The organism is Leisingera sp. SS27, assembly GCF_028368855.1.
Classification (GTDB): domain Bacteria; phylum Pseudomonadota; class Alphaproteobacteria; order Rhodobacterales; family Rhodobacteraceae; genus Leisingera.
Map to the genome: position 1 here is coordinate 1 of NZ_JAQNCY010000003.1, position 54,201 is coordinate 54,201.

58 protein-coding genes, 1 tRNA gene, 1 pseudogene and 2 riboswitches (1 of these 62 only partly in view) are annotated in these 54,201 nt (G+C 63.6%); of the genes and pseudogenes, 15 read left to right on the forward strand and 45 right to left on the reverse strand.

The features are described 5' to 3' along the window. Nucleotides 1-46 precede the first annotated feature (46 nt). Nucleotides 47-123, forward strand: a tRNA-Met gene (locus tag N6L27_RS07950). A gap of 659 nt (nucleotides 124-782) precedes the next feature. Here the strand turns inward: N6L27_RS07950 and N6L27_RS07955 are convergent. The 18 genes and pseudogenes from N6L27_RS07955 to cbiE form a co-directional block, all read right to left on the reverse strand. Next, nucleotides 783-2,207 (reverse strand): nicotinate phosphoribosyltransferase, encoded by a 1,425-nt coding sequence (locus N6L27_RS07955; RefSeq protein WP_271906710.1) that lies wholly within the window; start codon nucleotides 2,205-2,207, stop codon nucleotides 783-785. 88 nt (nucleotides 2,208-2,295) lie between these two features. Next, nucleotides 2,296-3,402 (reverse strand): NUDIX domain-containing protein, encoded by a 1,107-nt coding sequence (locus tag N6L27_RS07960; protein WP_271906711.1) that lies wholly within the window; start codon nucleotides 3,400-3,402, stop codon nucleotides 2,296-2,298. 375 nt (nucleotides 3,403-3,777) lie between these two features. Beyond that, on the reverse strand, nucleotides 3,778-4,125 hold the full coding sequence (locus N6L27_RS07965) for a hypothetical protein (RefSeq protein ID WP_271906712.1): 348 nt from the start codon (nucleotides 4,123-4,125) through the stop codon (nucleotides 3,778-3,780). Between the two features lie 273 nt (nucleotides 4,126-4,398). Continuing rightward, entirely contained in the window at nucleotides 4,399-5,070 is a 672-nt protein-coding gene (locus tag N6L27_RS07970) for a hypothetical protein (RefSeq protein ID WP_271906713.1), read from the reverse strand. After that, nucleotides 5,031-6,160 (reverse strand): IS3 family transposase gene (locus N6L27_RS07975; protein WP_271906714.1). Its coding sequence is split into 2 segments (ribosomal slippage): nucleotides 5,031-5,917 and nucleotides 5,917-6,160, totalling 1,131 coding nucleotides; the frame shifts between segments, so codons are not numbered across the junction. Before N6L27_RS07975 ends, N6L27_RS07970 begins: the two co-directional genes overlap by 40 nt. A gap of 108 nt (nucleotides 6,161-6,268) precedes the next feature. Beyond that, nucleotides 6,269-6,742: a UvrD-helicase domain-containing protein gene (locus tag N6L27_RS07980; RefSeq protein ID WP_271906715.1), complete on the reverse strand. Its 474-nt coding sequence runs from the start codon at nucleotides 6,740-6,742 to the stop codon at nucleotides 6,269-6,271. Next, nucleotides 6,637-7,089 (reverse strand): annotated as a pseudogene (gene tnpB, locus N6L27_RS23240) (IS66 family insertion sequence element accessory protein TnpB). The gene N6L27_RS07980 and the pseudogene tnpB overlap by 106 nt, the downstream one beginning before the upstream one ends. Further along, a complete protein-coding gene (locus N6L27_RS07990) occupies nucleotides 7,086-7,391 on the reverse strand; it encodes a hypothetical protein (RefSeq protein ID WP_271906717.1) in 306 nt (101 codons plus the stop codon). The pseudogene tnpB and the gene N6L27_RS07990 overlap by 4 nt, the downstream one beginning before the upstream one ends. Nucleotides 7,392-8,133: 742 nt before the next feature. Then, nucleotides 8,134-8,886: a precorrin-6A synthase (deacetylating) gene (cobF, locus tag N6L27_RS07995; RefSeq protein WP_271906718.1), complete on the reverse strand. Its 753-nt coding sequence runs from the start codon at nucleotides 8,884-8,886 to the stop codon at nucleotides 8,134-8,136. 75 nt (nucleotides 8,887-8,961) lie between these two features. After that, a complete protein-coding gene (locus N6L27_RS08000) occupies nucleotides 8,962-9,462 on the reverse strand; it encodes a hypothetical protein (RefSeq protein ID WP_271906719.1) in 501 nt (166 codons plus the stop codon). Nucleotides 9,463-9,529: 67 nt separating this feature from the next. Further along, nucleotides 9,530-10,228 carry a CbtA family protein gene (locus tag N6L27_RS08005; protein ID WP_271906720.1) on the reverse strand — a complete coding sequence of 233 codons (699 nt, stop codon included), beginning with the start codon at nucleotides 10,226-10,228 and terminating at the stop codon, nucleotides 9,530-9,532. 4 nt (nucleotides 10,229-10,232) lie between these two features. Next, on the reverse strand, nucleotides 10,233-10,403 hold the full coding sequence (locus N6L27_RS08010) for a CbtB domain-containing protein (RefSeq protein WP_222480730.1): 171 nt from the start codon (nucleotides 10,401-10,403) through the stop codon (nucleotides 10,233-10,235). Nucleotides 10,404-10,438: 35 nt separating this feature from the next. Continuing rightward, a riboswitch (cobalamin riboswitch) is annotated at nucleotides 10,439-10,651 on the reverse strand. A 70-nt stretch (nucleotides 10,652-10,721) separates the two neighbouring features. Beyond that, nucleotides 10,722-11,057, reverse strand: a complete 336-nt coding sequence (locus N6L27_RS08015; protein WP_271906721.1) for a DUF1636 family protein — start codon at nucleotides 11,055-11,057, stop codon at nucleotides 10,722-10,724. Continuing rightward, nucleotides 11,054-11,788: a uroporphyrinogen-III C-methyltransferase gene (gene cobA / locus N6L27_RS08020; RefSeq protein WP_271906722.1), complete on the reverse strand. Its 735-nt coding sequence runs from the start codon at nucleotides 11,786-11,788 to the stop codon at nucleotides 11,054-11,056. The genes N6L27_RS08015 and cobA overlap by 4 nt, the downstream gene beginning before the upstream one ends. Continuing rightward, nucleotides 11,785-13,104 carry a cobyrinate a,c-diamide synthase gene (locus N6L27_RS08025; protein WP_271906723.1) on the reverse strand — a complete coding sequence of 440 codons (1,320 nt, stop codon included), beginning with the start codon at nucleotides 13,102-13,104 and terminating at the stop codon, nucleotides 11,785-11,787. Before N6L27_RS08025 ends, cobA begins: the two co-directional genes overlap by 4 nt. Nucleotides 13,105-13,116: 12 nt before the next feature. After that, nucleotides 13,117-13,911, reverse strand: a complete 795-nt coding sequence (cobM, locus tag N6L27_RS08030; RefSeq protein WP_271906724.1) for a precorrin-4 C(11)-methyltransferase — start codon at nucleotides 13,909-13,911, stop codon at nucleotides 13,117-13,119. Beyond that, a complete protein-coding gene (locus tag N6L27_RS08035; protein WP_271906725.1) occupies nucleotides 13,908-14,285 on the reverse strand; it encodes a cobalamin biosynthesis protein in 378 nt (125 codons plus the stop codon). Before N6L27_RS08035 ends, cobM begins: the two co-directional genes overlap by 4 nt. Next, the gene (cbiE, locus tag N6L27_RS08040; protein WP_271906726.1) at nucleotides 14,282-15,478 is read right to left on the reverse strand and encodes a precorrin-6y C5,15-methyltransferase (decarboxylating) subunit CbiE; all 1,197 of its coding nucleotides are present in this window, start codon (nucleotides 15,476-15,478) and stop codon (nucleotides 14,282-14,284) included. Before cbiE ends, N6L27_RS08035 begins: the two co-directional genes overlap by 4 nt. Between cbiE and N6L27_RS08045 the strand changes: the two genes are divergently transcribed. Further along, nucleotides 15,477-16,217 carry a cobalt-precorrin-6A reductase gene (locus N6L27_RS08045; protein WP_271906727.1) on the forward strand — a complete coding sequence of 247 codons (741 nt, stop codon included), beginning with the start codon at nucleotides 15,477-15,479 and terminating at the stop codon, nucleotides 16,215-16,217. The genes cbiE and N6L27_RS08045 overlap by 2 nt on opposite strands. Here N6L27_RS08045 and cobJ read toward each other — a convergent pair. From cobJ to N6L27_RS08080, 7 genes are all read right to left on the reverse strand, one after another. Next, the gene (cobJ, locus tag N6L27_RS08050) at nucleotides 16,214-16,978 is read right to left on the reverse strand and encodes a precorrin-3B C(17)-methyltransferase (protein WP_271906728.1); all 765 of its coding nucleotides are present in this window, start codon (nucleotides 16,976-16,978) and stop codon (nucleotides 16,214-16,216) included. The genes N6L27_RS08045 and cobJ overlap by 4 nt on opposite strands. Next, entirely contained in the window at nucleotides 16,975-17,691 is a 717-nt protein-coding gene (locus N6L27_RS08055; protein ID WP_271906729.1) for a precorrin-2 C(20)-methyltransferase, read from the reverse strand. The genes cobJ and N6L27_RS08055 overlap by 4 nt, the downstream gene beginning before the upstream one ends. Nucleotides 17,692-17,693: 2 nt before the next feature. Next, nucleotides 17,694-18,323, reverse strand: coding sequence for a precorrin-8X methylmutase (locus tag N6L27_RS08060; protein WP_271906730.1), 630 nt, complete (start codon nucleotides 18,321-18,323; stop codon nucleotides 17,694-17,696). A gap of 1 nt (nucleotide 18,324) precedes the next feature. Continuing rightward, a complete protein-coding gene (gene cobG / locus N6L27_RS08065) occupies nucleotides 18,325-19,485 on the reverse strand; it encodes a precorrin-3B synthase (protein WP_271906731.1) in 1,161 nt (386 codons plus the stop codon). Next, a complete protein-coding gene (gene cobN / locus N6L27_RS08070) occupies nucleotides 19,482-22,727 on the reverse strand; it encodes a cobaltochelatase subunit CobN (RefSeq protein ID WP_271906732.1) in 3,246 nt (1,081 codons plus the stop codon). Before cobN ends, cobG begins: the two co-directional genes overlap by 4 nt. A gap of 185 nt (nucleotides 22,728-22,912) precedes the next feature. Beyond that, entirely contained in the window at nucleotides 22,913-23,947 is a 1,035-nt protein-coding gene (gene cobW, locus N6L27_RS08075) for a cobalamin biosynthesis protein CobW (protein WP_271906733.1), read from the reverse strand. A 2-nt stretch (nucleotides 23,948-23,949) separates the two neighbouring features. Further along, complete coding sequence (locus N6L27_RS08080; protein ID WP_271906734.1) at nucleotides 23,950-24,360, reverse strand: DUF1636 domain-containing protein; 411 nt, start codon at nucleotides 24,358-24,360, stop codon at nucleotides 23,950-23,952. A 97-nt stretch (nucleotides 24,361-24,457) separates the two neighbouring features. After that, nucleotides 24,458-24,664: riboswitch (cobalamin riboswitch) on the reverse strand. A gap of 50 nt (nucleotides 24,665-24,714) precedes the next feature. Between N6L27_RS08080 and cobO the strand changes: the two genes are divergently transcribed. Continuing rightward, nucleotides 24,715-25,350, forward strand: a complete 636-nt coding sequence (gene cobO / locus N6L27_RS08085) for a cob(I)yrinic acid a,c-diamide adenosyltransferase (protein WP_039173313.1) — start codon at nucleotides 24,715-24,717, stop codon at nucleotides 25,348-25,350. Between the two features lie 63 nt (nucleotides 25,351-25,413). Here the strand turns inward: cobO and glpD are convergent, their stop codons facing one another. The 11 genes from glpD to metG form a co-directional block, all read right to left on the reverse strand. Then, entirely contained in the window at nucleotides 25,414-26,991 is a 1,578-nt protein-coding gene (glpD, locus tag N6L27_RS08090; protein WP_271906735.1) for a glycerol-3-phosphate dehydrogenase, read from the reverse strand. Then, nucleotides 26,984-27,769, reverse strand: coding sequence for a DeoR/GlpR family DNA-binding transcription regulator (locus N6L27_RS08095; protein ID WP_271906736.1), 786 nt, complete (start codon nucleotides 27,767-27,769; stop codon nucleotides 26,984-26,986). Before N6L27_RS08095 ends, glpD begins: the two co-directional genes overlap by 8 nt. Nucleotides 27,770-27,906: 137 nt before the next feature. Continuing rightward, nucleotides 27,907-28,986: a DUF1513 domain-containing protein gene (locus N6L27_RS08100; protein WP_271906737.1), complete on the reverse strand. Its 1,080-nt coding sequence runs from the start codon at nucleotides 28,984-28,986 to the stop codon at nucleotides 27,907-27,909. Between the two features lie 16 nt (nucleotides 28,987-29,002). Further along, nucleotides 29,003-29,998, reverse strand: a complete 996-nt coding sequence (locus N6L27_RS08105; protein ID WP_271906738.1) for an imelysin family protein — start codon at nucleotides 29,996-29,998, stop codon at nucleotides 29,003-29,005. Further along, nucleotides 29,998-31,527, reverse strand: coding sequence for a di-heme oxidoreductase family protein (locus N6L27_RS08110; RefSeq protein WP_271906739.1), 1,530 nt, complete (start codon nucleotides 31,525-31,527; stop codon nucleotides 29,998-30,000). The genes N6L27_RS08105 and N6L27_RS08110 overlap by 1 nt, the downstream gene beginning before the upstream one ends. Then, nucleotides 31,517-32,005, reverse strand: coding sequence for a bacterioferritin (bfr, locus tag N6L27_RS08115; protein WP_271906740.1), 489 nt, complete (start codon nucleotides 32,003-32,005; stop codon nucleotides 31,517-31,519). The genes N6L27_RS08110 and bfr overlap by 11 nt, the downstream gene beginning before the upstream one ends. Then, nucleotides 31,953-32,246, reverse strand: a complete 294-nt coding sequence (locus tag N6L27_RS08120; RefSeq protein WP_271907096.1) for a (2Fe-2S)-binding protein — start codon at nucleotides 32,244-32,246, stop codon at nucleotides 31,953-31,955. Before N6L27_RS08120 ends, bfr begins: the two co-directional genes overlap by 53 nt. 192 nt (nucleotides 32,247-32,438) lie before the next feature. Next, complete coding sequence (locus tag N6L27_RS08125) at nucleotides 32,439-33,707, reverse strand: imelysin family protein (protein ID WP_271906742.1); 1,269 nt, start codon at nucleotides 33,705-33,707, stop codon at nucleotides 32,439-32,441. A 28-nt stretch (nucleotides 33,708-33,735) separates the two neighbouring features. Then, entirely contained in the window at nucleotides 33,736-34,215 is a 480-nt protein-coding gene (locus N6L27_RS08130; RefSeq protein ID WP_271906743.1) for a hypothetical protein, read from the reverse strand. Then, nucleotides 34,212-34,382, reverse strand: coding sequence for a hemin uptake protein HemP (gene hemP / locus N6L27_RS08135; protein ID WP_019297511.1), 171 nt, complete (start codon nucleotides 34,380-34,382; stop codon nucleotides 34,212-34,214). Before hemP ends, N6L27_RS08130 begins: the two co-directional genes overlap by 4 nt. Nucleotides 34,383-34,749: 367 nt before the next feature. Then, nucleotides 34,750-36,468, reverse strand: a complete 1,719-nt coding sequence (gene metG / locus N6L27_RS08140; protein WP_271906744.1) for a methionine--tRNA ligase — start codon at nucleotides 36,466-36,468, stop codon at nucleotides 34,750-34,752. Between the two features lie 234 nt (nucleotides 36,469-36,702). Between metG and N6L27_RS08145 the strand changes: the two genes are divergently transcribed. Further along, entirely contained in the window at nucleotides 36,703-37,455 is a 753-nt protein-coding gene (locus tag N6L27_RS08145) for an OB-fold-containig protein (RefSeq protein ID WP_271906745.1), read from the forward strand. A 75-nt stretch (nucleotides 37,456-37,530) separates the two neighbouring features. Continuing rightward, nucleotides 37,531-39,282, forward strand: a complete 1,752-nt coding sequence (locus tag N6L27_RS08150; RefSeq protein WP_271906746.1) for a flotillin family protein — start codon at nucleotides 37,531-37,533, stop codon at nucleotides 39,280-39,282. An 81-nt stretch (nucleotides 39,283-39,363) separates the two neighbouring features. On the opposite strand, the gene N6L27_RS08155 is transcribed toward N6L27_RS08150, so the two are convergent. Then, entirely contained in the window at nucleotides 39,364-39,585 is a 222-nt protein-coding gene (locus tag N6L27_RS08155; RefSeq protein ID WP_271906747.1) for a hexameric tyrosine-coordinated heme protein, read from the reverse strand. A 103-nt stretch (nucleotides 39,586-39,688) separates the two neighbouring features. Here N6L27_RS08155 and N6L27_RS08160 point away from each other — a divergent pair, with 103 nt between their 5' ends. Then, complete coding sequence (locus N6L27_RS08160; RefSeq protein ID WP_271906749.1) at nucleotides 39,689-40,156, forward strand: MarR family winged helix-turn-helix transcriptional regulator; 468 nt, start codon at nucleotides 39,689-39,691, stop codon at nucleotides 40,154-40,156. Here the strand turns inward: N6L27_RS08160 and N6L27_RS08165 are convergent. The 4 genes from N6L27_RS08165 to N6L27_RS08180 form a co-directional block, all read right to left on the reverse strand. Continuing rightward, nucleotides 40,153-41,376, reverse strand: coding sequence for an MFS transporter (locus N6L27_RS08165; RefSeq protein WP_271906750.1), 1,224 nt, complete (start codon nucleotides 41,374-41,376; stop codon nucleotides 40,153-40,155). The genes N6L27_RS08160 and N6L27_RS08165 overlap by 4 nt on opposite strands. 116 nt (nucleotides 41,377-41,492) lie before the next feature. Continuing rightward, nucleotides 41,493-42,098: a YceI family protein gene (locus tag N6L27_RS08170; RefSeq protein ID WP_271906751.1), complete on the reverse strand. Its 606-nt coding sequence runs from the start codon at nucleotides 42,096-42,098 to the stop codon at nucleotides 41,493-41,495. Nucleotides 42,099-42,289: 191 nt separating this feature from the next. Continuing rightward, on the reverse strand, nucleotides 42,290-43,033 hold the full coding sequence (locus N6L27_RS08175) for a hypothetical protein (protein ID WP_271906752.1): 744 nt from the start codon (nucleotides 43,031-43,033) through the stop codon (nucleotides 42,290-42,292). 85 nt (nucleotides 43,034-43,118) lie between these two features. After that, entirely contained in the window at nucleotides 43,119-43,520 is a 402-nt protein-coding gene (locus N6L27_RS08180; protein ID WP_271906753.1) for a rhodanese-like domain-containing protein, read from the reverse strand. Nucleotides 43,521-43,642: 122 nt separating this feature from the next. On the opposite strand from N6L27_RS08180, the gene N6L27_RS08185 reads away from it, so the two are divergent. After that, complete coding sequence (locus N6L27_RS08185) at nucleotides 43,643-44,686, forward strand: aldo/keto reductase (protein ID WP_271906754.1); 1,044 nt, start codon at nucleotides 43,643-43,645, stop codon at nucleotides 44,684-44,686. A gap of 94 nt (nucleotides 44,687-44,780) precedes the next feature. Here N6L27_RS08185 and N6L27_RS08190 read toward each other — a convergent pair whose 3' ends face one another. Next, nucleotides 44,781-45,764: a GlxA family transcriptional regulator gene (locus tag N6L27_RS08190; protein ID WP_271906756.1), complete on the reverse strand. Its 984-nt coding sequence runs from the start codon at nucleotides 45,762-45,764 to the stop codon at nucleotides 44,781-44,783. Nucleotides 45,765-45,897: 133 nt separating this feature from the next. On the opposite strand from N6L27_RS08190, the gene N6L27_RS08195 reads away from it, so the two are divergent. From N6L27_RS08195 to N6L27_RS08210, 4 genes are all read left to right on the forward strand, one after another. Next, nucleotides 45,898-46,815: a 3-keto-5-aminohexanoate cleavage protein gene (locus N6L27_RS08195; RefSeq protein WP_271906757.1), complete on the forward strand. Its 918-nt coding sequence runs from the start codon at nucleotides 45,898-45,900 to the stop codon at nucleotides 46,813-46,815. Between the two features lie 139 nt (nucleotides 46,816-46,954). Then, nucleotides 46,955-47,290: a hypothetical protein gene (locus N6L27_RS08200; RefSeq protein ID WP_271906758.1), complete on the forward strand. Its 336-nt coding sequence runs from the start codon at nucleotides 46,955-46,957 to the stop codon at nucleotides 47,288-47,290. After that, entirely contained in the window at nucleotides 47,287-48,759 is a 1,473-nt protein-coding gene (locus N6L27_RS08205) for a carnitine 3-dehydrogenase (protein ID WP_271906760.1), read from the forward strand. Before N6L27_RS08200 ends, N6L27_RS08205 begins: the two co-directional genes overlap by 4 nt. Next, nucleotides 48,756-49,529 carry an SDR family oxidoreductase gene (locus N6L27_RS08210; RefSeq protein WP_271906761.1) on the forward strand — a complete coding sequence of 258 codons (774 nt, stop codon included), beginning with the start codon at nucleotides 48,756-48,758 and terminating at the stop codon, nucleotides 49,527-49,529. Before N6L27_RS08205 ends, N6L27_RS08210 begins: the two co-directional genes overlap by 4 nt. Nucleotides 49,530-49,637: 108 nt before the next feature. On the opposite strand, the gene N6L27_RS08215 is transcribed toward N6L27_RS08210, so the two are convergent. After that, nucleotides 49,638-50,498, reverse strand: coding sequence for a helix-turn-helix domain-containing protein (locus N6L27_RS08215; protein ID WP_271906762.1), 861 nt, complete (start codon nucleotides 50,496-50,498; stop codon nucleotides 49,638-49,640). 114 nt (nucleotides 50,499-50,612) lie between these two features. On the opposite strand from N6L27_RS08215, the gene N6L27_RS08220 reads away from it, so the two are divergent. Genes N6L27_RS08220 through N6L27_RS08230 form a run of 3 tightly spaced genes read left to right on the forward strand, consistent with a single transcriptional unit; the run spans nucleotide 50,613 to nucleotide 52,647 of the window. After that, nucleotides 50,613-50,819: a DUF2061 domain-containing protein gene (locus N6L27_RS08220; protein ID WP_271906763.1), complete on the forward strand. Its 207-nt coding sequence runs from the start codon at nucleotides 50,613-50,615 to the stop codon at nucleotides 50,817-50,819. Next, nucleotides 50,812-51,726 carry a fatty acid desaturase gene (locus N6L27_RS08225; RefSeq protein WP_271906764.1) on the forward strand — a complete coding sequence of 305 codons (915 nt, stop codon included), beginning with the start codon at nucleotides 50,812-50,814 and terminating at the stop codon, nucleotides 51,724-51,726. Before N6L27_RS08220 ends, N6L27_RS08225 begins: the two co-directional genes overlap by 8 nt. Nucleotides 51,727-51,744: 18 nt before the next feature. Next, nucleotides 51,745-52,647: an EamA family transporter gene (locus N6L27_RS08230; RefSeq protein WP_271906765.1), complete on the forward strand. Its 903-nt coding sequence runs from the start codon at nucleotides 51,745-51,747 to the stop codon at nucleotides 52,645-52,647. Nucleotides 52,648-52,740: 93 nt separating this feature from the next. Here the strand turns inward: N6L27_RS08230 and N6L27_RS08235 are convergent, their stop codons facing one another. Both N6L27_RS08235 and N6L27_RS08240 read right to left on the reverse strand, forming a co-directional pair. After that, nucleotides 52,741-53,472: an NUDIX hydrolase gene (locus tag N6L27_RS08235; RefSeq protein ID WP_271906766.1), complete on the reverse strand. Its 732-nt coding sequence runs from the start codon at nucleotides 53,470-53,472 to the stop codon at nucleotides 52,741-52,743. 4 nt (nucleotides 53,473-53,476) lie between these two features. After that, the gene (locus N6L27_RS08240; protein WP_271906767.1) at nucleotides 53,477-53,893 is read right to left on the reverse strand and encodes a DUF983 domain-containing protein; all 417 of its coding nucleotides are present in this window, start codon (nucleotides 53,891-53,893) and stop codon (nucleotides 53,477-53,479) included. Between the two features lie 200 nt (nucleotides 53,894-54,093). On the opposite strand from N6L27_RS08240, the gene N6L27_RS08245 reads away from it, so the two are divergent. Further along, nucleotides 54,094-54,201, forward strand: partial view of an EF-hand domain-containing protein gene (locus tag N6L27_RS08245; RefSeq protein ID WP_271906768.1) — the 5' end (the start) only. Its footprint extends 351 nt past the window's final position; 108 of the gene's 459 nt are visible here — the first part of the coding sequence; it begins with the start codon at nucleotides 54,094-54,096; its stop codon lies beyond the right edge, outside the window.

Below are 54,201 nucleotides of genomic sequence, written 5' to 3' on the forward strand. Positions count from 1 at the left end.
ACCTAGTAAAATCCAACATCTCTCTAAACGATACAATAACACCTGACGCGGGATGGAGCAGCCAGGTAGCTCGTCAGGCTCATAACCTGAAGGTCGCAGGTTCAAATCCTGCTCCCGCAACCAACACAATTTCCTCAGAAATATCAAAGGCTTCGGATGGACTGTCCGGGGCCTTCGACGTGTTCGGACCCTCCGCTCCGGCCGCAAGACGCAGCAGCCCGGCCAGATCCCCCTCCAGCGTCAGATCCAGGCCTGTGCCCCAACAAGTTCAAGCTGATGACCGCCCGGCGCAGTACCGTCCGGAACCATCCGCACCTCTGAAATCAGCGCCCGCAGCGACGCGGTCGCCTCCCGCCGCACCTCTGGCGCATTCAGGGACCCGGCCAGATCTTCGATCAGCTCCCGGTACCACGCCGACAGGCTCGAGTAACCTTGAGGACGAACGACTTATCAAGCGCCGCCAAGGAATCTGGAACTCCCGCCGTGAAAAAGTCGATCAGATTCGTGAACTGATTGACTCGTAAGCGTTGCATCCGACCCCTTATTTGGCGTCTTCAGACATAGGCCTCTAAAGCCTGTATTGGCGCTATGCGCCAATACGAGAACTCAAATTTGCGCACTTTGCGGCCCTGAACCGACGTTCGCCATGAGCGCCAACGCTGCAATGCAGCTTCTCAAAGGCAGACTTTCACCACGAGATCAGCATCCAAACGGAATTGAGGTTTTTTGTGGAGAAGGCCAAGGCCGCCCTGCAAAACAAGGCGGACTTGGCAGGGTTGCAACTATGCGATCAGGCCAACGCGTTTCCGAATGGCTTCAAAACTCTGACGCGCGATGATCTCGCCATCCCGGAAAACTGTTTTCAGCGCGTCGTGGCCGGACGGGATGTTACCGTATGGGCGAACCACAAACTTGCCCGCATCTGTTTCCATCACACCAAGACGCCCTTTCTTCGAGGTTTTGCTGCCCGCGGCAGTGATCGGGTCTTTGAAGACGTCGCGCCATTCCCCGTTCACACAGATGGCCGAGCTTTTCATCGAGTATGAGAACGTATCCCGATCCAGTTTCTGCAGCAGGCCTGCGCCCATGCCAAAAGCGATGTTGCCAATGGCAAGGCCTCGCTCAATCATCCGGTCCATGATCCGGACAATAGAGGTCTTGTTCACCCCGTCGCCCTGGATCACCCGCACCTGGCTGGGCAGGATACGGAAATTGTTCGGGGTCAAGGAATAGCCGAACCTCTCCATCAGCGCCTCGATCACATCGGGCACGATCTGCAACGGGTCGCCGCTGTCGGGGCGTATGACAAGCACCCCGTCACGGGCCAATACCGTGTCGCGCAGCTCAGTGCCCCAATACTCCCGCACCGCCCGCATCAGATCGTAGCTGTCCGAAACACAGGCGATGATCCCTTGGGGGTTGTCCGCAAGGAACTGCCGCATGAAGTCTAGCTCTCCATCCGCACCGAAAGAGGTCACGGTGCTGTGCTCTGTCGCAGGGATCGAGAAACCGGCCATGCCGGCACCGTAAACGTTGCGGGCAAGTACAAGCCCGCCCACTGTGTCGGTGCCCATCGAATTCACCAAATGCGCAGCTCCGCCGATTGCAGCACTTTCGGCGCTGGTGGCACCGCGCGCACCGAAGTCGTGCAGTTTGAAGGCAAGGCCTTCGTCGCTGCCATCCGTGCGGATCAGGCGGTCCCGGATTTGCCGTACAACGTAGTTTGAAATGGTCGCGACGGTGCTGGGATACCAGACGGCCCGAAGGAACCGGGTTTCCAGAAAGCCGGGCAAGGCCCAGCATTTGGGATCGGTATTCACAATTCTGACCTGCGGGATCGAGACCGGGGCAATCGTTCCTTCCGCCAGGGCGTCAATCTGCACGGGCAAAAGCCCGTCGTGCGCATCAATGATGTGCTGAAACATTTCGACATAGAGCGAAAGGCCGTGGGCTTCGATAAAGGGGGTGGCCTCGTCCAGCATGGCTTGGGTGACGATGCGCCCTTCCAGCTTCACCAGTTCAGCCTGAAGGCCGAAAAACAGGACCTCATCGATCTCACCATCGGGTCGGCGCGGCTCGATATAGGCAAAGACCTGTTCAGTGCCTTCGGGAAATTGCTTGGGGTGGCTGTATTTGTAGCTGTCCGTGTCGAGCAGGAAATTGCCCGTAGCAACACTGTTTGCAAAATTTGATGTTTGCATCATCATGGCTCCAGTCCTCCTTGGATTGGATATGTGAAGCCGTACCGGACCTCCCGGCAGGCTGGGGATCATGGCCCCGGCGGGGCCGATGAATTCAGTGCATCCGGCTCATCAGAACCGAAGAATAGGCAAAGGGCACATTGGGCACCAATGCCTGAATGATGTCGAAGTGATCTTCGAACATCACATCCGGGGTCAGCTGATTGACCGGCATCCAGAAGGCGCGTTTGGCGTCATCCGCGCCTTTGACCTTTTCCTGCGCCTTGCCATCAATCAGCTCGAACTTGAACGCTTCGGTGCGCACCCAGCCTCGTTCGGAGCGATCCGGGTGGTCGAACACCTGCCGCGCGGCGATCCGGCCCTCCAGCAGCTTGCGCGGAATGTTCAGGCGGGTTTCCTCGATCAGCTCGCGGATTGCTGCCTCTTGCGCAGTTTCTTTCTGGAGGTGCCCGCCAGGCAAAGCATACAGTCCTTGCCCCGGAGCCTTGGCCCGTTCGACCAGCAGAATATGCCCGTTCTGGACCACCACCGCATCGGCGCAGTCCGCAGGGATTTCATGTCCAAACGCGGCAACTGCCTTTCGGTAGTTCTCGCGATAGGCCTGATTATACGCCGCCTCTGCGCGGATTTGAGCCACCGCGCCTGTGTTTTGCTCCATCCATGAAACAACCTGATCGGTTTCAACCGCACCGAAGGTGTCACGCAATTTCGCAACGGGAGCTTTATCCAGGAACAGCCCGGCGCGCATGTCGGTGGCATTCAAAACAGTGGATCCGTTGCGTTCCGCCTCTACTGAGACAGCTTCGAGCTCCGGAAACCAGCGCAAGTAGCGGCTGCTTTCATCCTTATCATGCCCGACCAGAACAATCCGGGCATCCGCCCGCGCAATCCCTTGGGTTCTTAAGTGAAGATCAATCGCCGTGCGCACATTGCCTGCCCAGGTCTTGTCGTCATACAGAGTATCGATCAGCGGGAGGTATGTGATGTCCGCCGTGCAACCAGCAGATTTCATAGCTGTGGTGATGAAGTCCGCCCGTTCCGTCCATTTGAACGCGTTCTTCTCTGATCTCGGCCGGAAAGCCGATCCGATCAGCGTCAACGTTTGATCTGAGATTTGTGAAGCATGTTCGAACAGCTGACGGTGCCCTTTGTGAAAAGGCTGAAACCGTCCAATGATCACTGAAAGCGTGACCTGTGTCATAGCGCGACCTCCGCGATATCAATGTGCATGCAAGACCTCCTTGCATGCACAATTAGATATGTCGCTCAGTTCGGGTTGTCAACTATAGGTAGCGCGCTCGCGCGCCCACAGCCTGCTTCGGTTTCCCGCGAAAGATCTGATCGCACTCTTCCGCGCGCATAGTGCCGATCGGACGACCCAGATTTTGCTTTGTCGCCGAAACTCGTACGGAACCGTCCTCTAGGCCCCGCCGGACGCAGTCATCACGACCTCGTCCTCGGCCATCCATCCATTGGAAATCAGAAACCTGTGGATCGTGTCCGGAGCCTCGGAATAGAGCACAAGCGCGAGGCTCTTTTCTGCACGAGTGCACGTGGCATAGAGCAAGCGGCGGGTTTACTCGATCGTGGTTTCCTCGCCCTCGTCCGCCTTTTTCTGTGCGGTTCGGCCCAAGGGCTTCACCTCGAACAGCGTCTCGTAAGAGGCACGGCCCTTGAAGCGTGTGTGCACATCGTCGGCGATCACCATGACCCGAGGAAACTCGAGCCCCTTAACCCCTTGGTGGGTGCCATAGGGGCTGCGGTCTTCGACATAGTCGAGGTAGCGTGCCACCTGGGAAAACGGGGCGGCAATTGCTTGCGTACAGGCCTCGGTGATGGTGGTTGCTATGGGTGGTGTGTCCTCGGGCGTAGTCAGGCCCTGCTCGTAAAAAGTGGGACCAAGCTCGGCAAGAATGTCGGCCATGTCCTGGGCCACGGGACTGTTGTCAGGCAAACAGGGCCGAAGCTGATCTGGGATCGGGAACAGCCGGTGCTCGGCCACCACCGCTAACACTTCGGCACAACTCGGATCCCGTTCGTCCTTAAATAGCGTCATCAGCGCCGCGACACCCGCCCGCGCCGCGTCAAGGCCAGAGGCTTGGCCCGCGCGCCGCCCGGATATCTCTCTTATCGACCAGCGGTGAGCCGTCGCGCAGCACCGCCAAAGCAGCAAGGGCGTCCCCATTCCTTTGTGCCGTCACCAAAGGAAAGACCCGGTGGGTGAAAAGCCGCATCGCGGGCAAGGTGCCATCGCGAACCCGTCCTTTAGCTTGTCAGGTTTGCTCAGGGGCCCAAACAGCTCACTAAAGCCAAGACGTGCGGCAGCCATGTGACGCTCGATCGTCAGGGTCTTGATCGCCTCCGCGTCCTGCCATGCGCGGTCTTCGGTGATGCGGGCCATTTCCGCCCGGGTCCAAGCTTCAAATGCCGCGCGATCCGTGCCCTCGCTTGGCGCAAGAAAGACGCGCACGGTGCCACCCGGTTTGTCTTCGCGCGCACGCTGCTGGCGGCCATCATCGTCGCGCCTGATCGCATTCGCCAAGTCCACGATCCGCGCGCAGCTGCGGTGGTTCATCTGTTTGGCGGGTTGCGCGAAATCCCCCACCCTTTGGTCGAGATCGCGCAAACCATCAGTGTAAGTGCGCTGCATCGTGTCCCCGAGCAACCCTAGGGCGATGCGGCCGCGATGGCGCGCCTCGAAGGTCAAAAGCGCCTCCATCAATGGTTTAATCGTGTCCTGGCTCTCGTCGATCAGGATGAACGGGTAGCGCCCCAGAACGATCTTCTGGAATGTACGTGTCCCGTTTTCGTGCCGCTCCTGGTGCTCGTTTATGCCACTTTCCGTTCGAATGCGACCGGGCTTTTCCAACCCAATGCTGAGTGCCGTCGGCGCGGATTGTAGAAGCCGTTGATGTACTGGAAGATGGCCATTTCAGCGTCTCGGCGTGTTGGCCATGACCTGCGCCAGATCAACTCGGCTTTGATTGTTTTGAAGAATGTTTCGACAGCAGAGTTGTCATAGCAATTGCCCTTCCCGCTCATCGACGCCTGGAACCCATGCTGGCGCAGGGTCTTCTGATAGTCGTGCGAGCAGTACTGGCTGCCGCGGTCCGTATGATGGATGCAGCCCTTCGGTGGCCGTCTCAATGCGACGGCCATCTTCAATGCCCGGATCGCCAGGTCGCGCTTCATGCGATTGCTCACGGCCCAGCCGATGACACGCCGGGAATGCAAATCCAAAATCACGGCAAGATAGAGCCAGCCTTCCCGTGTCCAGACATAGCTGATGTCGCCCGCCCATTTCTGGTTGGGCTGATCCGCTGAGAAGTCCCGGTTCAAAAGGTTCGGCGCAATGTTGAAGGCATGATTACTGTCGGTCGTTACCTTGTATTTCTTTGAGCGTTCGACCCGTATTCCGTTCTCGCGCATCAAGCGCCCGACGCGACGGTGTCCGACGTTCAGGCCAAGTTCCTTCAACTCTTCAGTCATCCTCGGGCGGCCGTAGCTCCCCAGGCTGAGACGGGATTGTTCCTTGATGTGGGCCAGAATAACCATGTCGGTTCGCTGCCTTCGGCTGGCGGGACGGCTGCGATAGGCGCGCAAGCCTCGTTCGCTGACATTCATAACCCGACAAAGGCGGCTGGTCGGGAGGCCTCGGCCATGCTCCTCAATGAACCGAAACCTCATGGCTTTTGGCTCGCGAAGAAGGCTGTGGCCTTTTTTAGAATATCCCTCTCCTCCTTGAGAATACGGTTCTCGCGTCGAAGCCGCTCATTCTCGCGGGCAAGGTCCAGGTCTTTGTCCGGCACCATTTCCGTATCGCGCTGCGTCGTGATCCACTTGTTCAGTGTCGATACGCCGACACCCAAATCAGACGCCACCTGTTTGCATGTCAGTCCGCTGGTCAGCGCGATCCGCACCGCATCAGCGCGGAATTCGTCCGTCCGTTTCGTTCCCATAGCTTGTCTCCTTTGGTGCAATAAATGCTATCAAAGGAGCGGCATCAAACCGCAACACGACCAGAATGTCTCGCTTTCAGTCAGGAAATGCGCGGCGAGCGCGACGACCTAGGTATGTTGCAGCGCATCGCGGCCGAAATTGTCCCCCACGGGCGCGTAGGTGAAGGCGCGGATCTCGGCCAGGCGCTCCAGCCGCTTTGTCTTGGAGGCCATCTTCTTGACGCGTTTGTCATGGGCGTCGGTGCCCGCCCGGCCCTTTGCATGGGCTGCCTGGATCTCGGCGATCTCTGTCTGCAAGCGGCTCTCCAGCCAGCCCCTAATATCCGCCGTGCGTCCCTCGATAAGCGACCAAGCGAAGCTGTGGATGGTCTGCACCTGAAACACCGGATCGGCCTTGACGCGGCGCGTGATCTCATCTGCGGCGGTGTTGGCATAGGTGATCACGCCGATCTTGCGGCAATGTTTGCGCAAGGTGGTCAGGGCCTGTGTGTCCAACTCCTCCAGTGCGTCCTTGAGAGCGCGCGTTTTGCCCGATCCCGCCCCGGCAAAGAGAAAGAAGCTGCACGGCTGATCGAGGGACATGCTGCCTTCGGTTTCCTCGTTTTTCGCGGGACAACCCGCTGCCAATCCAACCCCTCGAACAGCGTTTCGAACTGGGATCGATTGATGGTGATGACGCCATCGGTCATTTGGGGCCACACAAAGCCTGCCCCTTCAATCCGCTTTTAGGTCATTACAAGGCCGGTGCCGTCCCGAACGATGATCTTCATTCGGTCAGCTGTCTTAGATCGAAAGATGAAAACCGCGCCGTTGAAGGGGGCCAGTTCAAATTCGTTCATAACGATAGCGGCCAAACCATCCATGCCTTTTCGAAAATTGACGGGCTTGGAGGCCAAGTAGAGTTTGAAATTACCGGAGGGCGAAATCATGCACGGGCCTCCAAAGAGAGAATAACCTTGATCAAGTCATCGACTGGATACGTCGATGGCAGCGAAATTTCGATTTCGCGCCCGCGCAGTGTTACACTGGCGACGGAATTGACGCAGGTTTCCATTGGCCCATCATTTTGAATCGCGATTTCAGAGAAAAAGGCGTCTTCCGTCTCTGTTGTCTTCCTGATCCGCGAAGCTTTGACGTCGGCGCGCCACTTGTAGACGAGCGATTGCGAGACGTTGCATTCCTTAATGACGTCAGCCAGGATCAACTCGCCGTTGTCGAGCTTCTCATTCACGAACCTCTTGAAGCTCTGAGGCCAGACTCGGCGGCCTCCGGCATGGACTTCGATTGTGAACCCATAGGCTGTAAATGATTTCGGAAAGTGTCCCATGGCTGCTACCTCGTATTTCGGGCAGTATGCTATGGCGCTAATCAGTTGAGCGGTGGCTGATTAGGGGGGCAGAAGCAACGCTTACATTGAATCTGAGGTGAACTAGGAGAAAGCAATTATGTCTAACATTGTGAAGAAGCTTGCTGCTGAAGTTAAGGCTGCTGCAAGCCCCGAGGCTCCGTTTTCGGGAGTTACGAAAGCGATTCTCCGAGCAGCCAACGCTGAGTGGGTAAAGGAAATTCCAGACTTACCGGCATAGTATAGTCGCAAATGCGCAACTTTGAACGGATTGCTCGATGGCGCAGATTGTCGCTCTTGAAGCTGGCCTTGTCGGAGACATGATCTGGGACCGGGGGGAGGAGGACAAGCCGCGCGCTGTCCGGGCCGGGGCTGATCAATCCGTAAACGTCCGTCTCGATTGTCCCATTCCTTGCTCCTTTCGTGGACAGCGGGAATTTACCCAGATTTCCTGAAATCGGGACGAAGTTCACGAGACCCGTTTGCCTGTTTGCGGACCCTCGACGCAGCGAATCCGGTTCCAGAGCAGCCGGCTGTTGTAGAGTTCATTGTCCAGAATTTCGGAGCCGCGCGTTTGTGTGGGCATACAGGTTGCCCGCAAGGGCTCACACCATCCCTGAGAGCGCGGTCATTCCCGTCTCAGCAAGTAGATATCCATGATCCACCCGTGCAAGGTGCGCGCTTCAGCGCGAGTTTTGATGATCTGGCCGGTAACGCTAGCCAGAGAACCGGATATGGAAACCTGGTTCTCCATTCCCGCATAGGCGGTCCAGAAGATTTCCACCCCTTTCGGGTCGATCGCCTGAAAGGAGCATTCCCCGTCCAGCATGATGACCAGCGTATCGGCGCTGTCCGGCCAGCCGGTTTCACGCAGCTGCCGTCCGGTGGTGATGGTGAAGGGGGCGCCGATCTCGTTGACAGGGATCGCATGCGCCGCGGTCAGTGCTTGGATTGAGGTGATGCCCGGGATCACCGTCAGCTTGATTTCGGCTAGTTTCTGCAGCCGCTCTGCGATCCGCATGGTGCTGTCATAAAGCGACGGGTCGCCCCAAACCAAGAACCCGGCCTTGCCACCCTCTGGCAGGTTCTCGGTGATGTTCTGCCACCAGATTTCCGCAATGGCGTCGTGCCAGTCGTCCACCCGCTTGCGGTAGCTCTGGGTAGCTTCGTCGCGCACCGGCAGGGCAAATTCCACAATCTTCGGGCCATCGCCCCGGATCGTCTGGTTGCAGATCTCGCGCCGGAGCCCCGCCAGGTCGTCCTTGCCCGCGCCCTTGTTAGGGATCAGGATCAGATCCTGCGCGTTCAGCGCCTCGATCGCCTGCAGTGTCATGTGCTGCGGGTTGCCGGTGCCGATGCCGATCAGGGAAAGCTCAATCATGGCGGGGGCCTTTCACATGAAAACACGGCCCTCTATGGGGCCGTGCAATTTGTCTTGCAAGCCGGGATTTACGGCTCAGGAGCCTTCGCCTGCGGGAACGGTTATTTTCGCTTCCACCGGCTGGCCGCCCACCAGCAGCGCGCTGTGGCTGTTGGTGTTGAGCGAGACCTTGACTTCCGCGCCTTCCGGCAGGGCAGGTATATGCATCCAGCTGGCGTAGAGCCGGGCGAGTTTCTCGCCGTTCACATAAACATGCGCGTGGCCTTCGCCTTCCACGTCCGCAGCGGAGGCGTTTTCAGGGGCAAAGCGGAAGTTCTGCGGCGTGACCTGCAGGTTCCAGCCGCTCATCGGGTCCTTGTGCAGCTGGATGGCAACGCTGGGAGCGTCCGGGCCTGCGGGCAGGCTGACCGATTGGGAGTGGTCATGCGCTGCCATTCCGGCATGGCCGCCGCCGTGATGCGCGGGGGCGCCGTGGTCATGGCCGTCGAAGGTGACGCCATTACCGGCCGCAATCACGAAACCGGCGCCGCCGCCAAACACCAGGCCGATCGCAAACAGGGCAAGAGAGCGGGACATCTGTTCATCCTCTGAAAAAAGAAATTCCCCGCCGGGTGCGGCCGGCGGGGAGTGTCTGGGCGCCGTGTCAGGCCGCGGCTTCCGCACGCTTGCCTTCTGCCTGCCAGAAGTATCCGGCAAAGCTGCCCAGCAGAGCCCAGGCTGTCATCCCGATGCCAAAAGCGCGGGCGGCAAACAGGGCGCCGATCTCGGTCGGGACCGGGCCGGAGAAGCTCTCGGGCTCGGGCGCGCCGATGATATGCGGCCCCATAAGCAGCAGAGCCGCGATCAGGATGCTGACCAGATTGCCGCCAAATGCGATCAGCCACATGGCAACGCCTGCGGCGGCCACGGTGACGGTCCACCAGATCTGGCGCGCGCCCACGTCGGCAGCGGCGACACCGGGAACCTCGGGCGCCAGCGACAGGCCGGGCGCGAAGTGGAAGGTGATGAACCCCGCCAGGCCCCACAAGAGGCCGGTGCGCGCGTTGATCTCATGGCCCTGGCGCTCGGCCACCGACATCAGCGCCGCCATCACCAGCGCATAGCCGGTGTAGGTCAGCATGGTGAAGATGATGCTGAGGCCATCGCGCACCGGCTCGGCGAACAGGCCGGGCAGGTCGGGATGAGCGGTTACGGGGTCAGCTCCGAAATGCACCAGCTCGCCACCCTCGTAGAGTTCGGCGTGGAGCAGCACGGGCTGTACGAAATACAGCTGCAGCAGGGCGGTAATCAGCCCTGCTGCAGCACCAGCGAACAGGCCGCTGGTCAGAATGCGACTGAACATGGCCTTAGTGGCAGGGGAAGCCGGTTGCGTGGCGCACGTCATGCGCGGCGTCGTGCAGGGCAGATGCCTGAACATGGCCGGTCAGCGTGATGATCCCCAGCCCCAGAACCACTGCAAACAGTGCCGGAAGAACACTGGTGCCAGCGGCGGAAGCCTTAAGCGTCTTGGTCGTCATTTCTAGTCCTCCTTACCGTCACACCCGACGGCATAAGTTTTCGTTTCCACACGGCCGGTCTCCTGACTCGCGGGTCGCTGCTGCCTTCCTCCTTCCCGGCTTGCGCCAGTGGATAGTGGAAGGCCGCTCGCCGCTCACAGTCGCGGGGGCGGTTGAGGCTTCGGTGCCGCGATTTGGTCCACCGTCCTCATTCCCGTTTCAGTCCCAGTGCTTAGGCACTATCAGACACCGTATCGGATTGTTTTGCCCCGTGCGGCTCGCTCCGGTCAAGGACGAAACCGCCAATCCGGAGCGCTTCAGCGTCACAGAGCAGGTGGATCAGCCAATATCGGCCGGAATGCGGGCAATCGCCTTGAACCGCAGGTTGCCCAGGGGCCGTGCGTCGGCGAAATTGCCGTCGGCGCTGTCTTGATACATCCGCAGGAAAGTCAGGATGTCCGGCAGGTCCGCCGCGGTGACCTCGCCGAACAGGTAGGCGGTCTTGCCGCTTTGCCGTACCGCCAGCGTCTGCGGCCGCTTGCAGCCGGACATGCAGTCCACCTGCTGCAGCCTTGCCTGCACCCCGGCCGTCTCCAGCGCTGCAGCAGCCTGTCCGAACAGGGCAGGGTCTGCGTCTCGGCAGGTGCGGCACAGGGTGAGAGTGGGCAGGCTCATGCGCCGGGCAGCTCCTGATCGGCCAGAGGGCCGTACAGGATCAGCACCGGCGCCTTAGTCTCCATCGCGCGCAAGACGGCCGGCAGCTCGCCCACGGTGTGGCAGAACAGTTTCTGCTCAGGAGTGGAAACGCCCTGCGCCACCAGCGCGTGGGTGTCCGCGGGCAGGCCCGCTTCCATCAGCTTTTCCGCCAGCGCTGCAAAGGTGCTTTTGCCCATATAGACCACGGTTGTGGCATGCGGGTCGGCCAGCGCCGCCATGTTCAGATCGTCCGGTAGACCGCCGGTCACGTCATGGCCAGTGATGAACTGCAGCCGCCGGGCTGTCAGCCGCCGGGTGAGCGGAATGTTGGCCGCCGCTGCCGCCGCTGAGGCTGCGGTGACGCCGGGCACGATCTCGAACCCGATGCCGGCCTCGCGCAGTGCAGTCATCTCTTCTTCCAGCCGTCCGAAGACGCCGGAGTCCCCGGACTTCAGGCGTACCACGTTCAGACCGCTCTGGGCGTAATCGACCAGCAGCTGGCTCACATGGTCCTGTTTGGGCGAGGGGCGGCCGGCGCGTTTGCCTACACCCACCAGATCGGCATCCGCGCGGGCATGGCTCAGGATCGGGCCGGACGACAGGTCGTCAAACAGGATAGCATCCGCGGCCTCCAGCCGTTTCACGGCCTTGACCGTCAGCAGTTCCGGGTCGCCGGGGCCGGAGGAGACAAAGCTCACAAAACCGCTCATCCCTGCTCTCCCGTGATCAGGTGGAAGAAGGTGCCGGTCACATTGCCCTTGATCGAGCCAGTCTCCGGCACCGGGTTGCCGTCCGCGTCCATAACATTTGCCAGCGGCGCGTCGGGCTCTTCCAGAATGGTGGAGTAATGGAACTCATGACCGCGCAGCGCAGTGCCCGCACCGAAGCCCGGCATGCCTGCTTGCAAAATGGCGCGGCGGTAACCGAGGTGGAACTTGCGCTTCTCGTAGGAGGTTACAAGTCCCAGGAGGCCCAGCATTCGGTGGCGGTTGCCCGCCTTGTCGATCAGTGCCTCGCCAAGGGCCATGTAGCCGCCGCATTCCCCATGCACCGGTTTGGTCTCGGCGTGCTTGCGGACACCGGCGCGGAAGGTTTCTGCCGCCGCCAGGGCAGGCCCGTGCAGCTCCGGGTAGCCGCCGGGCAGCCAGACCAGATCGGCGTCCGCCGCGGGTGCCTCATCAGCGAGCGGCGAGAACGGCAGTATTTCTGCCCCCGCCGCGCGCCAGCCTTCCAGCAGGTGCGGGTAGGTGAAGGAGAACGCCGCATCGCGCGCCAGCGCAATCCGCTGGGCGGGCGGCTTGGGCAGGTTTGCGGGCACAGGCGCTTGACCGGCCAGTGCCGCCGCCTTGATCGCCTCCAGATCCACATGCTCGCGCAGAAACGCGGCATAGCCTGCAATGGCGGCTTCCAGATCAGGATGCTCCACCGCTTGGATCAGGCCCAGATGGCGCTCCGGCAGGGTCAGGTCACCGCGCCGGGGCAGGGAACCCAGCACCTTGATGCCTGCCTTCTCCATTCCCAGCCGGGTCAGCCGCTCATGCCGCGGGCTGGCAACCCGGTTCAGGATCACCCCGGCAAAGGGCAGTTCGGGATCGTAATTCTTGAACCCCAGTGCGGTGGCCGCGGCGGATTGCGCCTGACCGCCCACATCAACGACCAGCACCACAGGCCAGCCCATGCGTTTTGCGGTCTCGGCAGAGGAGCCAAAGCCCGATTGCCCGCGTGTTGCCACACCGTCGTAAAGCCCCATGGAGCCTTCGCCGACGCAGATTTCGGCACCTGCCGACTGGGCAGTGACCGCAGCCAGCAGACCGCCGTCCATTGCCCAGGTATCGAGGTTAAAGCTGGGCCGCTTCGCCGCCGCGAGATGAAAGGCGGGGTCGATATAATCCGGGCCGCTCTTGTAGGGCTGCACGGTCAGGCCGTCCTCTGCCAGCGCGCGCAACAGGCCCAGCATGACCGTGGTCTTGCCGGTGCCCGAGGAGGGCGCCGAAATCATCAGTCCGGGAGGGTTCATGCTTGTCATTGTAGTTTCCCCTCAGTCGTCGCCATGGTTCCAGCTCGACCAAGGGCTGTCGGCGCTTTGCGGCCGGTAGCGGCGGTCGTAGTCGGTGGAGTAAAGACAGCTTTCGTCAAAGCCCTCGCCCTTCAGCACCGGTCCCACCAGAATGAGGGCCGTGCGGGAGATCTTTTCGTCCAGCGACTCTTTGAGGGTTTCCAAAGTGGCGCGGATGATCTGCTGATCCGGCCAGCTGGCGCGGTAGACCACCGCCACCGGACAGTCGGCACCGTAATGCGGCGTCAGGCTGTCCACCACATGGTCCAGATTGCCGATCGACAGGTGGATCGCCAGCGTGGTCCCGGTACGCGCAAAATTCTCCAGCGACTCATCTGCAGGCATGGAAGAGGCGCGCCCCGGCGTGCGGGTCAGCACCACAGATTGGCCCAGGCCCGGCAGGGTCAGTTCGGTTCCCAGCGCCGCAGCCGCGGCGGCAAAGGATGGCACGCCGGGGGTGACGCTGACCGGGATGCCCTCGGCCTTCAGGCGGCGGATCTGCTCGCCCATGGCCGACCACACCGACAGGTCGCCGGAATGCAGCCGCGCCACGTCCTGGCCTGCCTCATGCGCTGCCTTGATCTCTGCCACAATGGCATCCAGATCCATTGCTGCGGTGTTCACGATTTTCGCATCCGCCGGGCAGTGGCTCAGGATTTCCTCCGGCACCAGCGAGCCCGCGTACAGGCACACCGGGCAGGAGGCGATAATGTCGCGCCCGCGCAGGGTCAGAAGGTCGGCAGCGCCCGGTCCGGCGCCAATGAAGTGAACGGTCATGGCTCAAGTCTTTCTGCTATGGCCACGGTGGCAAGCCCATCCGCGGTGACAACTCTGGGGGCGAGAAGGCGCGCCCCGGCGCCCGGTACCCCGTGGCGCGCCCCGGCCAGCGCCGCGGCTTCCGCCAGCGACCCGGTGCCGAACCGCGCTTTGATCCTTGGCGAGCAGGTCAATGTCTGCTCCCCGGCAATATCCTGTTCCTGCAATGCAATCACCGGCAGGCCGATGCTACGCGCCAACTCCTGCATGGCGGGTGCTTGTGCCTTCTCGGTGACGGACGCCAGCGCATCCACTTGTGCGCCGGTCAGCGCCAAAGCCGCTTGCAAATCCGCCGCCGTGGCGGCACTGCGAAAACCGATGCCTGCCACTTTCATCGCGTGACGCTCCACTGAATTACGGGCCGCGCCCGGCGCCAATCACGCATTGATCCCAACGGGCCTGCCTCGGCAATCTCTGCTTTCAGCAGATGCCCGCCACGGGCGGCATGGGATTGCATCAGCAGGGTCTCGGTTTCCAGTGTGACGCCATTGGCAACCAGCCTTGTGCCTGCGGGCAGGATGCCCCACAAATGGTCCAGCAATGCTTGCGAGCCGCCACCGCCGATGAACACGCAATCGGGCAGGGGGTGGCCGTCCAGCACATCCGGTGCCTTGCCCGCCACTGCGGTCATCCGGTGATCTACCCCAAACGCCGCGGCGTTGGCCTTGATGTTTTTCAGCCGGTTCTCGCGCGGCTCAAAGGTGATAGCGCGCGCGCCCCGTGCCGCCAGGCACCACTCGACCGAGACAGAACCAGAGCCGCCGCCGATGTCCCAAAGCAGCTCACCTGCGCGCGGGGCCAGCGCCGACAGGGTCAGCGCCCGGACCGGACGCTTCGTGATCTGGCCGTCGCTGATGAAATGCGCATCGGCCAGCCCCGAAGCCTGCGGCAGCCCGGGCCGCATGGCCTCGATGGCCATAAGGACCGGCGCCCCCCCGGGCGGCACATCCCAGCCTTCGGCAGTGGTGCGGTGCAGCTGTTCCCTGGGGCCGCCCAGCCGCTCCAAAACGGTCAGTTCAGCATCAGGCTGACCATGTGCAAACAGCCATTGCGCCAGCTCCGCCGGGGCCTTGCCGTCCCGCAGGGTGCAGATGACCCGCACACCTCGCCCCAGCAGGGGCAGAAGCCGGGCATAAGGCGCGGCATGCAGGCCAAGGCACAGGACGTCCTCCAGCTTCCAGCCCAGCCGGTTGGCCGCCAGCGCGAAACAGGACGGCACCGGGTGCGAGACCCACTCATCGGGCGCCAGATCCCGCATCAGCGAGCCGCCGGCGCCATGCCAGAACGGATCGCCGGAGGCGAGAACAGCCACTTTGTGCCCGCGCAGCGCCAGCACCGGCTCAGTCGAGAACGGCACCGGCCAGGGCTGGCCTTTGCTGCCCGCAACCGCCAGCTCCAGATGCCGCGGGCCGCCGAAAATAACTTCAGCTTCCGCGAGCGCCTTCCGGCTTGCATCGCTCAGGCCTTCCAGTCCATTTTCGCCCAGACCAACGATTGTGAGCCAGTGCTTGGAAAGGCCATCAGACATGACACGCATCCTTCTTCTGGGCGGCACCTCTGAGGCCTCGACGCTGGCAAAGACCTTGGCCAGCGTGGATATGGATGCAGTGTTTTCCTACGCGGGCCGCACCGCCAAACCGGTCAGCCAGCCGCTGCCCACCCGTGTTGGCGGTTTTGGCGGCGTGCAAGGACTGGCGGCCTATTTGCAGGCCGAATGCATTACCCATGTGGTTGACGCAACCCATCCCTTCGCGGCGCAGATGAGCACCAATGCGGTCCGCGCCTGCGACGCGGCGGGGGTGCCGCTTTGCGCCTTTGAACGCCCGGCCTGGCAGGCGGGCGAGGGTGACTACTGGGTTCATGCGGACAGTATTGAGGGTGCCGTAAATGCCCTGCCCGATACTCCGGCGCGGGTGTTTCTGGCCATCGGCAAGCAGAACCTTGCGCAATTCGCGGCCAAGCCCCAGCACCATTACCTCCTGCGCTTGGTGGACGCGCCGGAGGCGCCTCTGCCGCTGCCGCGCACCACGGTTGAAATCGCCCGCGGGCCGTTTGACGTCGCGGGCGACACAGCGCTGATGCAGCGCCATGGCATCACCCATTTGGTCGCCAAGAACGCAGGCGGCGCGGGCGCTGAGGCCAAGCTCACTGCTGCGCGAGACCTTGGCCTGCCGGTCATCATGATCGGCAGACCGCAGGTGCCCGAACGGCCCGTCAAGGGCTGCGTGGCAGAAGTGATGGCTTGGCTTTCCCATTCCGCGACTTAATCCTCGGCCGCGTAACGCGGGGTATAGACGTAGTTGCCAATCCGCCGGGTGTCTCGGTTGCCGACAATCACCACGGTGCGCATGTCGGCCATCTCGGGTGTCGCGTCCTTCAGCGGCACGGTCAGCAGCTCCTGTCCTGGTTTTGTCACATCGCGGGCAAAGGTGATCAGCGTGTCCTGGCCGCAGGCCGCGCGCAGGATTTCCAGCGCGCGGGCAAACTGATGCGGCCGCGACTTGGAGCGCGGGTTGTAAAACGCCATCGCCAGACCAGCCTCGCCCACCAGCTGCAGACGCTTTTCGATCAGGCTCCAGGGCTTCAGGTTATCGCTGAGGTTTATGGCCGCAAAATCATGCCCCAAAGGCGCGCCGATGGCAGCAGCAGCGGCCAGCATTGCGGTAATGCCGGGCAGCACCTTAATCTCCAGCTCCAGCCATTCGGGGTGGCTTTCCGCGCCGTTTTCCAGCGCCTCAAACACGGCAGAGGCCATCGCGAATACCCCTGGATCGCCGGAGGACACTACGACCACTCGCTTGCCCTCAGCCGCCATTTCCAGCGCATGGGTGGCGCGGTCCACCTCGACCCGGTTGTCGGTGGCGTGCAGGGTCAGCCCCTCGCGCGGCGCGATGCGCTTCACATAGGGTATATAGCCGACGATATCAGTGGCTTCCCCGATGGCGCCGCTCACTTCCAGCGTCACCAGCGCCTCGTTGCCGGGGCCGAGCCCTGCAATCACAACCCAGCCATTTTTTGTATTGCTCATGGCCGCCGCCCCTGTCCGTGCACCAATACGATGGAGAAATAGGGCACCTCGCCTTGGATCTCGGACAGCTTCTGCACGGTCTGCCCCGGCATGGTGCCGCGTTCGACCAGCCAGGCGTCATCCGCGCGGCCCGCACGCTCCAGCGCGCGGCGCAGCTTGGGCAGGTTGCGGCCGATCTTCATCACCACCAGCGCGTCGGTCTCGGACGCGCGTTTGGCCAGTTCATCCTCGCTGAGGGTGGCCATCGCCACGGTCAGCACATCGTCGCCCCAGGTGATCGGCTGGCCGGAGGCGGTCCAGCAGCCGGACATGCCGGTGATGCCAGGCACAATCTCCTGTTCCGCGCGGCCCTGCAGGCGGGTGTAGAGGTGCATGTAGGAGCCGTAAAGAAACGGGTCGCCCTCGCAGAGCACCACCACGTCTTCGCCTTCTGCGATCTCGGCCAGTGTATCAGCCCACTGGTCATAAAACTCGCCCAGAACACGATTGTATTCGGGGTCCGAGAAATGGATCTCGGTCGTTACCGGATATTCCATCGCATGTTCGGTGACGCCGTCCGCCAGCATGCCCTCGACGATGGCACGGGCCTGGCCTTGGCGTCCTGCCTTGCGGAAATAGGCGATGTGGCGCGCGCCGGAGATCAGCCGGTGCGACCGCACGCTCATCAGGTCGGGATCACCGGGGCCAAGCCCTGCGCAGATGACTTTGCCCATCGTTACTCTTTCCAGCTTGCCAGCGCGTTAATAGCTGCGACGGTGATGGCGGAGCCGCCCAAGCGGCCCTTCACGATCATCGACGGTACAGGGAGGTCTTCCATCAGCGCCTCCTTGGATTCCATCGCGCCGACAAAACCCACCGGGCAGCCGATGATGGCAGCAGGGCGGGGGCAGGACGGGTCCTTCAGCATGTTCAGCAGGTGGAACAGCGCTGTGGGGGCGTTGCCGATGGCGACCACGGCGCCCTCCAGTTTAGGACGCCACAGTTCGAGGGCTGCGGCAGAGCGGGTGTTGGACATTTCCTTGGCCAGCTCCGGCACCTTCGGGTCGCGCAAAGTGCAGATCACCTCGTTGTCCGCGGGCAGGCGCGGGCGGGTGATGCCTTCGGACACCATGTAAGCGTCGCAGAGGATAGGCGCGCCGTTGGCAAGTGCTGCGCGGGCGGTTTCGGCCATGCCTTCGGAGAAGCGCACATGCTCTTCCAGCCCCACCATGCCTGCGGCGTGGATCATGCGCACGACAACGCTTTCCTCGTCCTTGCTGAAGCGAGCCAGATCGGCCTCGCGGCGGATGGTGGCAAAGCTCTCGGCGTAGATCGCGGCGCCGTTGGTTTCATAGGTGTGGAGCATGTCAGCTGCCCTCTTTCAGAAGTTCGGGAGCGGCGCGCAGTACGGCGGCGCTCAGGCGGGTCTTTAGCGGCTGATCCGCGGCAGTGCCATTGCGGATCAGGGAGAATTCGTTTTTGCCGGTGGCGGTCAGGGTCAGCGGCGCGGCGTCCGGGCAAGCGCAGCCTTTGGCGCAGCCGGAGACATGCAGGCGGGTCCCCGCGGGGACATGCGGAGCCAGGTCACGGGCCAGATTGCGGGTCGCCGATAGCGCCTGCAGGCAACCGGGTGCGCCGGTGCAGGCGGTGACTTGCAGGCGCGGGTCGGCCGCATCCAGGATCAGGCCGGGCAGGGGCGGCAGGTTCTCCGGGCTTTCCACCAGCAGCATCCGCCACGGGGTGAGGCGGATCGGCCCATGGCCTGCCAATTGCGCGAGCGTCGCTGCGGGCATCTGGCCGAACTCCAAAGCGGCAAGCGCCCCTGCGTGAACAATGCTTGGTGTTGCGGTGAAAGCGGTTCTTGCCACCGGTGCAGCATGCGCCGCCGGCGGCCCGCGGCGCGCGATAAGACGGTGCATTCTGCCGCGCCCCTCAGGCGCGCCGCCCTGTTCCAGAAACCATCGGGCAAGCGCCAGGGCTTCGGGCACGGCGGATTCACGTGTAACGGGCTTGCCGGTGTCCGCACCGTCTGCGCGCAGGAGCAGAGTGGCGCCAGAGCGCTCTATGCGGATGTCAGCTGAAATGCCCTGCAGAACGGGCGCGAGGCCGCAATCCACGGCAAAGCCAAATTTGCCTGGCAGGGTTAGGTCCGTTGCCGCGCTCAGCGCCGCGCCCAGCTCGGATGCGATGGCATGGGTGTCGTCGCCCTTTGCCCAGAAAGGAGACAGAAGAACATTGCGGCGGGCTTCGGCCTGTGCGTCCGGGTCTATCAGCCCCAGATCACGCAAAGCATTGATCAGCTCCTCATGCGCCTCTTCACGGATGCCGCGCATCTGCAGATTGGCACGGGCGGAAATATCCAGCAAGCCGTTTCCGTAGGCTTCCGACAGCCGCGCGACTTCGCGGGCCTGATCCTGTGTCAGCCGCCCCAGCGGCGCACGCACACGCACCACCAGCCCGTCACCGGACATCATAGGCCGCAAGGCGCCAGGGCACCAGCCATAGACCTTGGGGGTGGCGGCACTCATGCTGCGCCCTCCAGTTCTGCCATGATGGAATTGCGCCGGGTGCTCCATAGGCCTGCTTCGAACAGCGCCCGGAAGCGGTCGCGCATGGCCTGCAGAGCTTCGGGGTTTTTGCGCTCCATGAAAGCCACCAGATCGTCACGGCCCAGGGTGGCCTCAAAATAGAGATCAAACAGATGCGGCTGCACCACTTGCGCCAGATGTGCAAAGGCAGCCATGTGATCGAGTGTGGCTGCAATCTCAGCCGCGCCGCGGAAGCCGTGACCCATCATAGAGGTCGCCCAGTCCGGGTTGGCGGCGCGGGCGCGGGTGACGCGGGCGATTTCCTCGCCCAAGCTGCGCGCCTGCGGCTTGTCCGGGCGGGTGGCGTCCATGTGGTAGAGCGCCGGAGCCTTTTGGCCGATGCGGGCCATGGCGGCGGCAAAACCTGCCTCATGGGCGGCATAATCGGAGGCGATCAGCAGGTCGGTTTCCGGCAGGTCCTGCAGATGCACAAAGCTGTCAGCGCCCTGCAGGCGGGTTTCCAGCGCCGCGCGGGCGTCTGTGATGATGCCCTTGGCGTCGATGGCGTGGGAGGACGCGTTGAGCCAAGCCTCACCCGCTGCCGCGCGCGCTGCGTCGGAATAATCATCCAGATGCGGGTTCATCGACAGCCCGTACTGGCCAGGCTTGGGGCCGAAGACACGAGGTGTTTCAGTGAGATAGGGGTTGTCGGCCTGGGTTTCCTCGCGGGCGGCCAGCGCGGCGGCGGCACTTTCGAACATCTGGGCAAGGCCTGGGAAGACATCGCGGAAAAGGCCGGACACGCGCAGAGTCACGTCGATGCGCGGGCGGTTCAGCATCGGCAGCGGCAGCACCTCAAAGCCGGAGACGCGTTCGGAGCCTTCGTCCCACTTGGGCGCGAGGCCCGCAAGGTGCAGCGCCATGGCAAACTCCTCACCCGCGGTGCGCATGGTGGCGGAGCCCCAGAGGTCGATCACCAGCCCCTTGGGCCAGTCGCCGTGGTCCTGGAGGTGGCGGCGCAGCAGTTCTTCCGCCAGTTTGACCCCTTGCGCATGCGCCGCCCGCGACGGCACCGCCCGCGGGTCGGTGGTAAAGAGGTTGCGCCCCGTGGGGATCACATCGGCGCGGCCGCGGAAGGGGGAGCCGGAGGGGCCGGGGGTGACGATCCTGCCGTCCAGCGCGGCAATCAGCCCGGCGCGTTCCTCCGCCCCGCATTGGCCGGCGCCGAAAACATGCAGCCCCTCGCCGTACTGGCTTTCCTTGATGTCGCAGACAAAGGCGTCGATGCGGGTGATTGCCTCGGCAGGGGACGTGTCGGGCGTGAGGCCGAGGTCGGCCTCCACGCCGGTGCCCTGCGCTTCGGCGCGGATGTCGCCGATCAGCCGGTCGCGGCGGGCCGGGTCGAGGCCGTCGGCGGTGGAGTATTCGTCTAGCAGGCTTTCGAGCCGCGCCATGCCCTCGGGCAGGTTTGTTTGCCCCAGCGGCGGAGGCAGGTGGCCGATGGTGACGGCGCCGATACGGCGCTTGGCCTGGGCGGCCTCGCCGGGGTCATTGACGATGAACGGGTAGGCGACGGGCAGCGGGCCGGTCAGAACCTCGGGCCAGCAGGCACCCGACAGCGCGACTGCCTTGCCCGGCAGCCATTCCAGCGTGCCGTGGGCGCCGATGTGGATGAGGGCGTCGGTTTGCTCCCGCAGCCACAGGTAAAACGCCACATAGGCATGGCGCGGGGTGCGGTCGAGATCGTGGTAGTCGTCGACCCGGGTTTTCACCTCGCCGCGCTCGGGCTGCAGCGCGATCAGGGCGTTGCCTGCGTGCAAGGCTTTGAAATGAAGGGCGCCATTACGGCAGTCAATGTCTTCTTCCGGGTCCCCCCAGGCCTCAGCCAATGTGCCCTGCAGGTCTTGCGGCAAGGTGGAGAGGGCCTGGCGGTAGTCCTCCAGCGGGACGCTGAGGGTCTCTTCCATCAGGCGCAGACCGGTGTTTTCGAGCGCTTCGACGGCGTAGCCCTGGGCGGCCAGCTCACCCAAGATCTCGTCGCAGGAGGCCAGTGCGTCGAGGCCGACGGCATGGGCCAGGTTGTGGTCGCGGCCGGGATAGGTGGAGAGGATCAAGGCGAGGCGTTTGTCTGCATTCGCCAGCTTGGCGAGGCGCAGCCAGCCCTCTACACGGTCCACGGCAGCCTTGATGCGGCCCGCGTCGGCACGGTGGGCAAAGCGGGAGTATTGCAGGTCCGGGTCCTTCTTGCCCGGCGATTTGAAGCTGACAACGCCTGCGAAGATGCGGCCGTCGACCTCAGGCAGGACGACATGCATCGCGAGGTCGGCAGGCGACAGCCCGCGGTCGGCCTCGGCCCAGTCCCTTTTGCGGGCGGTGGATAGAGCGACTTGGAACACCGGGCAGCCGGTTACGGAAAGTGGCGAGGCGCTGCCGTCGGTGCCTTGGGCGGAAAACGCGGTGGCGTTGATGATGGCGGCCGGGTTCAGGGCGGGTAGTTTTTCGCGCAGCCAGTCTGCGGCGGAGGGGGCCTTTAGGCTGGCCGCAAAGGTACCATAGGCGGCGTAGCCGCGGGTGCGCAGTTCCTCGATCAGCGCATCCACCGGCGCGGTATCGGCAGCGGTGAGGTAGGAGCGGTAGAAGCTCACCAGCACCAGCGGTTTGTCCTGCGGCGGCAGATCCGCGAGCACGCCCTTGGCCGGATCGTAGAAGCCGTGCTGAGGCATGGATTTGAGGCCAAGCACTGGGCCTGCGTAAAGCCCCGCGGCGAGCGACAACTGGGCCAGCGCGGCCTGAGCGGCGACGGCGCCGCCGGCGTCGCAAAGGGATTGCAGGCGGTGCAGGGTGGAGACGGGCAGGGTGGAGAGCTCATCCAGCCGCGCGTCCTCGCGCCCGTCGGCGGGCAGGATCGCCAGTGCGATACCCTTGCGGCGGGCGAGATCCTGCAGGGTGGCAAGGCCATAGGACCAGTAGCTTTCGCCGCCGATCAGACGGACGAGGACGCCCTTGGCGCCCTCCAGCGTTTGTTCCGCGTAGACGTCTACCGACAACGGGTGCTTGAGCGCCACCAGGTTGGCGAGGCGCAGGGAGGGCAGTTTGCCGTCCGCGCGGTGCCAGCCGGCCGCGAAGGCGCCGAGGTCGCTGTCGGAAAACGACAGAACCACAAGGTCCGCAGGCGTCTGCCCGAGGTCCTGCGGGGTGTCGGTCTCGTCAAGGCCGTGGCTTTCGCGGAAGACGACGTGCATGGGTCAGGCCTTTGTATTCTGGTAAGCAATGGGCGCTCTGAGGGCTGCGCCCGAGCCTGGGAGGGGGCGAATGCGCCCTCCCATTTTGCCGGAGGCAAACCTTTGGTTTGACGGGAGGGTCGGGCGCAGCCCGGCCTGCGGCCGGGCACTGTCATGTGAATTGATGCGCCAGACCGGCATCAGCTTCAGGCCCCCAGCTCGGCGCGGATGGCCTGTTCGTCGATGTCGTCGTGCTCGGCGATGACCACCAGGGCGGTCTTGCGCGGCTGCGCACCCCAGGGCTGATCGTACTGGGCGCGCAGGCGCTCGCCCACGGCCTGAACCAGCATCCGCATCGGTTTCCCCTCCACCGCGACATAGCCCTTGACGCGCAGGATGTTGCGCTCGCGGGCAAGTTTCACGATGGCATTCTGCAGTGCTTCCGGGTCGGAGACTTCGCCCATTTCGACAACGATGCTTTCAAAATCGTCATGCTCGTGGTCGTGGTGGCCGTCGTGGTGGCTGGGGCGGGCTTCCAGATCGTCCTCGGCTGCCGCACCCAAGCCCAGGATAATGCGCGGGTCGATGACGCCTTCGCTCATCGGCAGGATCGGCAGTTTGCGGGGCGCCTCGGATTCGATCACCGAACGGGCCTTCTCGACGCCTGCGTCGCCGGCCAGATCGGCCTTGGACAAGAGCACGATGTCGGCGCAGGAGATCTGGTCCTCGAACACCTCGGACAGCGGGGTTTCGTGGTCGATGCTGTCATCGGCCTCGCGCTGGGCCTGCACAGCGTCCAGGTCAGGTGCAAACTGGCCCTTGGCAACCGCTTCGGCATCGGCCAGGGCGATCACGCCGTCGACAGTGATGCGGGAGCGGATCGCGGGCCAGTCGAACGCCTTCAAGAGCGGCTTGGGCAGGGCGAGGCCGGAGGTTTCGATCACGATGTGATCTGGCTTTTCCGGCAGGTCCATCAGCTGTTCGATGGTGGGGATGAAGTCATCCGCCACGGTGCAGCAGATGCAGCCGTTGGCCAGCTCCATGATGTTCTCCGCCGGGCAGTTCTCATCAGCGCAGGACTTCAGGATATCGCCATCGACGCCGGCCGTGCCGAACTCATTGACCACAACCGCCAGACGCTTGCCCTGCGGGTTCTGCATCAGGTGGCGGATCAGCGTTGTTTTCCCAGCGCCCAGAAAGCCGGTGATGACGGTGACGGGGATCTTGTTGAGGTCGCTCATGTTTACTCCTCGGAGAAGAACTTGGCCGGCGGGATGCGGGCAACGGATTGCTTGCGGAAGGTCTGCGGACGCTCGCGCCACGGCACGACGCCGTCAGCGGTGGAGGCATAGGCGGCGGCGCCTTCCAAAATCTCGGGAACGTGCTGGTCCGGGTCGAGGTCGCCATAAACATAGGTCCAGCGTTCCTCGCCGCCGATCAGGGCAACAGCGCAGCCGCGTTTGCAGGAGGACAGGCATTCGACACCGCGCAGGCGGACGCCTTCGGGCATCCCGGCCTCTTCCAGGGCGGCGTGCAGGATGGCGCCGGGGCGGGCGGCCTCAGGGTCGGCGCCTTCGCGGCGGCAGGTAAGGCAAACGGTCAATGTGACCGGTCCCGGGGTGCTGGCAGTCTTTTCTGCCATGTCGTCAGCCATTGGCGCGTCTCCTGTCGCGGCAGGGCGTGCGGGATGGCCAGAAAGAAGCTGTATCGTGCCAGCCTCTCACCCGGTCGCAGAACACCCCGTCTGCCCGTTGATCTCTCTCTCGCTGGCAGGTCTCCCGGCTTGCGGATGCCAAGGCGCACGCCTTGCCGGCCATCCTGCCTTCCCGGGTGTTTTCCCAGTGGCATGGCGGCCTCATCCGGTCACGGTCGCGGGGGCGGCTGTGCTTGAGCTTCTTGAAAGCCTTCACATTCCCTCTTCGCCTGTTTTCACAGGAACCAGCTGAACCCCCTTGCGCTATGGCGGGCTTCTTTGTCAAGACATGGGGCCAAACAGCTGGAGAGCCCCATGAGCGAAAAGTCCGAAACCGGCATTTCAGAAGAAGAAGCCGCCCGTCACGCATCGAAGATGGCCAAGAAGAAGGCCGCGCGTGATCGCATGATGAAGACGAAGGAGGGCGAGAAGGGCCTGATCATTGTTCACACCGGTCCTGGCAAGGGCAAATCCTCTTCGGGTTTCGGAATGATCATGCGCTGTATCGCGCATGGGATGCCGTCCGCAGTGGTGCAGTTCATCAAGGGCGCCTGGCAGACCGGTGAGCGGACCCTGATCGAGGAAAACTTCAGCGATCTCTGCCAGTTCTATGCGATGGGCGAGGGCTTCACCTGGGAGACCCAGGACAAGGCCCGCGATATCGCCGCCGCCCAGAAGGGCTGGGAAAAGGCCAAGGAGATGATCCTGGACGAGCGCAACACGATGGTGCTGCTGGATGAGATTAACATCGCCCTGCGCTATGAGTACCTGGACCTGGAGGAGGTGCTTGAGTTCCTGGTGGAGCAGAAGCCACCGATGACCCATGTGGTGCTGACGGGCCGCAACGCCAAGGAAGAGCTGATCGAGATCGCCGATCTGGTGACCGAAATGGGGCAGATCAAGCATCCGTTCCGCGCCGGTGTGAAGGCGCAGAAGGGCGTGGAATTTTAAGAACTTTCGCCCGGCCGGCAGGCCGGGCCGCGCCGCAGCTCGCGTTGGCACGCCCCCTTTGCGTTATGCCGCGAGCTGTGACGCTTTTCCTTGAATATAGGCATCCACCGCCGCGCGCTGGGCTTCATCCAGCCGCAGCCCCAGCTTGGTCCGCCGCCACAGGTAGTCGTCGCCTGTTCGCACCCACTCGCGGCCAATCGCCCAATCCAGTTCCCGCGCTGTGATGGTGGCGCCGAAGTCTTGCCCCAGATCAGCGGCAGACTTGGCATCGCCCAGCACTTCCCAGGCCTCAGAGCCATAAGCGCGGATCAGGCGGCGGGTTCCGTAGGGAGACAGGAACGGATAGTCCGCTGCGAGTTTGCCTTGCAGCTTTTCCACATCCGCCACCGCAAAATCACCGCCGGGCAGGGCAATGCCTGCGGTCCAGTCCGCGGGCAGCTGGGGGAACACTTCGCCGATCTTTGCCAGCGCGGCCTCCGCCAGCTTGCGGTAGGTGGTGATCTTGCCGCCGAAGACATTCAGGAGAGGCGCCTGGGCCTGATCCAGTGTCAGCACATACTCGCGGGTCGCCGCGGTGGCAGAGCTGGCACCGTCATCATAGAGCGGGCGCACGCCGGAGTAGGTCCAGACGATATCGTCGCGGCTCAGCGGCTGATTGAAGTACCCGGACGCGAAATCAATCAGATAGTCCTGCTCGGCTGCAGTGCATTCCGGTGCGGTCTCCGGATCCGGATGATCGGCGTCGGTGGTGCCGATCAGGGTGAAGTCTTCCTCATAGGGAATGGCAAAAATGATCCGCCCGTCGGTGCCTTGGAAGAAATAGCAGCGGCCGTGGTCGAACAGTTTCGGCACCACGATATGGCTGCCGCGCACCAGGCGGATGTTTTCGCGGCTGTTTTGGCCCAGCTTCTGGTGCAGCACGTCGGCAACCCATGGCCCGCCTGCATTGACCAGCATTTTCGCGCGGCGCTGTTGGGTGTCGCCGCTGGCCTGATCCTGCAGGGTGATCACCCAGTGATCAGCGCGGCGCTCGGCGGACAGCACCTTGGTCCGGGTCAGAATCTCGGCGCCGCGGGCCTGTGCGTCGCGGGCGTTCAGTACCACCAGACGGGCATCCTCGATCCAGCAGTCGGAGTATTCAAAGGCGGTCTTGAACTTGTCCTTCAGAGGGCGGCCCGCCGGGTCGGCGGCTAGGTCCAGTTTCGCTGTGCCGGGCAGAATGCCGCGTTTGCCCAGGCTGTCATACAGGAACAGTCCCAGACGGATCAGCCAGGCCGGGCGGCGGCCCTTCATCCATGGCATGAAGGTTGTGAGCAGCTTGGAGGTCGGTGTCTCGCTGTCGAACCGCATGTCTTTGTGAAACGGCAGCACGAACCGCATCGGCCAGGAGATATGCGGCATTGCCTTCAAGAGCACCTCGCGCTCGATCAGCGCTTCGCGCACCAGGCGGAACTCGAAGTACTCCAGATAACGCAAGCCGCCATGGAACAGTTTGGTCGAGGCCGAGGAGGTGGCCGAGGCGAGGTCATTCATCTCTGCCAGCGTCACCGACAACCCGCGGCCCGCGGCGTCGCGGGCGATGCCGCAGCCGTTGATGCCGCCGCCGATGATGAAGAGGTCCGTAAAAGGCGTGTCAGTCATTTTCACTGCTTTCGTTTTGTCCTGCGGTCAGGATGCGGGTGCCGGCCGCCTGTGCGGCTTCGGCAAATTCTGCGGGAACCGGGCGGTCGGTGATGACGACATCCAGATCCGCCACTTCACAAATGCGCACTGGTGCGGAGCGGCCGAACTTGCTGCCGTCGCAGACCAGCACTTTTTGGCGGGCGTTTGTCAGGATTGCGCGGGCGACCGAAACCTCGCGGGCGTCGTGGTCCATCACTGCGCCATCAGCGTCCAGGGCGGAGGCGCCGATGACGGCGAAATCCACCTTGTAGCGGGCGAAGAAATCCATCGCGTCCTGGCCGACGATAGCGCCGTCGCTCTGCCGGACGGTGCCGCCGGCCAGGATCAGCTCCTTGGCCTGTCCGCCCATCATCATGTTGATAATGTTTATATTGTTGGAAAGAACGGTGAGGCCGCTGTGGCTGGACAGCGCCCGGGCAACCTGTTCGGTGGAGGTGCCGATGTTGAGCGAAAGCGAGCAGTTGTCGGGGATCAGCTCTGCCGCCAGAGCGGCCATCGCCAGTTTGTTGCCGGCGTTCAGCTTGCGCCGGTCCTCGTAGCCCTGGCTGGCGGCGGAGCTAACGCGGACGGCACCCCCATGCACGCGGGACAGCGCGCCGCGGGCCGACAGGTCGCGCAGGTCTGCGCGCACGGTCTGCAGGGAGACGCCAAAGCGGCGGGAGAGATCCTCGACCTCAACCCGGTCATACCGGTTCAAGAGTGAGATGATTTCGTTTTGACGGCCCAGTGCATCCATATGCTTTCCTTTCGCTGCGATTCTATAGCGCATTGGGTGCGGAGGGTCATCATTTGTTTTCGCATCTTTTCGCTTTCGTCTAAAGCGAAAGGGGGCGCCATTTCTGGTGCGCCCATGAGTGTCTTGTTTGCCGTGTGTCAGTTGAGCGGGATCAGGTGATTGTCCCAAGCCAGATCCGCGCGGTGCAGCAGCTGCAGTCCTGTATTAGAGATGGCATAGAACTGGCCGGTTCCGGTGCTGGCGGTGAACCCTCCTGCGGCGGCGGCCAGCCCGCAGACGTCGCTCATCCTGTGTTCCTGCAGCAGCATACCGCTGACAGTGTCCATCACCTGCAGCACGCCGCCGCGGGGGGAGGTGACGCCGATCTGGCTGCCGTCGGCGGAAAACGCAATGGAGCCGCCGTAGCCCTGCATGTTCAGCACCCGCGCGTCGTCCTCGGCCAGCAGGAAGGGGGCGCTGCCGGGATTATGCAGGCCCGCGGTGGGGACTTGCTCTCCCAGGTCTCCCTGCCACTGCATGGCAAAGCCTACGGTGCCATCCGCGCGCATAGCCAAGTGCCGGATCGAGTTCAGGTGCAACTCCTGCGGCAGTTCCATCTGGTCCTTCAGTTGACCCTCGAAGCTCAGATAGCTGAGGTTCGGGCGCATGTCGGCAAGGTTCAGCTTGGCGCGACCGCTGTCGGGGTGGGTCTCGATGCCGCCATTGGCCACCGCCAGCCCCGGCGCATCGCGGCGCAAAAGCATATCGTGCGGTCCTATGCCGCCGGAGGGGAAAACAGCAATACGGCGGTAGTCGCCGCGGGCCTCCCAGACGCCGATCACGCCGCGGGCGTTTTCATAGTCGTTCTCGGTGGTGAACAAGCGGCTGCCGTCCGGCGAAAACACACCGTGGCCGTAGAAGTGGTGGCCTGCAGGCGGCTCCAGCCGGGCGAGGACGGAACCGGTGCGGCAGTCGATCACATCGGCAAACCGGCCCGGGCGGCGGGCAAAGGCGACGGCCTCCGGACGGCTGGGATGCGCTGCTGCCGCGTGGCCGCGGCCGGGCAGGGGGTGGCGGAACAGGATTTTGCCGGTTTCGGTGAGGCCCGCCAGCAGGAAGTCGCCGCTGGTTTCTTTGCCGGCGGACAGGAAGGCCGGGCTGCCCGCAGCGGCCCAGCTGGGTCGCGGGATAAGGGCGGAGGCCACCAGGCCGACCAGAAATCCGCGGCGCGAGGTCATGGCGGGGTCCCTTCCGTCAGTCGCCGTCAAGCGAATTGAAACCTGCGGCCACGCCGAGAGCCGGGCCAAGGCGTTCAGAGGCAAGCGCGCGAAGGTCTTTCACCTGCTGGCGCAGGGCCTCAATCCGGATGCGGGCGTCGGGGTCCGCGACACCTGCAAAGACAAGGTCGTTCAGCGCTTCGGCGCGGTTGCGGACCTTTTGAAAGCCGTGCAAGAGGTCAGCCTTCAGGGCAACATCATCCTGCGCCAAGGCCAGCGCCAGCGGCTCCATCGCGTTCAGCGACAGCAGCACATGGCGCAGGCTGCGCCCGGAGCGGCGGGCCTCGGCACGGCCAGGGCGGGGCTTGTCATAGGTGCCGAGCGGGCGGCCCAGGCGCATGTCGTCCAAGACCTGCAGTCCGGTCGTCAGCGCCTTCAGCAGTTCCTGGGTGATTTCGTCTTCGCTGCGGTAGCGGGCGGCGGGTGCGCGCATTTCGGTGGCGTAGTTCGCCTCCCAATCCGCGGCGATGGCCTGCGATGTGGCAGCTATATCCGCGCTGATGGCGCGGGTCAGGGTGCAGCGGTATTCCGCGCTGCCGGCGGAGGAGAGTTCGGGGTCGTACAGGAGGTATTCCAGCGCGTAAAACCCGCGGGCGGCGATGCTATAGCTGGCGAATGCGGCCGGGTCGGTGATGCCCTCATCCTCGCTGCGGATCAGGGCGGCCAGGGCCTTGGGGGTTTTGCCGCGGCTGTCGGGCCAGAAGGCCAGCGCAAAGGCGCGGCTGTCCGTTTCCGTCGGGCCGAAGCGGTAGTGGCTGGCGGCAATCCAGGCGTCAAAGGCCTCGCCATAGGCTGCGCGCAGGGATCCGGACTTCGGCGCGCAATTGGCTTGGGCAGCATTGGCCAGCGCGGCTGTATCCGCTTCAAGCGCCGCAAAGGCCGGGACAATCAGCTGGTTGGTAATGCTGCTGGAGAGATCGGATGCGGCTGCAGGCGCTGCCGCGAGGGCCAGGGCAAGGGCCAAGGCGCGCATCAGAGGCTCTCCAGGAAAGAAATCAGGGCGGCACGTTCCTGCGGCGGCAGCTCTACAACGCGGGCTTTCGCGGCTTCGGCTTCGCCGCCATGCCACAGGACGGCTTCCAGCAAGGTGCGGGCGCGGCCGTCGTGCAGGAAGGTTGCGCGGGGCGACACCTGCTGCGTCAGGCCAATGCCCCAGAGCGGTGCGGTGCGCCATTCGCGGCCCGTGGCGCGGCCTTCGGGGCGGTTGTCGGCCAGACCCTCGCCCATGTCGTGCAGCAACAGGTCGGAGTAGGGCCAGATCAGCTGGAAACTCTGCTCCGGACGGTCTGTCAACCGGTGAGTCACGTATTTCGGCACATGGCAGGAGGCGCAGCCCGTATCATAAAACACCTGTTTCCCGCGAAGAATTTCGGGGTCGCCGGTGCCGCGGCGGGCGGGCACGCCGAGGTTGCGGCTGTAGAAGGTCACCAGATCCATATTGGGCTGGTCGATCTCGGTTTCACGGGAATCACCGCCGCCATGCGGAGCGGATTGGCAGGCCGCTTGCAGATCGGTGCATTCGCCCGCGTGGGCCGGGAACAGCGGGGTGGAGATGCCGATATCACCGGAAAACGCGCCTGCGGATTGCTCATGCACGGTTGGCGAGCCGGCTTTCAGCCCGAAACGGCCCAGCATGATCTGGTGGAATTCCCGCGACCAGACCAGATTGGCGCGGCCGGAGATGCCGTCGCCGTTGGCGTCTTCCTCGTCTGCATGGGCGAGGATGTCCGCGGCAGGGATCGCTTCCAGCAGGCCCAGGCCGATCATCGGCGGCGCCACGCGGGGGCTGAGCATCGCGCCGTCCGCCAGCGGGCCATAGCCGAGATCGGCAGCGGTATAGCTGGGGCGGCGCAGGGTGGCGGTCTCATTGCCATTCAGGGCGACCTCGATTTCCTCGTATGCGACCTGCAGCTTGTACTCCGGCGCGACGCCGGGGGCTGAGAAATCCTGCAGCTGGTTGCCATAGTTCGGATCCTGCGCGGTGCCGATGTAGTCTGTGATCTCTTGCATCTCCGGCGGCACCGGGCCGGGGACGGAAATCCGCAGGAACATGGTTGTTGAACTGTAGTCCGGCTGCTCCGGCACGTGGCCGCGCCCGTCCTTCAGATGGCAGCGCTGGCAAGACCGTGCGTTGTAGAGCGGGCCAAGCCCGTCCGAGGCCTTGGTCGAGGCGGGCGAGAACACCCAGATCTTCTTGAACAGCCCGTTGCCGAGCTTGAATTCCAATTCCTGTTCAAAGCTGAGGTTGGCGGAATGTTGCGAGAATGCCTCGTCATCCGATCGGGCGCGCACGGTGGCGGCGCCTGCGGGCAGGTTTTCAAACGGCTCTGCCGCCGAGAAATCCGCGGCGGGCGCAACCGCTCCGGCAATCCGGGCGCGTTCGGCATCAGTGCGGGGCAGGGGGGAGAGGTGCGGCTCTGCCTGGTACTGGCTGGCCAGGTCCAGCGCCGCAACGGGGCTGGCCGCCGCAAGCGCGGCAGCCAGTGCAATGTTAGTCTTCAACCTCTGCCATCTTTGTGGCGTTGAGCTGGGCATAGTTTTCGGCACCGATCCGGTCATGCAGTTCAAGCTGTGTCTCAAGGAAATCGATATGGCCTTCTTCGTCGGCCATCAGGTCTTCAAACAGCTTTTGGGTGACATAGTCGCCCGCGGTGTTGCAGGCGTCGCGGGCTTCCTTGTAGAGCGCACGGGCGTCCACTTCGGCAGCAAGGTCGCATTCGAGGGTTTCTTTGGGGGTCTGGCCAATCCGCAACGGGTCAAGCTTTTGCAGGTTCGGGTGGCCGCCCAGGAACAAAATCCTTTCAATCAATTTGTCCGCGTGCTGCATCTCCTCGATGCTTTCCTCGCGGCTTTTCTTGGCCATGCTGCCCAGGCCCCAATCGTCCTGCAGCCGGTAATGCAGCCAGTACTGGCTGACCGCCGTCAGCTCATGCCGCAGAGCCTTGTTCAGATGGTCGATAACCTTGGCGTCGCCCTTCATTATTCTTCTCCCGAATTATTCCAGCGCGTAAATTCGCAAGCTGCGCAGGTACTTCCAGCTTACTGCTGGCACGCATGGTGTCGAGGAAAAGCGGCATGCAACCGCCGCAATCGGCGGATTTTCCCAGCGCGTGATAGATCTTGCCGGGAGTGATTATCGTTTCAGGGTCGGCGCTTCGCATCCAGTCGATGGCGGCGCGGATATCGTGGTCCGAGATCTGTGTGCAGTGGCAAACGATCATGCTGCCTGCGTCCTTGCCTGCTGGCCGCAAAGGCCAAGTGATTCCGTTGGAAAATATATCCGACAAAATTACTGGGGTTTCAAGTGTTATTCAGAGTGAAACACTAAGGAATTGACGGATGTCTGCTGGCAACACAGGAAGGACCACAGAAAACGCGGCCCTTCTCAGATGTGATCTGTGGTTTGAATACGTTCAGTTGAAGACGGCCGAGGGGTTGTCGAGACTGTCGGAGCCTTCGAATGCAACGCCATCCAGCTTCAGCGCGGACACCACACGTTCAATTGAGCGGGTCTGGCCGATCAGCCCGTTGACGCCGCCCATGACAAGCGCTTCGCCGGCCTCATTGCCCTGCGCCAGCATCTGGTCATATGAGAAGCCGGCCTCTGCAGCGGTTTTGATGCGGCCAAGTGCCAGCATGGTGGCGGACAGCTTGGTGCGCAACTCCGAGTCCAACGTGGCGTCTTTTTCGGTCACCAGATCCGATAGGGAGGGGCCGGATACCAGTTCGCCGTTCACCCGCACGTATTCGCCGAGGTAGACGTTCTGCACGCCCAACCCATCGTAGTAGTGGCTGTTGTGGGTGTTGTCGGAGAAGCAGTCGTGCTCTTCCTCCGGGTCGTTCAGCATCAGGCCCAGACGCATCCGCTCACCTGCCTGTTCACCGTAGGACAATGAGCCCATGCCGGTCAGCATCGCGGTGATGCCTGCGTCCTCATCCGCCAGCAGTGCGGCGCGGGCGTCGCCGGCCTCGCCCCATTGCGCGGTGATCCACTCCAGATCGGAAATCAGCAGATCGGTCGCCGCCTGCAGATATTCGCCGCGGCGACCGCAGTTGCCGCCGGTGCAGGTGTCGCCCTGCGCGTAATCGGTCCAGGGCCGGTCGCCGGTGCCGTGCTCAGTCCCTTTCAGGTCCTGGCCCCAGAGCAGGAATTCGATGGCGTGGTAGCCGGTGGCGACATTGGCCTCGATCCCGTCAGCCTCGTGCAGGGCGCCTTCCAGCAGTTCCGGGGTGATCCTGGCAGCGTCGACCACCCTGCCGGACAGCTCAAAACTGGGATTGGCGATCACATTCAGTGCTGCCAGGGTGTTTTCGTCGCTAGGGCCGCCATATGACGCATCCACATAGTCGATCAGCCCTTCGTCGAGCGGCCAGGCGTTCACCTTGCCTTCCCAATCGTCTACGATGGGATTGCCGAAGCGGAACACCTCGGATTGCTGATAGGGCACGCGGGCCGCGATCCAGGCGGCACGGGCGGCTTCCAGGTTTTCAGCCGACGGCTGCGCCACCAGCGTGTCGACGGTGGCCTTGAGCACCTGCGCGGTGGCCAGGCTATCCTGGTACTTTGCTTCGGCGATATTGGCGTAGTTGGTTAGCACCGCCGCCTTGTCAGCGGCCAGGCCAGCGGTGGAGCCAACGGTTAGACCGGTGAGGGCAGCGCCCGCTAAAAAGACGGTTTTCATCAGCTAAGTCCTTAGGTTCGATAAAAGTTCAGTGGAGTGTGGCGGTGTCCGGGCGGACCGGCTGTGCGGGCGGTTGCAGACCCATGATCTGCTGCATCAGCAGCCCGCAGTCAGAGGCAAGCTGCGCAAGCTCCGGCACCTTGCGCGGGGTGACGATCAGCGAGGCCAGCACGTGGGCGTCGTCCTGCTGGCCTTCCGCGGCCGAAGCCAGCAGGTTGGCAAAGCAGTTTTCATCCGCGCCCAGGCATCTGCAGGTCATGCCGTGGCGCACCAGCGGGCGGCGGCCATGGGCGGCGCAGAAATTGCACAAGTAACCAAAGGCCTCAAAGGCGGCATCGGCGAGTTCGGGGCCGAAGTTCACCTCGAAATCACGGCGCATCTGCGCCCGGGTCTCCTCGCCGGAAAACCAATGGCGCAGGTAGATTACCGCGCCGGCCTCCAGCGGCGGCAGGTCCGACAGGGTGCCGACGGTGACCCCGCCGCGGGGATGGAGAGCTGCGCCGCTCATTTGGTCAGGATCAGCTTGCCTGCGCGGGTGATGCGCAGCGAATAGATCTGGCCGTTCAACAGGATACGGGCCTGGGTGCCGCCGCGGGTCAGGTCCTCTGCGTGATAAGTCGGGAAGACCTCGGCGGTGGCCTCAGTCGGGACAGGTTTGGAAGTAATCTGGTTCATGACGTGCGCCCATCGCTGAATTCCGCCCTGTCCAGAAGCCATTCCAGACAAAAACCGGACAATGCACCGGAGGGTGCAAAGACCTGCGGCCACAATTGGCGCATGTCCTCGGACTCCGGTTCCTTGATGTCAGGGCCGCTGGGGCGGCGCACACTGGTCGGCATGGGGGCGATCTCGGTTGATTGAATGTCACTCGGGCTCGCCCGATCTGAGTCAGGCTGGCTGGAATGCTGTATACCTGATTTATTTACTCACCTATGTCAATCCGAGTTTTTTAGTCGGAAATAAATTTTGCGCAACGGCAAGAGGATGGCAAAAGAAAAGGCCGCCCCTGGGGCGGCCTTCATACCAGTTATTTCCTGTTGCTTCAGGCGCGGGTTCCAGAGAAACGTTCCTGCCACTCTTCGCGCTGCTCGTCGGTGATCTTGGCAAACAGCACCTCCGGCACCGTGAAGCCATGGCCCGCAGGCAGGGCCGACAGAGCCGCCGCTACATCGTCAGGCCAGCTGCGGTCATCCGAGTTCAGCGCTGCCATCAGGGTGTCTGAGGCCTGCGGGATGAAAGGGGCGGACAGCACGGCGTAAAGGCGGATCAGATTGAGGCCCAGGCGCACCTGCGCAGCGGCACGTTCGGGGTCTTCCTTGAACACCGACCAGGGCGCGGCGGACTGCAGGTATTCATTTCCGGCAACCCAGATCGCCCGCAGCTCCTGCGCCGATTTGCGGACCTCCATCGATTCCATATGGCCCTCATAGGCGCGGATGCGGGTGGTGAGTTCGTCAATCAGCGCCTGCTCCTGCGCGCCGTATTCCCCGCCTGCCGGAACCTCTTCACCGAATTTGGAACGGCAGAATTTGGTGATGCGGCTGACGAAGTTGCCCAGCACGTCGGCCAGATCCTTGTTCACCGACTGCTGGAAGTTCTCCCAGGTGAATTCAGAGTCGCTGCTTTCGGGAGCGTGGGACAGCAGCCACCAGCGCCAGTAATCCGCGGGAAGGATCTCCAGCGCCTGGTCCATGAAGACGCCGCGGCCTTGGCTGGTGGAGAACTGGCCGCCGTCGTAGTTCAGGTAGTTGAAAGACTTCAGGTGATCGACCATCTTCCACGGCTCGCCGGAGCCGAGGATGGTGGCCGGGAAGGACAGGGTGTGGAAGGGGACGTTGTCCTTGCCCATGAACTGGACGTATTTGACGTCCTCGGCGCCCTTGTCGGTGCGCCACCAGCGCTGCCAGTCGGCGTCGGATTTGCCGTTGGCATCAGCCCATTCGCGAGAGGCCGCGATATATTCGATCGGTGCGTCGAACCAGACGTAAAAGACCTTGCCTTCCATGCCCGGCCAGTCCTCACCGCCTTTCTTGACCGGCACGCCCCAGTCCAAGTCGCGGGTGATGCCGCGGTCCTGCAGGCCGTCGCCGTCATGCAGCCACTTCTTGGCGATGGAGGTGGTCAGCACCGGCCAGTCGTTCTTGCTGTCAATCCAGGCGTCAAGCTGATCCTTCAGCTGCGACTGGCACAGATACAGGTGCTTGGTCTCGCGCACTTCCAGGTCGGTGGAGCCGGAAACTGCCGAGCGCGGGTTGATCAGGTCTGTCGGGTCCAGTTGCTTGGTGCATTCCTCGCATTGGTCGCCGCGGGCCTTTTCATAGCCGCAGTTGGGGCAGGTGCCTTCGATATAGCGGTCGGGCAGGAAGCGGCCGTCAGCGTTGGAGTAGACCTGTTTTTCGGTCACTTCGCGGATCAGGCCTGCCTCAGCCAGCTTGCCGGCGAAATGCTGGGTCAGCGCGTGGTTCTGCGGGCTGGAGGAGCGGCCGAAATGATCAAACGACAGGGCAAAGCCCTTGGCGATTTCCGCCTGGGTCTCATGCATCGCAGCGCAGTATTCCGCCACCGGCTGGTTGGCTTTGGCTGCGGCCAGTTCCGCCGGGGTGCCGTGCTCGTCGGTGGCGCAGAGGAACATCACCTCATTGCCGCGTCCGCGCTGGAAACGGGCGTAAAGGTCGGCCGGCAGCTGGCTTCCCACCAGGTTGCCCAGATGCTTGATCCCGTTGATATAGGGGATCGCCGAAGTGATCAGAATGCGTGCCATGCCATCCATCCAGGTAATACGTCAAAGGCCCGTCTAACGCATGGCGCAGGCGGCGGGAACCCCGCCTGCAGAATTCGCTGGAAATAAGAGGCGGGCGTGCAGTTCATGCTTGAACTGCAATCCGGGCTGGCGCACTCAGGGGTTGTGAAACTCTATCTTAAACCCTTGAAAGCTCACAAGAGCGTTACCATATGATTTGTATGCCACGGCATACATTTGAGAGGCATTCCATCGGTGTTCAACTTTCTGCTTGATGGCGCATTTGCGCCGTTCTCCCTTGCACTCGCCCTGCTGGGCGGGCTGGCGGCCCTGGAGCTTGCGGCTTTGCTGCTTGGCGGCAGCCTGATCAGCGGTGATGGCGAAGCGGGGATAGACGGTGCAGATGGGGCCGGCGCAGGCGGGTTTCCCGATGCCGGCGATTTGGGTGCTGATGCCGCTGCGGACGCGTTGGGCGATCTGGGAGACATAGATCTTGCGGATATCGACGGTGCGGATGCGCTGGACAATGCCGGAGCTGCAGACGCTTCGGGCAGCCTGGCGTCCTGGCTGGGTCTGGGGCGGATGCCGATGCTGATCTGGCTGGCGGCAGTCCTGATGGGGTTCGGCCTCAGCGGCATTGGCCTGCAGATGGTGCTGACGTCTTATCTGGGCTTTACAGCGCCTGTCTGGATGGCGGCACTGCCCGCAGGCGCCTTTGGCCTGTGGTTCGCGCGCGGCTTCGGCGGGATCTTTGCCAGGGCTTTGCCGCAAACCGAAACAGAGGCGCTGTCAGAGCGCAGTCTGGGCCGCCGCCGCGGGGTGATCACTCAGGGAACCGCGGCCGCAGGACGCCCGGCCGAGGTGCGCGTCATGGATGGTTACGGCAACGCCCATTACCTGCGCGCTGAACCTTTCGCTGCAGGCGAGGAACTGGCCCAGGGCACCGAGGTGCTGGTGATGCGCGACCGCCGCAAGGACCGCTTTGTGCTGATCGCACTGTCTGAATAACCTGCCGGACTGGTCCGTCCGGCTCACTGAAACCAAAAAAACACTGAAATCCTATTATCCAAGGAGGCATTCCGCATGGAACTTCAATTCATGCTCATTGTAGTGGTGAGCGCTCTTGTCTTTCTTCTGGTCTTCGGCCTGGTTCTGGGCCGGCTTTACAAACGGTCATCCCGCGAGATCAGCCTGGTGCGGACCGGGGCTAACGGAAAGAAAGTCATCATGGATGGCGGCGTTCTGGTGGTGCCGCTGCTGCATGAGGTGAGCCCGGTCAACATGAAGACCCTGCGTCTGGAAGTGCAGCGCAACAATGACGGCGCGCTGATCACCAAAGACCGGATGCGCGTTGATGTTGGCGTCGAGTTCTACGTCTCTGTTATGGCGACGGTTGAGGGCATCGCCCGCGCCGCGCAGACACTGGGCGACCGCACCTTTGATGTGGAGCAGCTGCGCGAGATGATCGAGGGCAAGCTGGTGGACGGCCTGCGCGCGGTTGCGGCGCAGATGACCATGGACGGGCTGCACGAAAACCGTGCCGACTTTGTTCAAGAGGTGCAGAATGCCGTGTCCGAGGACCTTCTGAAGAATGGTTTGTCGTTGGAATCGGTGTCGCTGACCGCATTGGACCAGACCCCGTTCGAGGCGCTGGATGAGAACAACGCCTTTAACGCGGTGGGCATGCGCAAGCTGGCGGAGGTGATTGCCACCTCCAAGAAGGAGCGCGCGCAGATTGATGCTGAGGCTGAGGTCGCAGTGCGCCGTGCGGCGATGGAGGCGGAGCGCCAGCGCCTGGCTATCGAACAGGACGAAGAGCAGGCCAAGATTGAACAGGCCAAGCAGGTCGAGACCATGAAGGCGGCGCAGGAGGCAGAGATCGCCCAGCGGCGCGAGGACTCGATGCGCGAGACCGAACGCGCCCGGATTGCACGTGAAGAGGCCATCCGTTCGGCGGACATCGCCCGCGAAGCCAAGATCCGCGACGCTGAAATCGCCAAGGAACGCGCTGTCCGCGAGGCGGAAATCGCAAAGGAACGCGAACTGGAAGTGGCGGAGCAGGAGCGCCAGATCATCATCGCGCAGAAGTCCGAGGAGGAAAGCCGTGCGCGGGCGTCTGCAGACCTGGCCCGGGCCGAGGCAACCAAGGCAACCGAAGCGGTGGCAACTGCCCGCCAGGTGGCCGAGGCCGAGCGTCTGAAGCAGATCACCCTGATTGAGGCCACCCGCGAAGCCGAGCGTCAGGCGACCGGCATCCGCCTGGCGGCACAGGCAGAGAAGGAAGCGGCCGCCGACCGCGCCGAAGCCCGCCGCGAGGAAGCGCAGGCCGAAGCGGATGCGCTCAATATCCGGGCCGAGGCCAAGAAGAATGACATGCTGGCTGAGGCGGAAGGCAAGCGGGCGATTGTCGATGCGGAAAACGCCCTGTCGGGTGAGCTGGTCCGGATGAAGATCGACCTGGCCCGGATCGAGGCGATGCCCGCGATCATCAGCGAGATGGTGAAGCCGGCTGAGAAGATCGACTCGATCAAGATCCACCAGGTCAGCGGCATCGGTGCCGGTGCGCCCTATACCGCGGCAGGTGCTGCCAGCAACGGCGAAAAGCCGGTGGTGAACCAGGCGCTGGATTCGATCATGGGCATGGCCGTGCAGATGCCTGCGCTGAAAAAGCTGGGCGAGGAACTGGGCCTGTCGATGGAAAACGGTGTCAGCGGAGTTGCCAGCCAGGCGCTGGGTGTTGACGCAGACGATACCGCGGCGGCGGAGGTGCCTTTGCTGAATGGCGCAGCCGGAAAGGCTCAGGCGCCGGAGGCTGTGGAAGCTGCCAAGGACTGAATGCCGCAGGAAAAATGAAAAGAGGGCCGGGAAACCAGCCCTCTTTTCTTGTGCGGGTGAGTGGTGGCTGCCGCAGGCTGTTCAACGCCAGTAGTTGTTGGCCTGCGATACGGTTTGGAAATTCACCGCCACTACATGCGACACGGCAATCAGGCTGTCGTAGTTGCTGGCATATCCCGGCCGCATCTTGTTGCGTGCGTCTTCATCGGGCTGGGTCAGTTTCACCGCCATCCGCGAAAGTTTGATTGCCAGCTGGTAGCCTTCTTCTGGTGTTGCGGTTTTCAGGTTGGGTAGCCAGGACATGTTGTCTCCAATTTGTATCGTGCGCGACCTATATTCAGACATTGACGGCGGCCGGGACCGGAGTCAAGAAGTGAATCGTGCGCGATATTTAATGGGGCTGATCATGAAACCGTCCGACGTTCCAAACCGTGCAGGCGATCTGTTCTGTTTTGGGCTTTATACAGCCTCTCATGCGGTGAACCGGGCCTACGCGCCGCATTTGAAGAAGCTGGGCCTGACCTATCCGCAATATATCACACTGACTCTGTTGTGGGAGGAAGACAGCCAGATGGTGAATGCGCTGGCGCAGAAGCTGGGGATGGAAACCAGCACGCTGACTCCGCTCGTCAAGCGGCTGGAGGCCATGGGCCATGTCACCCGCTGCAAGAGCGCGTCGGATGGGCGCGCTGTGGAGGTTCGGCTGACGGCGCAGGGCAGGGCGCTCGCGGCAAAAGCCCCGGAGGTGACAGCCTGCATGATCGGCCAGACCGGATTGACTCTGGCTGAGCTGGAAGCCCTGCAGCGGCTGTTGTTCAAGCTGCGGAACGGCCTTCAACCCACGCAGCAGCCTGCCCTTGGGGAGGGGCGCTAGCGCCCCTCGCGTGAGCGTTTCAGCAGGCGGCCGATAGTGAAGGAGGTGCGCGGCGCATAGACATAGCTGGTGCGCTCTGCCGGGGTGGCGCGGACTTTCATCCGGCTGAGGCCAAAGGCGATCAGAGCCAAGTGGCCGCAGGCGACATAGGCAAACAGCGCCGTCGGGCCGAAGCTGTCGATCAGCGCCGAGGAGACATAGGGCGAGGCGATGGCGCCAAGCGCGTACCAGAACATCAGCGCGGCCGACAGCTCAACCCGTTCGGCAGACGTGGCAAAGTCGTTGGCATGGGCGGCAGAGACCGAGAAGATCGGGAAAGTGGTGAAGCCGAAGAACCCGGCTGCCAGCATCACGCCCAGAGTGCCGGTGCCGCTGGCGGCCATGGTAATAGCGCAGCTGAGGATGGCGATGCCGGACAGCCAGATTAGCACCCAGCGGCGGTCGTATTTGTCGGCGAGCCAGCCCATCGGATACTGCGCCAGCGCGCCGCCCAGGACGAAAGAGGCAAGGAAGAAGGCGATCTGGCCGATTTCCAGACCGACCTCCTGGCCATAGACCGGGCCGACCATCCGGAAGGAGGCGGAGCTGAGCGCCGAAACGATCACGCCTGCCACTGCCAGCGGTGAACAGCGCCACGCCAGTTTGGGGCGCAACCGGGGGGCGTCGGGGGTTTCCGGCTGGCTGGCCTTGGTCAGCGTGAGCGGCAGCAGGGCCGCACAGCACACCACGGCCAGAAGATTGTAAGAGATGTAAACCGCAGGCGGCAGCACCGCGATGATCAGCTGCGCCGCCAGCGATGCACTCATGTCGGCAATCCGGTAGGTGCCCATGGCACGGCCGCGGTTTTCATTGGTGACCTTGGCGTTCAGCCAGGCCTCGATCACCGTATAGGCGCCGGCCACGCAAAGGCCGGAAGCGATCCGCATTGCCGCCCAGGCATAGGGGTTTTCCGTCAGCGTGTGGCCCAAGAGGCCCATTGCCCCCAGTGCGGTACAGACCGCAAAGGCGCGGGAATGGCCGACATTGCCCATCAGCCGCGGCGCCCACCAGCAGCCGATGAAGAAGCCGAAGAAATGGGCCGAGCCGAGGAGGCCGATCTGCTCCTTGGTGAAGTTGAGCGTCAGGCCGGAGATCGCATCGAGCGGGCCGACGCCCCCCGTGGACAGCTGCAGCAGGATGACGGAGAGGAACAGGGCGGCAAAGGAGACGATCAGGCGCATAACGTTGCGACCATGACAGGCTGACGCGGCATTGCCAGCCGGTTTCCGCCAAACCTGTGTCGTATTTCTGCGCGGCGGTGTTTTTCGGCATCTGCGCCGGTGCCGGGGCGGCGGCTCTAGCCCGCGCGGCGGATGCGGGCCTTGATGGCGAGGCGGACGCGGTCGGCAACCAGATCCCCATAGCCGGTGGCGCCGAAGGCGGCGCGGCTCAGCTGGCCTGTCAGCTGCACATCCAGCTCGCTGAGGTCATCCGGGGCGCTGCCGGGGCGGCGGTAGAGTGCAGCCTGCAGGGTGAGCGGGCGGGTGGTCCCGCGCAGGGTAAGCTCTCCTTCGATCGCGGCACCGCCCGAGATCCGCCCGTCCGGTCCGAGCCGGACACGGGTGGAGCGGAAGCGGATCTGCGGGTGGCGTGCGGTGTCTAGGACACCGGGGCCTTTCAGCGCTTCGGTGGCAAACACCAGTCCGGTGCGGGCACGGCGGGCGTCGAGAGTGATGTCGGCCTGGCTGCGGGCCAGGCTCTGCGGGTCGATGCGGATGCGGGCCTTGGAGACCGGAAGGCGCCCGTGCTGCGGCTGGCCGCTGAGCAAGAAGGTGAACCGCACATCGGTTGCCTCCGGCACCAGCTGATATGCCAAGGGCGCCGCCCTCAGCGCTTGCGGCGCCAGCAGCGCCGCTGTGAGACCGGCGAGCAGTTTGCGCCGCTGCATTCGGTGTGTGACCAACAGTGCTTTCCTTTGCGCTTATGTGCTGCAGGCAGAGTGTAGCCGGATTGGCGGGGTCTGGCTGCTCACTTTCGCGCGTGCGGCCGTGAGGCGCGGGAGGGGGAGGCTCTCCCGCCAGGCGGCGGCTTTTGGCAAAGCCTTTGCCTGTTGGGCCCGGCACCGGGCGACGCCCGGTGCCGGGCCCAATGCCGCTAGGTCAGCGCTGGCGCAGCCAGCGGTGACTGCGGTTGCGGGAGAACCCGGGAAGCCGCAGGGCGTGCGGTCTGCTGGCTGGCCGCGCCGGGCGGCAGCGGGGCGGCCTGCAGCGGGCCGCCTGCACGGGCCCGGGCGATCTGCCAGCTGCGCGGCGGCAGTGTGCGGGCGCGCAGACGCTGCAATGTCCAGCACATGCGGCTGCCCGCCGGGGAGCGTCCGGCCGCCCCGCAGCTGGCGGGCAGGCCGCTGGCGGGGCGGGGCGCATGGGCCAGGTGCCAGCGGCTTTCGATGCCCTGGGCGCCGCCCAGGCCGGGGGTCAGCAGCAGGCCGACCGGCGCCGGGCCGAAGGTGCCGCCAGCCTCTGCCGCCAGATGCAGCCGCCGCACCGGGGTCATGGCGGGCGGCTCTGCCAGCTCTGCCACTACCAGCGCCGCCGCGCCGCCGCGCAGAGTTTCTTCCATTGCCCAGAGCAAGTCCTCTGTCCGGGCGGTTTGCACGAACAGGAACCGCGCCGGGCTGGCATCCTCCGCCATCCCGTCCGGGTTCAGCGGTTTGCCGGCTTGCGGTGCGGACAGCCACAGCACCGGTCCCTGGGCCGCAGCAGCCAGCCACAGCGCAAAACTGTGGCGGGCGGGGCCGCAGGCCTCATGCACCCGGGCCAGTTCCAGCGCCACCCCCTCTGTCAGGGACAGCGCCGGGCGGGGTTTGCGGCTGCGGCAGGAAAGCAGATGAGTCGGCATGCCGGCAAACTAACATGTTCGCTTTTTGTTCTCAATCGGCTCAAGTTGCCGGAGCCGCCTGTTTTCGTGCGCGGTGCGGCGGGCTTCAGCTTTCGCGCGGCACCACCGGGCCGCCCTGTTTGGCCCATTCGGTGAAGCCGCCCTGAAGATGCACCACCGGTTTCAGCCCCATCTCCATCGCCGCGCGGGCGCTCAGGGCCGAGCGCCAGGCGCTGGCACAGTAGAAGACATAAGTCTTGTCCTGGTTGAACACAGGCTTGTGATAGGGGCTGTCCGGGTCGATCCAGAACTCCAGCATGCCGCGCGGGCAGGAAAACGCGCCGGGAATCATACCGCTGCGCTGCAGTTCGCGGATGTCGCGCAGGTCGATGAAAACGTAATTTTCGTCCAGCACTTTCTGCTTGGCGTCCTCGACGCTCATCGTCTCCACAAGGCTGTTGGCCTCCGCGAGCAGCGCCTTGACGCCCTTGGTGATCTGTTGCGGCATCTCATCTCTCCTCCTCGGTTTGCCCGCAGGCTGGCGGGTTTGCGCCGCGGGGGCAAGCCGCTTGCACTTGCCGCCCTGCCGGTTAGGGTCGCGGTCAGATCCGCAGCAGGGGAGCGCGCAAGATGAAAATGAACCCGTTGGGCCGCACCGGCATGAAGGTGTCCGAACTGTGCCTGGGCACGATGACATTCGGCACCCAGACGCCCGAGGAAGAGGCGCATGCGCAGATGGATATGGCGCTGGCGGGTGGCGTGAACTTTATCGACACTGCCGAGATGTACCCGGTGAATCCGGTCAGCGCGGAGACCCTGGGCAACAGCGAACGCATCATCGGCACCTGGAACGCAAAGACCGGACGGCGGGGCGAGTATATCCTGGCGACCAAACATTCCGGCGAGGGGATGAAACACGTGCGCGGCGGGGCGCCGATTTCCTCTAGAACCATCGCGCCCACCGTGGAGGCCTCGCTGAAGCGGCTGAAGACGGATTACATCGACCTCTACCAGTTCCACTGGCCAAACCGGGGCAGCTACATGTTCCGGCAGAACTGGACTTATGATCCCTCAAGCCAGAATCGCGAAGAGACGCTGGCCAATATGGAGGACTGTCTGGAAGCGCTGCAGCGCGAGGTGGAGCGCGGCACCATCCGCGCCTTTGGCCTGTCCAACGAGAGCGCCTGGGGCACCGCGCAATGGCTGCGGCTGGCGGAGGCGAAGGGCTGGCCGCGGGTGGCCTCAATCCAGAACGAATACTCGCTGGTCTGCCGGATGTATGACACCGACCTGGCCGAGCTGAGCGTCAATGAGGACGTCGGCCTGATGGCATTTTCGCCGCTGGGCACCGGATTGCTGACCGGAAAATACCAGGACGGGGCGGTGCCGGAAGGCTCGCGCAAGTCCATCAGCCCGGAGCTTGGCGGACGCCACAGCCCGCGGGTTTATGATGCGGTGGCGGCCTATCTGGAGATCGCGGCGCGCCACGGGCTGGACCCGGTGCACATGGCGCTGGCCTGGTGCCGCACGCGGCCGTTCATGGCCTCGGCGATCTTTGGCGCCACCCGTCTGGCGCAGCTGGAGCATATTTTGAAATCGGTGGAGCTGGAACTGAGCCAGGAAGTGCTGGACGAGATCAATGCTGCGCATCGGATGCATCCGATGCCTTATTGAGGCGGGCGGAGGAGGGGGTGCTGCCCCCTCTTGCGCTTGAGGCGCAATTCACCCCCGGGATATTTTCAGCCAGATGAAGAGGATCCTGCCGGGATTAATGCGCGGTCGGGCGGGCCTGTTCCTGGCGCAGGTCGCGGGCGGAGGTGCCATGTGCGGTGCGGAAGGCACGGGCGAAGCTGGACTGCGAGGTGAAACCGGTCGCCATCGCCACATCCATCAGCGGCATCGCGGTGTCGGTCACCAGGCGGCGGGCCTCGGCCAGGCGCAGTTGCAGGTAGTGATCCTGCGGCGTGGTGTTGAGCTTGAGCCGGAACTGCTGCTGCAGGCTGCGCGGGCTGGTGCCCAGGGTCTCGGCGATCATCGCCAGCGGCAGCGGCTCATCCAGCGAGGCCTCCATCAGCGCGTTGGCCTTGGCGGTGAGGGCACTGTGGCCGCGGTTGCCCAGGCGGCTTTGCGGCCGCGGCAGGGCGGCAGGTCCATCGAACAGAAACAGCCCGGCCACGCGGGAGGCAAAGCCTGCGCCATGGCGGGCGCTGATGATGTGCAGCATCATCTCGATCGCGGGGGTGGCGCCGCCGGAGGTCAGGCGGGCATCCGAGACGGTGAAACGGTCGTTGCGGGCGTCCACCTCCGGAAAACGGGCGGAGAAGTTCTCGAGGTCTTCCCAGTGGGTGGTGGCGGGGTGGCCGTCCAGCAGGCCTGCCTCGGCCATCAGCCACGGCCCGCCGTCGATGCCGGCAATGGTGGCGCCACTGGCGGCGATGCGGCGCAGGCCTGCCAGCAGGCTGGGGGTGGCATGGCGCGCCAGCTGGAAGCCCGCGACGACAATCAGCAGCTCGCAGCCCTGCAGCCGGGCCAGCGGAAAGCTGGGCACGGTGAGGCCGCTGGTCAGCATCGGCCGCTCGGCTGTGACACTGACATAATCCCAATCAAAGGCGGCCCGCCCGGCCAGCCGGTTGGCGGCGCGCATCGGGTCCACCGCCGCGGCAAAGGACAGCGTGTTGCATTCGTCCAGAACCAGAACCGCTGTTTTCAGCGGCCGGTTCTCGGGCTGCAGGATGTTTTTTGCGGATTTCATCAACTTCGATTCGCCTGGTGTAAACTGTGCCGCAAAAGGCTGCGGCAGAGTCGCCTGCAACGCAAATCGGAATCTGGGGAGGAGCCTGGGGATAACCCGCGGCAAAACCCTGTACATCGAAGGGAAAAGAAAAATGCCTCTGGAAATGAACCGGGACGTCTTCATCACCTGTGCCGTGACCGGCTCTGGCGGCACCCAGGATCGCAGCCCGCACGTGCCGCGCAGCCCCAAGCAAATCGCCGATAGTGCCATCGCCGCGGCCAAGGCCGGGGCCGCCGTGGTGCATTGCCACGTGCGCGATCCCGAGACCGGCGTGCCGTCGCGCCGCTTGGAACTGTACCGCGAAGTGACCGACCGGATCCGTGATGCTGAGGTGGATGTGGTGTTGAACCTGACCGCGGGCATGGGCGGCGACATGGTGTTTGGCGACACAGAAAACCCGCTGCCGTTGAAAGAGGCGGGCACCGACATGGTAGGCGCGACCGAGCGGATGGCCCATATCGCCGAATGCCTGCCGGAAATCTGCACGCTGGACTGCGGCACCATGAACTTTGCCGAAGCCGATTACGTGATGACCAACACGCCGGGGATGCTGCGGGCAATGGGGCAGATGATGACCGATCTGGGTGTGAAGCCGGAGATCGAGGCCTTTGACACCGGCCACCTGTGGTTTGCCAAGCAGTTGGTCAAAGAGGGAATTCTGGAGCCGAACGCGCTGGTGCAGCTGTGCATGGGGGTGCCGTGGGGCGCGCCGGATGATCTGAATACCTTTATGGCGATGGTCAATAACGTGCCGGACGACTGGACCTTCTCGGCCTTTGCGCTGGGTCGCAACCAGATGGCCTATGCGGCACAATCAGTGCTGGCGGGCGGCAATGTGCGGGTCGGTTTGGAAGACAACCTGTGGCTCGACAAGGGCGTGCTGGCAGAAAACTGGCAGCTGGTCGAGCGGGCCAACACCATCGTCTCGAACATGGGCGCGCGGGTGATCGGCCCCGCCGACGTGCGCGAGAAGCTGGGGCTGACCAAGCGCGCGCCGGTGGCGAAGTAAGCGGATTTTCGAGGGGGTGCCACGCGTGCACCCCCTGTACACCCCCTGTACACCCCCTGTGCACCGGCCATTGGGTCCTGCTTGAACTTGGGAGCGAAAACCCAATGATGCGAATGATAACCAACAAGGGGATTTCAGCATGGTTTTGGTAATGACGCTTCCGTTTGCAGGGATTGTTAGTCTTTCTGCCTTTCTTCAGGCAAGCGATGGCGGATGGAGGTACTTTGCCGCCGCGGTAGCCATGATGGCTGCAGCGTTGGCCGCTCCGGCATTTCTTCATGAGGGCTGGCAACAGGATGGGCAAATTGCGTTTCTCGTGGGAAGCGGCTTCAACGCTGGTGCATTGGTGTTGGCGGGCGCAGTGATCGGTTTGATCGGCAAGCGATTCAGTACAGCGGGAAAAGTAGGAGGCGTGGCATTTCTTGTCGGTATTGCCACGCTATGGACCTGGACTTGGATGAGTATTCTGACATGAAAACAGCAGCAATCATCGGCGGCGGGGTTATCGGCGGCGGCTGGGCCGCGCGGTTCCTTCTGAACGGCTGGAACGTGCGGGTGTTCGACCCGGACCCGGAAGCAGAGCGCAAGATCGGCGAAGTGCTGGGGAATGCCCGGCGGAGCTTGCCCGGTCTGGGCAATGTGGCGCTGCCCGCAGAGGGCACTCTGACCTTCCATGAGACCATCGCGGACGCGGTGAAAGACGCGGAGTGGATACAGGAGAGCGTGCCGGAGCGTCTGGACCTGAAACAGAAGGTCTATGCTGAGTTGCAGGCGCATTGCGCGCCGGATGCGGTGATCGGCTCGTCCACTTCCGGCTTCAAGCCGTCGCAATTGCAGGACGGGCGCGAGAACCCGGGCCAGATCGTGGTCGCGCATCCGTTCAACCCAGTCTACCTGCTGCCGTTGGCCGAGCTGGTCACCACCGAGGCCAACCCGGCCGGTGTCATCGACCGGGCCAAGGAGATCATCACTGCCATCGGCATGTATCCCCTGCACCTGAAGAAGGAAATCGACGCCCATGTGGCCGACCGGTTCCTGGAAGCGGTCTGGCGCGAGGCGCTGTGGCTGGTCAAGGACGGCATCGCCACCACCGAAGAGATTGACAACGCGATCCGCTACGGCTTTGGCATCCGCTGGGCGCAGATGGGCCTGTTCGAGACCTACCGGGTGGCCGGCGGTGAAGCGGGGATGAAGCATTTCATGGCACAGTTTGGCCCCTGCCTTAGCTGGCCCTGGACCAAGCTGATGGATGTGCCGGAATTTACCGACGAGCTGGTGGACCTGATCGCGGGCCAGTCGGACGAGCAGTCCGGCCAGTATTCGATCCGCGAGCTGGAGCGGCACCGGGACGACAACCTGGTCGGTATGATGCGGGCGCTGGGCGCAAACAACTGGGGCGCCGGCGCGGTGCAGAACAGCCATGACCTGAACCGCGAGGGCGAGGCGGGCTTGGTGCGCCAGATCGAAGATCTGGAAGACCTGAGCCAGCCGGTGCTGACCCAGAGCCGCGTGGTGCCGCTGGATTGGACCGACTACAACGGCCATATGACCGAGAGCCGCTATCTGGACGCGTTCGCGCAATCCACTGACCGGCTGATGATGATCATCGGCTGCGATGCGGAGTATATCGCCAACGGCGGCAGCTACTTCACCGCCGAGACTCATATCCGCCATATCGACGAGGTGCATGCGGGCGACCCGATCCAGGTGCGCACCCGGGTGATCATGGGGGCAGGCAAGAAGATGCACCTGTGGCACGAGATGTTCTGTGGCGAGCGGCTGCTGGCGACCGGTGAGCATATGCTGCTGCATGTGGACCTGAAGACCCGCCGCTCCGCCCCGCCTGCGCCGCATATCGAGGCCAATCTGGTCAAGCTGGCCGAGGCCCATGCGGCGCTGCCGGTGCCCGATGGGCTGGGCCGCGCCATTGGTGCGCCGCGGTGAGCGCTGAAGGAGTGAGCCGGGTTCTGGTCACCGCCGGCGGGTCTGGCATCGGCCGGGCAATGGCCGAGGGTTTTGCCGCTGTCGGGCATCAGGTCTGGGTCACGGATGTGAGCGCAGTGGCGCTGGCAGACGTGCCGGAGGGCTGGCGCACGACGGCAGTGGATGCCACCGATGAGGCGGGCGTTAAAGCGCTGTTTGCGGAGATCGCCGAGGTTTGGGGCGGGCTCGATGTGCTTTGCGCCAATGCGGGCATCGCCGGACCAACGGCGCTGATTGAGGACATCGCGCTGGAGGACTGGCGCAAATGTGTAAGCGTCAACCTTGAGGGCTGCTTTCTGGCTGCCAAATATGCGGCACCTTTGATGAAGGCCGCCAAGGCCGGGTCTATCATCGTGACGTCCTCGACTGCCGGGCAGTACGGCTACCCGAACCGGGCGCCTTATTGTTCCGCCAAGTGGGCTGTCATCGGGCTGATGAAGACACTGGCGATGGAGCTGGGACCGTTTGGCATCCGTGCCAATGTGATCTGCCCCGGCGCGGTGGAAGGGCCGCGGATGGAGGGCGTGCTGGAACGCGAGGCCGCGGCCAAGGGCATGACCCGGGATGAGGTCTATGCGGGCTATGCCGCGGGCACCTCGATGGGGCGGTTTGTCGAGGCCAGCGACATTGCCAATATGGCGGTGTTCCTCGGCTCGGACGCGGCGCGGCTGGTTTCGGGGCAGGTGATAGCGGTGGATGGCCATACTGAGAACCCGGATCCGAAGGTGTAAGCAGGGCTGAACGGGTGGGTCACGTTTCCCGGCGCGGGAAACGTCCCGGAAAACACGTGTTTTCCGAGCCGGAATTCGCGCCGAATTCCGGCGGCCCTGCTGCTATGTTCAGGAAATCGCCGCCCTGAGCGCGCGCAGCCGCCCCGGCAGCTGCCGTGCGGTGATATCGGCTTCGCGCACCAGGTTGTCGAAATGGCTGGTGAAGGTGGCGATCCTTTCCTTGTCGCGGAAGGCGAGATAATGGGTGCCGGCGTAAAAGACGCACAGAAGCGGCCCGAAGATCGTGATCGGTGAAGAGTAAAGCCGCTTGGCGTCGAACAGGTAGATGCGCAGGCGGGGGTAGAGCTGTTCGCAGAGGCGTTCGAACTGATCCAGCTGCTCCAGCCGGATCTCCAGCGGCAGGCCCTCGTAATAGCCCACGCCATGGGCAAAGCTGTCGAGTTCATAAAGCGGCAGGGCGATTTCATAATCTGACGGCGACTGGCGCATCCAGGTGAGCCGGTCCTCGGAGGCGCCGATGGCCTGATCTGCGGTGCGGCCCAGGTGCGGGGCGTATTCCCACTCCAGCAGCGCCCGGGTTTTCAGCATGTCAGGCAGCGCAGCGGGGACGTGGCGGATCTTGTAGCCCTCGGCCTCCTGGTGCCAGTCGAAGATCCGTTCATCGACCAGTGCGCGGGGGGCCTCAGACAGGGTGAGGCTGGAGGCCAGCAATTCGGCGGCGCTCTCGGGGCGGTCAGAGAGGCTGAGCAGCCAGTCGGCGGAGACCCCCAGCGCCCCGGCGCAGGCGCCGACCACATGCGCGTTCGGCAGCCGCGCGCCCTCATCCGTCAGCAGCTGCGAGATGGTGGAGCGGTCAACGCCGATGGCGCGGGCCAGGGCGCTTTGGCTGAGGCCGCTGTCGCGCAGGGCCTTGTTCAATCTTTGCCGGAACTGCTCAGCCCGCACCCGTTTGTCGATATTTTCTATCATGTGATTTGAAATATCACGAATGGTGGGTTTTGTTAACTGCATTCGGAATTCTGCACAGTCTGCGGCTGCGGTAGTTTGGAAACAAGCACTTATCGAAGACATTCAGGAGGCAGGATGGAAACGCGCAGGCGCTCCATAGTTAAGGCGGTGATTTGGAACGCCCTCGGGCTGATGACGATGACGCTGGTGGGGCTGGTTGCCACCGGGTCGGTTAAGGCGGGTGGGATGATGGCGCTGGTCAACACAGGCATCGGGTTCACGGTCTATCTTTTCTATGAGCGCGCCTGGGCAAAGATCAGCTGGGGGCGCAGCCATGTCTGAGCGCTGCAGCGAATACATGCCACGGGGCGTGGAGTGGGGTACGCTGGGGCTGATCCTGGGCTGCTACGGCGGCTGGCTGGGGGTGCTGTGGCTGCTGCCGCAGGTCAGCCTGGTACTGACGGTGCTGGTGCTGGGCGTGATGGCGGCGCTGCATTCCTCGCTGACCCATGAGGCGCTGCACGGGCATCCGTTTCGCAGCCGCCGGCTGAACGAGGCGCTGATGTTCTTTCCGCTGAGCCTGGCGATACCCTTTGGCCGGTTCCGCGACACCCATCTGGCGCATCACGAGGATGAGGCGCTGACGGATCCCTATGATGATCCGGAGAGCAATTTTCAGGATCCGGCGGTCTGGGCGCGGCTGCCCGTCTGGCGCAGGGCGCTCTTGCGGGTGAACAACACGCTGCTGGGCCGGGTGCTGCTGGGGCCGCTGATCGGGCAGATCTGTTTCATGGCGGGCGATTGGCGGCTGGCGCGCCGGGGCGAGCCGGGCATTGTCCGCGACTGGGGCTTGCACGCCGTTGGTCTGGCGGCGGTGGTCTGGGTGGTTCTGCAATCGCCGGCGCCGCTGTCGGCGGCACTTGCCGGGGCCTATCTTGGCCTTGGCCTGCTGAAAATCCGCACCTTCCTGGAGCACCGCGCGCATGAGACCGCGCGCGGCCGCACCGTGGTGATCGAGGACAAGGGGCCGTTGGCCTTTCTGTTCCTGAACAACAACCTGCACATCGTGCACCACATGCATCCGGGCGTGCCCTGGCATGCGCTGCCGCGGCTCTACCGGTCGCGCCGGGAGGAGTTCCTGGCAGCCAATGACGGCTATATCTACAGCAACTACCTGCAGATTTTCCGCAACTACCTGTTGCGCGCCAAGGACCCGGTGCCGCATCCGCTCTGGCAGCAGGGGGAATAAGGGCGCATAAGCGGAGGCATGTTTGCCTGGATCCCCGTTTCCATAGCTGCTGCCAGCTTTCAGACCGTGCGCTTCATGCTGCAGAAGGTCCTAAGCAGCGTGACGCTGTCGCCGGGCGGAGCCACCTTCGCCCGGTTTGTCTATTCCGCACCGTTCATCCTGGCCGGGCTGGCCGCCTACCTAATGGTGTCGGGGCGTAGCCTGCCGGAACTGGGCGCGAAATTCTGGATGTTCGCAGCCATCGGCGGCACCGCGCAGATCCTGGCCACCGTCTGCGTGGTGGCCCTGTTCAAGCAGCGCAATTTTGCGGTCGGCATCACCTTCAAGAAGACCGAAGTTATTCAGACTGCCATCGTCGGGCTGGCGGTGCTGGGAGATCCGGTCAGCCTTGGCGGCTGGGTTGCGATCCTGATCGGGCTGACGGCGGTGCTGGTTCTGTCCAAGACGCCGGATGCGGCAGGCCCCTGGTGGCGGCATCTGACCAACCGGGCATCCCAGCTGGGGCTGGGGTCCGGGGTTCTGTTTGCCTTTTCCGCGGTCAGCTACCGCGGGGCGTCGCTGCAGCTGGGCGATCTGGAGCCCATGTTTCGCGCGGGCGTGACGCTGGCGGCGGTGGTGAGCCTGCAGACGCTTTTCATGCTGGTCTGGCTGGGCCTGCGCGAGAAGGGCGAGATCGCCCGGGTATGGCAGGCACGCAAAGTTGCGGTTTGGGTGGGGCTGACCAGCATGGGCGGCTCGTTCTGCTGGTTCTGGGCCTTCACCCTGCAAAACGCCGCTTATGTGAAGGCGGTGGGGCAGGTTGAGCTGCTGCTGTCGCTGCTGGCCTCCGTGCTGTTCTTCAAGGAAAAGGTCACGGGCCGCGAACTGGCAGGGATGGGGCTTCTGGTGGTGTCGATCCTGGTGCTGGTTCTGGCCCTCTGAAGCGCCGCGCCTGCGCCAGGGCCGCCGGAATTATGCGATAATTCCGGCTCGGAAAACATGTGTTTTCCGGGACGTTTCCCGCGCCGGGAAACGTTACCCGTCGGCGGGCATCGGATAGCCCTTGAGGCGCAGGAACAGGCTGGCCTCGTCGTTGTTGTGGAAATAGGGCACGCTTTGCGGCGGCTCTGCGTCTCGGACGCGGGCGGTGACTTCAGCAAGCACAACTTCGGTGATGAAAGGCAGATCGAAGCTGCGCACCTGGCTGAGCGGGATCCATTGCAGATGCGACAGCTCATCCGCGGCGCGGGAGAAATCGTCCAGGTCGCCGGTGATCTGATCGGCATCGACCAGGAAAAAACGGGCGTCAAAGCGGCGCGGGCGGCCCGGCGGAGTCAGGGCGCGGAACACGAATTGCATCGCACGGGCTGAAGGAATGTGGCCGGTGGCGGCAAAGCTCTGCCAGTCTTCGGGGATGTCGCCCTGCCAGCCGCCGGGTTCGCCCAGGATCAGGCCGGTTTCCTCCCACAGCTCGCGCACCGCAGCGACGGCGAGGGCGTGGTGCGCGTCTGCGGGTGCCTTGTCTGCGAGGCGCTCCTGGCAGACCGGCGAAATCGGTGAGGCCAGCGGGACCTCTGCGTCGGCCACATCCACGGCGCCGCCGGGAAAGACGAATTTGTTCGGCATGAAGGCGGCCTTGGCGCCGCGCTGACCCATCAGCACCTGCGGATCATCGGACATCCGGCCGCGCATGGCGATCACTGTTGCCGCATTGCGGATGGCCGTCTTGTCGGTTGTGGTCTCGCCGCTGAGATATGTCTCGCTCATGGTCTTACTGCCCTTGTCCTGCCGGGGTGTCCTTGCCGAAGCCGTGCATCCGCCGCGCCCATTGATAGGCGATGACGATCCCCTTCATCCGCGGCAGAAGATAGAGGGAAGACGCGAGGCAGCCAATCGCGAAAACCGTGAACATTACCAGGGGCTCCGGCCGGTAGGAGAAATAGACCACATGCATCAGCGGCGCCATGATGTGGCCGACGATCAGGATGGTGAGGTAGGCCGGGCCGTCATCGGCGCGGGCATGGGTCAAGTCGAGGCCGCAGGTGCTGCAGGTCTCGTTCACCTTGAGATAGGAATGCAGCAGTTTGCCCTGGCCGCAGTCCGGGCAGCGGCAGCGCCAGCCCTTGGCCAGGGCAGGCATGGTTGGGCGGTCGTCTTCCTGGGCCGGGACGGCGGGGGACTGGGTCATGTCTTTTTCCTGTGTGCTGCGGGTATCTTTGCGCGCCTGCGGAGCTGGTTAAAGGGGAAAGCCCGGTTTATGCGCCGGTTTGCCGCAACGGGACGGCGGCTGAAACTTTTTTCGCATTACTGCGACGGAAGCGCAGGGCTGTGGCGTTTTTTCTGTGCATCGGGCAGCAAGATGCTGCCGCAGGACAAAGGAAAGACGACATGAAACACGTCAAATTCATCGCCCTGATCGTGGCGGCTGCAGGCATGACCGCTGGCAGCGCGGCTTTGGCCAAGGGGTTTGGCCATTACGGGCCGAAGATGTCCTTT

Bases quoted from the DNA above. Each gene is read 5' to 3' on its own strand.
- N6L27_RS07955 (WP_271906710.1), bottom strand. From the start codon at position 2,207: ATGATGATGCAAACATCAAATTTTGCAAACAGTGTTGCTACGGGCAAT.
- N6L27_RS07960 (WP_271906711.1), bottom strand. From the start codon at position 3,402: ATGACACAGGTCACGCTTTCAGTGATCATTGGACGGTTTCAGCCTTTT.
- N6L27_RS07965 (WP_271906712.1), bottom strand. From the start codon at position 4,125: ATGGCCGACATTCTTGCCGAGCTTGGTCCCACTTTTTACGAGCAGGGC.
- N6L27_RS07980 (WP_271906715.1), bottom strand. From the start codon at position 6,742: ATGTCCCTCGATCAGCCGTGCAGCTTCTTTCTCTTTGCCGGGGCGGGA.
- cobF (WP_271906718.1), bottom strand. From the start codon at position 8,886: ATGATTGAGCTTTCCCTGATCGGCATCGGCACCGGCAACCCGCAGCAC.
- N6L27_RS08000 (WP_271906719.1), bottom strand. From the start codon at position 9,462: ATGTCCCGCTCTCTTGCCCTGTTTGCGATCGGCCTGGTGTTTGGCGGC.
- N6L27_RS08005 (WP_271906720.1), bottom strand. From the start codon at position 10,228: ATGTTCAGTCGCATTCTGACCAGCGGCCTGTTCGCTGGTGCTGCAGCA.
- N6L27_RS08010 (WP_222480730.1), bottom strand. From the start codon at position 10,403: ATGACGACCAAGACGCTTAAGGCTTCCGCCGCTGGCACCAGTGTTCTT.
- N6L27_RS08015 (WP_271906721.1), bottom strand. From the start codon at position 11,057: ATGAGCCTGCCCACTCTCACCCTGTGCCGCACCTGCCGAGACGCAGAC.
- cobA (WP_271906722.1), bottom strand. From the start codon at position 11,788: ATGAGCGGTTTTGTGAGCTTTGTCTCCTCCGGCCCCGGCGACCCGGAA.
- N6L27_RS08025 (WP_271906723.1), bottom strand. From the start codon at position 13,104: ATGACAAGCATGAACCCTCCCGGACTGATGATTTCGGCGCCCTCCTCG.
- cobM (WP_271906724.1), bottom strand. From the start codon at position 13,911: ATGACCGTTCACTTCATTGGCGCCGGACCGGGCGCTGCCGACCTTCTG.
- N6L27_RS08035 (WP_271906725.1), bottom strand. From the start codon at position 14,285: ATGAAAGTGGCAGGCATCGGTTTTCGCAGTGCCGCCACGGCGGCGGAT.
- N6L27_RS08045 (WP_271906727.1), top strand. From the start codon at position 15,477: ATGACACGCATCCTTCTTCTGGGCGGCACCTCTGAGGCCTCGACGCTG.
- cbiE (WP_271906726.1), bottom strand. From the start codon at position 15,478: ATGTCTGATGGCCTTTCCAAGCACTGGCTCACAATCGTTGGTCTGGGC.
- cobJ (WP_271906728.1), bottom strand. From the start codon at position 16,978: ATGAGCAATACAAAAAATGGCTGGGTTGTGATTGCAGGGCTCGGCCCC.
- N6L27_RS08055 (WP_271906729.1), bottom strand. From the start codon at position 17,691: ATGGGCAAAGTCATCTGCGCAGGGCTTGGCCCCGGTGATCCCGACCTG.
- N6L27_RS08060 (WP_271906730.1), bottom strand. From the start codon at position 18,323: ATGCTCCACACCTATGAAACCAACGGCGCCGCGATCTACGCCGAGAGC.
- cobG (WP_271906731.1), bottom strand. From the start codon at position 19,485: ATGAGTGCCGCCACCCCCAAGGTCTATGGCTGGTGCCCTGGCGCCTTG.
- cobN (WP_271906732.1), bottom strand. From the start codon at position 22,727: ATGCACGTCGTCTTCCGCGAAAGCCACGGCCTTGACGAGACCGACACC.
- cobW (WP_271906733.1), bottom strand. From the start codon at position 23,947: ATGAGCGACCTCAACAAGATCCCCGTCACCGTCATCACCGGCTTTCTG.
- N6L27_RS08080 (WP_271906734.1), bottom strand. From the start codon at position 24,360: ATGGCTGACGACATGGCAGAAAAGACTGCCAGCACCCCGGGACCGGTC.
- cobO (WP_039173313.1), top strand. From the start codon at position 24,715: ATGAGCGAAAAGTCCGAAACCGGCATTTCAGAAGAAGAAGCCGCCCGT.
- glpD (WP_271906735.1), bottom strand. From the start codon at position 26,991: ATGACTGACACGCCTTTTACGGACCTCTTCATCATCGGCGGCGGCATC.
- N6L27_RS08095 (WP_271906736.1), bottom strand. From the start codon at position 27,769: ATGGATGCACTGGGCCGTCAAAACGAAATCATCTCACTCTTGAACCGG.
- N6L27_RS08100 (WP_271906737.1), bottom strand. From the start codon at position 28,986: ATGACCTCGCGCCGCGGATTTCTGGTCGGCCTGGTGGCCTCCGCCCTT.
- N6L27_RS08105 (WP_271906738.1), bottom strand. From the start codon at position 29,998: ATGCGCGCCTTGGCCCTTGCCCTGGCCCTCGCGGCAGCGCCTGCAGCC.
- bfr (WP_271906740.1), bottom strand. From the start codon at position 32,005: ATGAAGGGCGACGCCAAGGTTATCGACCATCTGAACAAGGCTCTGCGG.
- N6L27_RS08120 (WP_271907096.1), bottom strand. From the start codon at position 32,246: ATGATCGTTTGCCACTGCACACAGATCTCGGACCACGATATCCGCGCC.
- N6L27_RS08125 (WP_271906742.1), bottom strand. From the start codon at position 33,707: ATGAAAACCGTCTTTTTAGCGGGCGCTGCCCTCACCGGTCTAACCGTT.
- N6L27_RS08130 (WP_271906743.1), bottom strand. From the start codon at position 34,215: ATGAGCGGCGCAGCTCTCCATCCCCGCGGCGGGGTCACCGTCGGCACC.
- hemP (WP_019297511.1), bottom strand. From the start codon at position 34,382: ATGAACCAGATTACTTCCAAACCTGTCCCGACTGAGGCCACCGCCGAG.
- metG (WP_271906744.1), bottom strand. From the start codon at position 36,468: ATGGCACGCATTCTGATCACTTCGGCGATCCCCTATATCAACGGGATC.
- N6L27_RS08150 (WP_271906746.1), top strand. From the start codon at position 37,531: ATGGAACTTCAATTCATGCTCATTGTAGTGGTGAGCGCTCTTGTCTTT.
- N6L27_RS08155 (WP_271906747.1), bottom strand. From the start codon at position 39,585: ATGTCCTGGCTACCCAACCTGAAAACCGCAACACCAGAAGAAGGCTAC.
- N6L27_RS08160 (WP_271906749.1), top strand. From the start codon at position 39,689: ATGAAACCGTCCGACGTTCCAAACCGTGCAGGCGATCTGTTCTGTTTT.
- N6L27_RS08165 (WP_271906750.1), bottom strand. From the start codon at position 41,376: ATGCGCCTGATCGTCTCCTTTGCCGCCCTGTTCCTCTCCGTCATCCTG.
- N6L27_RS08175 (WP_271906752.1), bottom strand. From the start codon at position 43,033: ATGCCGACTCATCTGCTTTCCTGCCGCAGCCGCAAACCCCGCCCGGCG.
- N6L27_RS08180 (WP_271906753.1), bottom strand. From the start codon at position 43,520: ATGCCGCAACAGATCACCAAGGGCGTCAAGGCGCTGCTCGCGGAGGCC.
- N6L27_RS08185 (WP_271906754.1), top strand. From the start codon at position 43,643: ATGAAAATGAACCCGTTGGGCCGCACCGGCATGAAGGTGTCCGAACTG.
- N6L27_RS08190 (WP_271906756.1), bottom strand. From the start codon at position 45,764: ATGAAATCCGCAAAAAACATCCTGCAGCCCGAGAACCGGCCGCTGAAA.
- N6L27_RS08195 (WP_271906757.1), top strand. From the start codon at position 45,898: ATGCCTCTGGAAATGAACCGGGACGTCTTCATCACCTGTGCCGTGACC.
- N6L27_RS08200 (WP_271906758.1), top strand. From the start codon at position 46,955: ATGGTTTTGGTAATGACGCTTCCGTTTGCAGGGATTGTTAGTCTTTCT.
- N6L27_RS08205 (WP_271906760.1), top strand. From the start codon at position 47,287: ATGAAAACAGCAGCAATCATCGGCGGCGGGGTTATCGGCGGCGGCTGG.
- N6L27_RS08215 (WP_271906762.1), bottom strand. From the start codon at position 50,498: ATGATAGAAAATATCGACAAACGGGTGCGGGCTGAGCAGTTCCGGCAA.
- N6L27_RS08220 (WP_271906763.1), top strand. From the start codon at position 50,613: ATGGAAACGCGCAGGCGCTCCATAGTTAAGGCGGTGATTTGGAACGCC.
- N6L27_RS08225 (WP_271906764.1), top strand. From the start codon at position 50,812: ATGTCTGAGCGCTGCAGCGAATACATGCCACGGGGCGTGGAGTGGGGT.
- N6L27_RS08230 (WP_271906765.1), top strand. From the start codon at position 51,745: ATGTTTGCCTGGATCCCCGTTTCCATAGCTGCTGCCAGCTTTCAGACC.
- N6L27_RS08235 (WP_271906766.1), bottom strand. From the start codon at position 53,472: ATGAGCGAGACATATCTCAGCGGCGAGACCACAACCGACAAGACGGCC.
- N6L27_RS08240 (WP_271906767.1), bottom strand. From the start codon at position 53,893: ATGACCCAGTCCCCCGCCGTCCCGGCCCAGGAAGACGACCGCCCAACC.